This is a genomic window from Geobacter sp. AOG1, from assembly GCF_019972315.1.
Lineage (GTDB): Bacteria > Desulfobacterota > Desulfuromonadia > Geobacterales > Geobacteraceae > Geomobilimonas.
In genome coordinates this window covers 3,179,411-3,237,081 of sequence record NZ_BLIZ01000001.1, presented here as the reverse complement: position 1 = coordinate 3,237,081, position 57,671 = coordinate 3,179,411, and the positions used below count along the sequence as shown (strand labels likewise).

The following is a 57,671-nucleotide window of genomic DNA, read 5'->3' as shown; positions in this document are numbered from 1 at the left end:
GATGACCGTGGTCGGGGCGATCGAGGCGGGGCTCGTGGACATCCGGCGTGTCATGGCTGAATACGAACAGATCACCGGACGGCTGTCCTCCCACCCCCCCGATCTGGAGCGGTTGATGGCGAGGCAGGGGGAGTTGACATCGTGGATCGAGCATCACGGTGGCTGGAACACGGAACACCGGGTGGCGGAGATCATGGGGCATCTTGGCCTGGATGACGGCGGAGCCCGTGTGGGTAACCTCTCCGGCGGCACGAAGCGAAGGGTTGCCCTGGCTCGCCTGCTCCTGGAGGCTCCCGACCTGCTTTTGCTCGATGAGCCGACCAACCACTTGGATGCGGATACCACCCAGTGGCTGCAGGAATACCTTCAATCCTACCCGGGGGCAGTCCTTCTCATTACCCACGATCGCTATTTTCTCGACAAGCTTGCTGGCCGGATGCTGGAGCTCGAGGATGGGCGTATCACCCCGTACGAAGGGGGATACAGTGCCTACCTGGTAAAGAAAGGAGAGCTGCTGCAGCAGGCGGCCCAACGCCAGTCCAGGTTGCTGAACCTGTTACGGGTCGAGACCGCCTGGATACAGCGAGGGGCGAAGGCCCGAACCACCAAGCAGAAGGCGCGCATCGACCGGTTCCACGATATCGAGGCACAGGCAGCAGTTACGACGGCCCGGGAGACACGGCTGGCGTTTACCAGTGACGAGGGGCTCGGCGGCACCATACTGGAACTGCTCGACGTTGGCAAGTCGTATGGGGAGCGGTTGCTGGTGAAGGATCTCACCTTCCGCCTCAAGCGGGGAGACCGGGTCGGGATCATCGGTCCCAACGGCTGCGGCAAAACCACGCTGCTGCGGATGATCCTCAGCGAAGAAACCCCCGACGCGGGGGAAGTGGTCTTCGGCCGGAAGACCCGCAGTGCCTATTTTGACCAGCAGCGGGAGATCCTGGACCCGGAACAGACCATCTACGATTTTCTTGGCGAGGGGGACTATGTCCAGGTGGCGGGGGAGAAACGCCACAAGATTGGCTATCTGGAGGATTTTCTGTTTGCTCCCTCGGACCGCCGACGGCAGATAAAGACCCTGTCGGGGGGAGAAAAGAGCCGGCTCATTCTTGCCCGGCTGATGCTGGCGGATGCCAACCTGCTCATCCTGGACGAGCCAACCAATGACCTGGACATACCGACCATGCAACTCCTGGACGATGCCTTGGTCAATTTCCCCGGCTGCGTGCTCATGGTCACCCACGACCGGTTCTTCCTCGACAAGGTGGCCACTGGCATCCTCGCCTTCGAAGGGGAGGGGCGGGTGGTGTTTTACGAGGGGAATTACTCCCTCTACCGGGAGTTGCAGGAGCAGTCGAGGATTGCCGCTGTTGCCCCCCGACCGGAGAAGCAACCGTCGGCGAAACAGGAGCAGGTTCGCCGGCAGGAAAAGGCAAAAAAAGGGCTTACCTACGCCGAGCAACTGGAACTTCCCCGTGTGGAAGGTGATATTGAGGTCCTGGAGCGACGCAAGGCCGAACTCGAAGCCCTGCTGGCCGATCCCCTGGCGTGCGGTGGCGAACCTGGCGGCATTACGGCGGTTGCCGCCGATTATGCGCGGCTGGGTGATGACCTGGCAAAACTCTATGCCCGCTGGGAGGAACTGGAACAGAAGCGTCAAGAGGCACTCTGAAGTATATCGTGAATTCGTGAGTGTGGTCAGAGTCCCTGCACCCGTGTACATTACATCGGGAGTCTAGGGATATTTTTTTCGCATAATTTTTAAGGGAGATGACAAAAAGCCTCGGATATTCCGGGGTTTTTATTTTTCTGAAATATCGTTATATAGCTAGCGGGATAATTGTGGTTAAGTGAAATAACCGTGTAAAGTGAATACACGGGTTGCTATGATTTGTCAGCGGTACTGCCGGAGACATGGGCTTACTTTGGTTGGTCTAAGATAATTATTTATTTTATATTAATGGCATGTAATTTGCTTGCTGTAGATGCTTTCTGGCGTTCATTTCGGATGTGCCCAAGCTGTCGCCTGGAGGTTCCCATGAAAAGTCTTCTGCTTCAGTTGGCTCTCGTGCTGTTTCTCGGGGGTGTCGGCCATGCCAGCATCAAGGTGATTGGCAGTGGTGACAGCATGCGTCTTGACGCCGCCGGTGTCCCGGCTTCGATGAAGCAAGGGCATGACATCTTAAGGAACAAATGTAGTAAATGTCATTCTGCCGAACGGATCATCATGGCAATACAGAACGGTGTGGCCCCGATCTCTGGTCAAGTGTTCGACCGTAATGCCGCCAAAGCTTTCGGCGTCAAGATGATGCGCAAATCCGGGGGAACTATCAGCAAGGAAGAACTAAAACCTACGATGGACCTGATCGCCTGGCTCTTGAACGAGGCTGCCAGATAGCAAATTTCACGAAAGGAATTGCGTATGCGTAAATTATTGTCGAGAGTTTTTTGTCTGGGGATTGCCTGTTTCCTGATGAGTGGACTGGCTATGGCCCAGGAAGTCCGGATTGGCGGTGGTGGGGCGGCGATTGCCACTGTGTTTGCCCCGATGAAGACGGAATACGAGAAATCGAGCGGCGATGCCCTGACCATCCTGCAGAGCACGCCGGTCAAAGGTCTTATCGCACTTGAAAAGGGAGAGATCGATATAGCCACTGCCGCAGTTCCTCTGGAATCCATGCTGGCCGGGGCTGCCAAGGAGGGCGTAAAGATCGATCCTGCAACGCTTCAACAGGTAGAAGTTGCCAAAAACCGCGTGGTGGTCTTTGTCCACAAATCCAACACTGTCAAAAGGCTTTCCAAGGGGCAACTGAAAAAGATATTTGGCGGCAAAATCACCAACTGGAAAGAACTTGGCGGAAAAGATCAAGCAATCGTGGTTGTCTGGGGGACAGCTACCCCCGGTCAAAATGCCCTTTTCAGCAAGGAGATACTCGACAAGGAAGCAGTGACCGCAAGTGCCGTCAAGGCAACCGATTATTTGAGCATCAGGGAGATGATAACGGCCAACCCGGGTGCAATCGGTATCGATCCTGAGGGGATGACCATGGCGACCGTCAACGTCGTGGACATTCCTGTAGTCACAAGCCCCATCATTGTGGTGACCAAGGGGAAGCCGTCGGCAAAGGTGGAGAAGTTGCTTGCCTATTACAATGACGAATTCGGATACTTGACGAAGTAGGAGTTGGCATCTTGCGGCACCAGAATGTGAAAGCCCGTCCCGAAAGGGACGGGCTTTTTTTCTGTCTGGAGTGCCTGACAGCTGTTATTGCAGCAGGTACCTGATGGCGTCTGCCTTGTAGGGGGTGTCGTCGGGGAGGGCATTCAGGGTCGTGCCGACCGAATTGTTGAACTGGTTGTCGTCCAGCCAGTCGATGGAGTCGTAGATAAGGCGTTTGACGTAATTGCTGTTGTGGGCGAAAGCGCCGGGGTCGTGTTCCAGGAGATTGTAGTTGAAGGCGGCCCCCATGTTCTGTTCACCCGTGGCCCGGCCGTTCGCCGATGTGTCCCCGGCAGATACCCAGTTTGAAATCTTGGTCGAGCCGGTTGCCGTGGTGAAGAAGTAGGGATTCTTCGGCTGGAAGTAGAATCCGCGCTTGGCGAGTTGGCCCTTCAGTGCTTCGAGTGCGGCCTGGTAGGCTGCCTTGCGTTCCTGCAACGAGGTACCAGTCCATGGCTTCTGGTTGTGGCAGTAGTTGCAGGCGGTCGATGTCACGGTGGTGATGGGGCTGGATTTGTCTTCCTCGTCCTGGCGGATAACCGGCAGGAAGTGGTGTTTGTTGGGACTCGACATGTGGCAGGTCACGCAGGGCCCTTTTGTGCCGGTTCCCAGGAAGTTGCCGCGGCCGATCTGGTCGTGCTGAAAGAACGCGTTGTCATACGAGCGGCCGGTGAAGGTGTAGCCGCTGATGCCGAAAACGGTTGCTCCGGCGCTCAGGTAGTGGGAGTTGACGAAGCCGGCGTTGGCGAAGTTGAGGTTGTTGGCGGCCGCAGCCTTGACTGTGTCGCCGATCTCCCGGGCGGTATGGCACCCCATGCAGATGTTGGACGCCCCCTGGTCGGAATAGGGGAAGGATATATACAGTTTTTTCGTGCTGGCCGAGGAGTAGTTGTAATAGCCAGTGATACTGCCGACGCTACGTATCCTGTAGCTGTACGCATTCCCCTGGCCGTCGTCGTGGCAGGTCCTGCACCCGATAACTTCCTTGGTCATATCAAGGGGCGTGCCGTTCGGCACACGCCCCCAGGCACTGATGTTGGTGAAGCCCGACGTTACATAGCGGATGTAGCCGGTGGAAGTATGGCACCGCACGCAGTCGGTGGCTACCGAGTTGCTCGGTGTCGCTCCACCGCTGGTACCGCGGACCTTGAAGTCATAATGCATGAAGGCTTGGGATTTCGTATTGCCATGGGCCGATTCGGCCCAGTCTTTGTGGTGCGGCGTCACGCTGTTGTCGTGCGGGTTGTGGCAGCTGCGGCACCGTTTGGCGTTCTGGGAAGAGACGTAGCTGGCGGTGGTCATGTTGTCCCACAGGGTCTGGGGGGCGACGAGGATGGTGGCCGGCAGCCTGGCAAAATGGGGGGCCGCCAGGGGATGGACGGTTGCGCTTGGGGCGTGGCACTTATAGCATTTCTGCTGGTTGTCCGGGTTGCGTACGACCTCGTCCGTGCCCGGGGGAGGCGTGCCGCCGCCATGACAGGTTGCACAGTTGTTAGGATGCCCTGCCGCCGGTTCGTGGCAGTCGCGGCAGCCGGCGCCGTTTTTGGTATTGTGGGTGGATCTCCGCCATTCATCAACAATCACTGCGCCCGTGACCGGGGAAACCGCGGTGCTGTGACAGCCGATGCACGGTTGTGATGCTTCAAGGGCGGACGCCGTTCCGCCATTTCCCGTACTATTGCTGCCGCAGCCAGTCAGGGCCGCGATAGGCAGGATAATCAAACAGAACCGCACCAGGAGCCATTTTATCATTGTGCTCTCCTCCAATTCTTTCTATATCACTTCCAGTGTAAAAAATGTAGCAAAAAATGCAGCTAAGTTAATTAATTAAAGCTTTTGTGAGTTGACTTGGCACGGCCAGATATTGTATTAGTATCACGTACTGCTATTTCGTGAAATGACCATATTATATATTCATTTGGTTATTGATATGGTTTGTCCGCAGAGGGGATCGGTTGATCCCGTCGGGTACTCGATTTTTTTGCCGTTTAATGGACTGTTACTATCTAAGTCTGTCAGGAGGAAAACAATGCAGATCCGTAACATGGTAATTCTTATGTTGGCGGTCGCCCTGGGGCTTCCCCTGCTCTTTACCGGCACGGCCCGGGCGATCCCTGCCTTCACCCGGCAGTACAAGACGGAATGCAGCACCTGCCATACCATCTATCCGGAGCTGAATGAATACGGCGAGGCTTTCCTGAAAAACAGTTATGTCTATTCGAATAAGGCGGCAAAGGCAAAAACGCCGGCTCAGGCCAAGGGTGCCGGAGATTCAGTAGGTAGCGGTCAAGAGGCGGCCGCAGAAAAGGAGACGGTTGCCGGGGTGGATGCTCCCGACGTGAGGACCCCGCCCGGCAAGGATCCCGCTCTCTGGCTGGCGGCCATTCCCGAGATGCTGCCGGTCTCCCTTACCGCCTCACTGAACCTTGCCCACAATGACCATGCCAAGGACAAGTTCGACCTTTCCACCCGCGCCCTGGTGCTCCAAGCCGGCGGCACGTTCCGTGACAAGGCGGCCTTCTACACAACGTACAACCTTTATTCCGAAGGACACTACGACCCTCTCGTCGGGAATGTCCCCGGCAACAATAATCCCGACCTCAACGAACTCTTCTTCATCTGGCGCCATGCCCTCGATACACCGATCAACGTCCGGGTCGGCCGGCTCAAGCCGAAGCTTTCCCTCTGGAAGTCGACCAACAAAACCACCATCGCTTCTTTTGCACCGCAGGTTTACAAGGTTGGCTCCTCCCAATTCTCCCTCGATTCTGCCGGCGATGGCGTGGAGGTGAACAGCATCGTCGGCAAGCGCGTTTACGTTGCGGCCGGGGTGGTTGACCGCAACGACCAGAATGAGAAGGAAGGGTATGGCCATCTCTCCTTCAAGATCGGCGGGTCGGACTTCCTCGGTGACGAACCCGAGATTGACCTGGAGAGCGACAGCGTCTGGGACTATCTGGCACTGACGGTCGGCACCTACGGTTACTATGGCCGTTACGAAATCCCCACCTTAAGCAACAATGCCAACTACTACTATCGTGCCGGGCTGGATGCGGACCTGTCGTACAAACGGCTGCGGACCCGGTTTTCCGGCGTGTACGGTAGGGACAGCAATCCCCTCTTCGCCGCCGTTCCCAATGACGTCAAGTCGCTGGTGCTGGCTGCCGAGGCGGAGTATCTGATCGGCTCGAACGTTATCGCGGTGTTCCGCTACGAGTACCAGGATGACGGTACCGGGATTCACAACAGGTGTATCCCGGCAATTGCCTATGCCCCCCTTCAGAACACCAAGCTGGTACTGGAGTACAAGAACGACAACATCAGTTACCACGGCGCGCAGAGCGCAACCGACCGGATCACCCAGCTTGCCCTGGCGTTCAGTTTCTGACGCCGTTTCTTCCAACAACTGGAGTCAAAGGAGATTTTGTATGAAAAAAGTAATTCTGCCCCTTTTCGCACTGCTCCTCATCGGCAGCGCCGCTCATGCCGGCCTCAAGGTGGTCGGCAAGGGGGACAACATGCGTCTCGACCCGTCCGGTTTCCCTCCCGCCATGAAGGCGAGCTATGACATTATGAAGGTCAAATGTATCAAGTGTCACAACCTGGAACGGACCATCGTCGCCCTCCAGACCGGCGTTGCCCCCATTTCCGGTCAACCCTTCGACCGCAATGCAACCAAGGCGTATGGTGTCAAGATGCTGCGCAAACCCGATTCCAACATGAACAAACAAGAGGTCAAGGCGACGGTGGAGCTGATGAACTGGCTCCTGGACGAGGCGAACAAATAACATTTATTCCAAGAGAAAAGGACGAGAACTATGTATATAAGCCCACTGAAAATTGCAGCGGCCGGTATTGTCTGTATGCTGACGGCCGGTGTGGCAGGTGCTCAGGAAATCCGGATAGGGGGTGGCGGGGCAGCACTTTCTACGGTTTTTGCTCCCATGAAAGAACAGTTCGAGAAGAGCAGCGGCGACAGACTGACCCTGATTCAGAGTTTGCCGCTGAAGGGACTCATTGCCCTTGAGAGGGGGGAGCTGGACGCGGTGACGACGACGGTCCCTCTGACAACCATCATGGCGGAAGCAGCGAAGGAAGGGGTTGCCATCGATCCTGCCTCTCTCCAGCAACAGGAACTGGGGAAAAACGAACTGGTGGCCTTCGTACACAAGTCCAACCGGATCAAGAAACTGTCCAAGCCCCAGCTGAAAAAGATATTTACCGGCAAGGTGACCAACTGGAAGGAGTTCGGCGGGGCAGACCTTCCGATCATCGTGGTCTGGGGAACTGAAACTCCCGGCCAGAATGCCCTCTTCATCAAGGAGATCCTGGATGGTGAGCAGGTGACTGCCAGGGCTATCAAGGCGACCGATTACCAGAGCATCCGGGAACTAGTGAAGGCCAATCCGGGCTCCATCGGCATCGATCCTCGCGGAATGGCAATAGCAACTGTTGGGAGAGTGGATATACCTATTGTAACGGCACCTATCATTCTGATAACCAAGGGGAAGCCGTCGGCGAAGGTGGAGAAGGTGCTCCACTTTTACAACGAGGAGTTTGGCTACTTTTCCCGGTAATAGTCCTCGTTTCCCGGTCAGTTTCCATTTTCAGGCAGTCAGTCAAGCCATGCCAGCCACCAGGCTGAAATGGCTTGATTTTTCTTGCCTAGCGGCCGTTTCGTCTGGTATAGATTAGCGATTATTTGTTATCTGTTTCACTAATGTAAGAGGGTGAACGATGAAAGGTCTAAAGCTTGGCCAGCGGCTGATTGGTTCTTTCATGATCCTTGCCATGATCGTTGCCATAACCGGCGCGTTCGGGGCGATCAGCATGAGTAGGGTGGGGGACCGGATCCAGGACCTGCTCAAGAACCTGGCGGGACAGCAAAAACTGGTGCTTCTCATGGGGGCTACCCAGAAGGGATGTCAGGTCAGCCTGCTGCAGGCGGCGATGGTCCAGGTCGATACGAGCAAATTCGAGGACCATGCGGAAGACTACCGGATGCTGCGCGACCAGTTCAGAAGCCAGTGCACCATTATCCTCAAGGGAAACGCGAAAATGGGGATATCACCGGCTTCCCCCGGCAGTGATATCGAGACGCGCGCCAAGGCCGCCCTTCAGAAATGGGATGCTTTCGACAAGGTTGCCGAGGGGCTTCTGTCCGCGAAAGAGCAATCCCTGAAGGGGGGGAAGGGTGACGGACAGCTGGCGCAACTCGTGGGGGATCAACTCAGCGTTGTGAGCGACGATGCGAAGCAGGCGGTGGACGAGCTCCTCGTGGCGGTAGGAAGTCGGATGACCAAGGCCAATGAGGAGGTCGGCGCAATCCAGCGTTCGGCAGGAGTGACCTTTGCAGTGGTAATTGTCCTCGCCATTATTGTGGCGGCCGGCTTCGGGGTGGCCACATCGAGATACATCGTCCGCCGTCTTGACATGGTGGCGGATGCTCTCCGGCATGGATCGCAAGGAGATCTTACCTCGCGGCTTGCAATCGATTCCAGCGACGAACTCGGCAAGCTGGCTGACGATTACAATGTCATGGTGCAGAAATTGTCCGAAATGGTCGGCAAGGTCGATACGTCGGCCGCCGACCTGGCCGGTATTTCCGACAATCTGTCCCATGCCTCGAAGCAGGTAGTGAATGCCGCTCAGCTTCAGGTCGAGGGGGTCAGCCATACCTCGTCGGCCATGACTCAGATCAATACCTCCGTCAAGGGGGTTGCCGAAGGGGTTGACGCCCTTTCCCAGTCGGCGGCGGAGAGCTCTTCTTCCATCCTGGAGATGGCGGCCAGCATCGAGGAAGTGGCTCTCAACATGGAGAATCTCACCCAGTCAGTGGAAGAGGTCAGCGCTTCCATCAGCGAGATTTCCATCTCAATCAAAGAGGTGGGGAATGGTGTGGTGAGCCTCATGGAGGCGTCCACAACTACGGCATCGTCGGTCATGCAGATGGACAGTTCCATCAAACAGGTGGAACGGAGTGCCATGGAAACCGCTGCCATTTCCGATGAGGTCCGGCAGGATGCCGAGAACGGAAAGAAGACGGTGGAGGCGACTATTGCGGGTATCGACGCGATCCGTACCTCTTCAAGAATCACCTTCGATGTGGTCACTACCCTGTCGGGGCGGACAGAAGACATAGGCGCCATCCTTTCGGTAATCGACGAAGTGGCGGAGCAGACCAACCTGCTTGCCCTGAATGCCGCAATCATAGCGGCCCAGGCCGGCGAGCACGGGAAAGGGTTTGCCGTGGTTGCCGATGAAATCAAGGAACTCTCCGAGCGTACCAGCAGTTCTACCCGTGAGATTGCCGCACTTATCAAGGCGGTGCAGGACGAGACGCGGCGGGCGGTCGAGGCGATAAACCAGGCGGAAACGAGCATTGCCGAAGGTGAAGATCTTTCCCAGAGGTCGGGTGAAGCGCTGAACAAGATACTCGAAGGGGTAATCAGGTCCAGCGCCCAGATGGCTGAAATAGCCCGCGCCACGGTAGAACAGGCGAAAGGGAGTCACATTATTCGCGATGCCATGGAACAGGTCTCTGAGATGGTGGGGCAGATCGCCAAGGCGACCAAGGAACAGGGTATGGGGAGCGGGATGATCATGGGTGCCGTGGAGCGGATGAAGGATCTCACCACCCAGGTCCGTTTCTCGACCCGTGAGCAGAGCAAGGTCGGCAATTTCATTGCCAAATCCACCGAGGACATCACCGACATGATCCGCCAGATCAAGACTGCCTGTGACGAACAGCGCCGGGGGAGCGAACAGGTGGTGGTTGCCGTGGAGGATATCCAGCAGTCCACCAACATAAACGCTGAGGCGACCCGAATCATGAACGAGGCGGTGGAAAACCTGTTTCGCCAGACCGAGATACTGCGGCAGGAAATGGCGTCCTTCAAGGTCAGGGAGTCGGCGTGAGCAGAATAGCGGAGAAGTTTGCGACATTGGCCCGCCGGGGGGAAAAGGCACTCATCACCTTTATTACGGCCGGCGATCCCGACCTGGCAACGACCGAAAAGCTGATTCCCCTGATGGAACGGGCGGGGGCGGATATCATCGAACTCGGGGTCCCTTTTTCCGACCCGATGGCCGATGGCCCCACCATCCAGCTCGCCTCAGAACGGGCGCTTGCGGCCGGCACCACCGTGGCAAAGATTTTAGCCATGGTAAAATCGGTACGACACCACTCTCAGGTGCCGCTTCTCCTCATGGGATACTACAACCCGATATTTGTCTACGGACCGGAGAAGTTTCTCGCCGATGCCGCGGCGGCCGGCGTGGACGGGGTGCTGCTGGTGGACCTCCCCCCCGAGGAAGCGGGCGACTTCAAGGCCATGGCTGACCGGCATGGCGTAAATGTGATCTTCCTCCTTACCCCCACCTCCGATAAGGCCCGTCTCGACAAGGTTGCCCGGCTTGGCAGCGGATTCATCTATTACGTTTCGGTGACCGGCGTGACCGGGGCGCGGCAGTCGGTGGACAGTTCCGTATTTGATGCCGTGACGGGAATCAAGGCGAAGGTTCGGCTGCCGCTGGCAGTCGGTTTCGGGATTGCCGACCCGGAGCAGGCGGGGAGGGTTGCCAGTGTTGCCGACGGTGTCGTGGTCGGAAGTGCCATCGTCAAGCTGTTCGAAACCCACCGTGGCAAGGCCCTTGAGGACAGCGTAACGGCTTTTGTGACCTCCCTCAAGGCCGGTATCGTTCAGGAGTGATGCGGTGGCCGATAGCGGCCGTCAATGGGCAAATGGTTTGACATCGGGCGAGTTTTCTGGTATCACTCCCGTTCACTGTTACTAAAAAGAGGGTACAGAACCCGCGAGGCATATTATGGCATGGTTCAAGCGAGAAAAGGCTCCCCTGGGACAGGGGGAAGAGAAAAAGGTGAAAGTCCCCGAAGGGCTCTGGAGCAAGTGCCCCAGTTGCGGCGAGACGATCTACTGCAAGGATCTGGAAAAAAACCTCAATGTTTGCCCCAAGTGCGGCCATCATTCCCGTATTTCCGCCCGTAAGCGACTGGCGGTACTCCTCGATGAAGGGAGTTTCGTCGAGCATGATGCCGATATCGTGTCGGTGGATTTCCTCGAGTTCAAGGATTCCAAAAGCTACCAGGACCGGATTGACGTGGCGCTCGCAAAAGGGGGGTCCAAGGATGCCGTTATCTGCGGCGCGGGGACCATCGAGGGAACACCGGTGCAGATGGCGGTATTCGATTTCTCCTTCATGGGGGGAAGCATGGGGAGCGTTGTCGGGGAGAAGATAACCCGTGCAATCGAGCGCGGACTGGAGCAACGTACCCCCGTCATCGTTGTATCCGCTTCCGGCGGCGCCCGCATGCAGGAGAGCATCCTCTCTCTCATGCAGATGGCAAAAACCTCGGCGGCGCTGGCCAAACTGAAAGAAATGGGGCTGCCGTTCGTTTCCATCCTTACCGACCCGACTACCGGTGGTGTGACCGCCAGCTTCGCCATGCTGGGTGATATCAACATGGCGGAGCCCAAGGCTCTTATCGGCTTTGCGGGCCCCCGGGTCATCGAACAGACCATTCGTCAGAAACTGCCCGAGGGATTCCAGCGGGCCGAGTACCTCCTCGACCACGGGATGGTAGATGTCATCATCGACCGGCGCGAGATGCGCCAGACGCTTTCCAGTATTCTCAAGATGCTCTATCGGCCAGCCGCCTGAGCCTTATGCTGACACTTCGTAGCCAAAAGCCCGCCGATTTTCCGGCGGGCTTTTTTTGTCCGTACTGAGGTTCTGTCCTGTACTCCGGATAGCCCGTCCTGCTGCTTCCAGGCTAAATCTATGGACTTTTGTCGGGGGATTCCCTATAATCACCGGCTGTCATGACCTATAAGGAGATACTGTCGCACCTTTACGCCCTTGGGCGCTTCGGCATGAAGCCGGGGCTTGAACGGATCACCGCTCTGCTTGCAGCACTCGGCAATCCCGAGGGGAAGCTTGCGGTGGTGCATGTGGCAGGGACCAACGGCAAGGGGTCCACGGCTGCCTTTCTCGACGCCGTGCTCCGTGCTGGCGGCTTGACTACCGGTCTTTTCACGTCGCCGCACCTGATCAGCTTCACCGAACGTTTCCGCATCGGCGGCATTGAGATTGACGAAACCGAGGTTGTTTCCCTGGCTCGACGCGTCATTGCCGTGGCCCCGCCAGGTTCGACCTTCTTCGAGCTGGTAACCGCCATGGCGTTTCTCCATTTTGCCGAACGCCGAGTCGATCTCGCGGTGATGGAAGTGGGGATGGGAGGGCGTTTCGATGCCACCAACGCCGCATCCGGCGAGCTTGCGGTCATAACTCCCATTGCCCTCGATCACTGTACCTGGCTCGGGGACTCGCTGGCAGCAATCGCCGTGGAAAAAGCGGGGATCATCCGGCCCGGCCGACCCGTGGTTTCTGCCTTACAGGAGTCGGCGGCGTTGGATGTGGTCGTGGAAAAGTGCAGGGCGGATGAAAGCCCTCTCTTCCTGTGCGGCAGGGAGTTCGATACGACTTGGGAGAGTGGCTTCCTTGCCTATCACGGTCTGGGGATAGAGATCCCTCACCTTGTCCCTGGTATTGCGGGGAGGCACCAGGCGATGAATGCGGCCTGTGCCCTGGCGGCCGCGGAACTGCTCGGGAGGCAGGGCTTGACTGTTGACAAGTGTGCCATGGAACGTGGCATAGCCGCGGCACGCTGGCCGGGACGGATGGAGTTCTTCGATACGGCGCCCCGGATTCTTCTCGATGGAGCCCACAATCCGGCGGGAAGCCTCGCCCTGGCCAGGTCTCTTGCAGATGTTCCTCGCCGGCGGCTCATTCTGGTCGTGGGTGTCATGGGAGACAAGGATGTGGCGGCAATCCTGGCACCTCTGCTCCCTGTCGCCGATGAGGTGTTTACCGTCACTCCTCCCCTAGAGCGTTCCCTGCCTGCGGAGGATCTGGCCGCCTGCTGCAGGGAGCAGGGCGGGCAGCGTTGTACCGCTGCCGGGACCGTTGCCGATGGCGTAAGACGGGCGCGGGAAGCGGCAGGTCCGGACGACCTGGTCCTTGTCTGTGGTTCCCTTTTCACCGTTGGCGCGGCTCGGGCTTTCCTGCTGGGCAGGGAATTTGAGGCGGTACGCGGCTGAACGTGGATGCTGTTTAATCTGAAGAAAGTCCTGAACTGATGGTGATCATGAACTGTCGTCCTGCCATAATTCTGCTCGGGTTGACCCTGCTGATTCTGCCCAACCGGCCTGCCTTCGGGGCTGATGTCCCGCAAGCGGCTGGTGTGAAAATACAGGCGGATACTCTCAGCTATGACTCACCGAGCGACACCTACCAGGCAACGGGCAATGTGGAGATGCACTGGGATGGCGCTACCCTGTTCGCCGACAAGGCCCTGCTTCACCAGTCCACGGGTGACGCCGATGCCACGGGGCGTGTACGGCTTCTGAAAAATGACGATACCCTGAAAGGGGACCACCTTTCCATCAACCTAGACAGCCAGAATGGTGAGGCGGAAAACGCCGAAATGTTCTACAAGCAGAGCAATTTCCATCTGCAAAGCCGTCGACTGGCAAAGACCGGATTGGGAGACTACCGCCTGGAGCAGGGGACATTCACCACCTGCGACGGTCCATCCCCCAGTTGGAAGTTCACCGCCGACAAGATGGACGTGACCCTTGACGAATATGGTACGGCCCGCCACGTGCTCTTCTACGTCAAGGGAATTCCCCTGTTTTATACCCCGTACCTCATCTTTCCCGTCACGCGTGAGCGGCAGTCAGGATTTCTGTTCCCCCATATCGGCAGTTCGGACAAAAAGGGATTTACCCTCGGTATCCCCTATTACTGGGCCATTTCTCCCAGCCAGGACCTTACAGCGCTTCTGGATGTGCAGTCAAAGCGGGGGGTTGGGCTCGGTCTCGATTACCGCTATCTGGGCAACGCCGGGAGCCATGGCAATCTGGCCAGTTACGGCATATACGACCGCCTGGAGGGACGTGGGCGGGGCGAGATCAAACTCGTGCAGTTGCAGGCAATCGCCTCAGCATTGACCTTCCGGTCCGACCTGGACCTTACTTCGGACCGTACTTTTTTGAACGATTATGGCGAGACGACCGGGGTGTACAACCGCCAGTTCTTGGATTCGTCCGCTTCGGTCAGCTGGCACCGGCAGGCCTACCTGGTGAACATCGAGGGACGGTATGCGGATAATCTGAACGCACCCAATAACCGGGCCACTCTCCAGCGGCTGCCGGTGGTCAATTTCAGCGTGATCCCGCAACGATTGTGGGGGGGGCCGATCTATGCAGCCCTTGACAGCCAGTTCACCAACTTCCATCGCAATGATGGGAGCCGGGGCGAAAGGTTTATTCTCAATCCAGCACTCTCTTTCTTTCGGGTCCTCCCTGCGGGACTGGAACTTGCGGTACAGGGGGGATACCAGCTGCGCTTTTATAATGCCAACAACGCAGGTGTTGCCGATGGAACGTCAGGAGTGGGCCTCGGCTGGGCAAACGCCTCCCTCGCAACTCCTCTTGAGCGGGTGTACGAAATCAACGATGGCAACCTCAAACGACTCCGGCATACCCTCGTGCCGGCAATCGGCTACACCTTGACCCAAGAGAGGAACCAGGAGAACCTGCCGTTGTTCGATTACGACGACCGGCCGCTGGGGCAGCAGCTTCTGGGGTGGTCCCTGACCAGCTATCTCACGGGACGATATGCAACGCCAAGTGGTGCGCCGGACTACCGCGAACTTCTCTTTCTCCGGCTCAGTCAGGGGTACCAGCTTTCGGGGAGCCGCCGTGACCTGCTGAACCTGGCGGACGACGACCGGGATAGGTTGACCGACCTCCGGCTCGAAATGCGTGCCAACCCTGACAAGCGTCTTACTGTCTCTTTGGACAGTCGCTATAACCCAGGTCTGGCAAGGATTTCCACCGTCAGTGCCGGATTTGATCTGACGGATGGTAGTGGAAACTTTGCCGGCGCCAGCTATTTCTATGCCCGCAACAGGCTGGGATATCTGGAGGGGCGATTGGGGCTGACCCTTGTCAAACCGTTCATTTTCAATTACACTCCACGGTACTCCTTTGACAAGGGGGAGTTCCTTGAGTCTCTCTACACCCTGGAGTACCGCCAGCAATGCTGGAGCCTGGATTTCAGCTACCAGGACCGGCCTGGCAACCGGTCGTTCCTGGTCAGCTTTACCCTGTCCGGCCTTGGTTCGTTCGGCAAGATCAGACCGTTCTGATACGACGTAACTATCTAACTGCATACATCCTCGCAGAGGATGGGGAGCGACATATGACGGAGAGTTTCGTCCCCTGCACCATACTGGTGACCGGCGGCGCCGGTTTTATCGGCTCGAACCTCATCAATTATTTCCTGCCGGCAAATCCTGGATGCCGGGTGATCAACCTGGACCTCCTCACCTATGCGGGGAACCTCGAGAATCTGACCTGCGTGGAAAACGACCCCCGTTACCATTTTGTGAAGGGTGACGTCTGTGATGCACGACTTGTGGCACAACTCCTCGCCGAGGAGAAGATAGAGGCGGTGCTTCACTTTGCTGCAGAATCCCACGTGGACCGTTCCATCTCGGGACCGGAGGTCTTCGTCCGGACCAACGTCCTCGGCACCCAGGTGCTCCTGGAGGAGAGCCGCAAGCACTGGGAGTCAGGGGCCGTTCCACAGTTCCGTTTCCTCCAGGTTTCCACCGATGAGGTGTACGGCAGTCTCGGCTCCACCGGCTACTTCACGGAGGAGACCCCCCTTGCCGCCAATTCCCCCTATTCTGCCAGCAAGGCGGGGGCGGACCTGCTCGTGCGTGCTTACCACGAGACCTACGGTTTTCCGACCCTCAATACCCGCTGCTCCAATAACTACGGCCCCTACCATTTCCCGGAAAAGCTGATTCCCCTCATGATTCACAATATCATCGCCGGGAAACCATTGCCGGTTTACGGCGACGGTCTTAACGTGCGCGACTGGCTCCACGTCAAGGACCATTCGGTGGCCATCGAGACGGTGCTCAAGGAGGGTCGGGTGGGTGGCGTATATAACATCGGGGGGAACAACGAATGGAAGAACATCGACATCGTCAACCTCGTCTGTGACCTGCTCGACGAGCGGCTCGGGCGGCCCCGGGGTGAAAATCGCCGGCTTATCACGTTTGTCAAGGATCGCCCCGGACACGACCGGCGCTATGCCATAGACGCCTCGAAGATCAAGCGGGAGATGGGGTGGAGCCCGTCCTATACGTTCGAGCGCGGAATTGCCGAGACCATCGACTGGTACCTGGCCAATCAGAAATGGGTGGCAGAGGTGACATCGGGTGCGTACCGGGATTATTATGATAATCAGTACGGGAACAGATAACATACCGTTCACTGTTCAAGGTCTCCGTTTGATATGAAGTTTTGCATAGGGAGAATGAAGGGATGATCCTTGTTGTCGGGGCGAAAGGGATGCTGGGGCAGGACCTCCTGCGGGTGTTGCCGGGCGATGTGCGGGGGGTGGACATCGAGGAGATCGACATCACCTCCGGCGAATCGGTGCGGAAGGTCCTCCTGACCCTCAAGCCGCGGGTGGTGGTGAATGCCGCCGCCTATACGGATGTCGATGGCTGTGAGACGAAGCGGGACCTTGCCATGGCGGTCAATGGCACGGGGGTGGGGAACCTCGCTGAGGTGAGCAGGCAGATCGGCGCCTGTCTGGTGCAGGTGAGCACGGATTACGTGTTCGACGGCAGCAAGACGTCTCCTTGGGTCGAGGACGACCCGACCGGCCCTCTCAGCGTGTACGGCATGTCGAAGCTTGCGGGCGAGGAGAGCGCCCGTACAAATCCCGCCCACCTGGTGGTGCGTACCCAGTGGCTCTATGGACTGCATGGCAAGAACTTTGTCGAGACCATGCTGCGTCTGGGGGGGGGAAAGGATGAACTGGCGGTGGTGGACGATCAGATCGGGTCCCCCACCTGGACCATGGACCTCAGCCTGGCCATCCGTGCCCTCTTGGATAAGGGGTGCCGTGGAACGTACCATGCGGCCAATGCCGGCGTCTGTTCCTGGAACGAGTTCGCCCGTGCCATATTTGCCGATGCGGGTCTGGCGGTGACAGTGCAGCCCATGGCCACGACGGAGTTAGGTCGGCCGGCCCCCCGGCCGCTCTATTCGGTGCTCGACTGCGGTAAACTGGCGCGGGACACCGGTTTCCAGCCTCAGCCGTGGCGGGCGGCGCTCCGGCAGTACCTGGCGCTGCGGGATAAGCAGTAACGTCTGTCAACCGGGACATTTCGAACAATAAGGAGTCCGAGAATGGAGCTGGAACGTGGCGAACGCCCCTGGGGTACCTACACGGTCCTGGAGGAGAACAAGAGCTACAAGATCAAGCGGATCGAAGTCCTTTCCGGCCAACGGCTGTCGCTGCAGATGCACCACCACCGCAGCGAGCACTGGATTGTGGTTTCCGGCACCGCCAGAGTGACCTGCGATGACCGGGAGTTCATCGTCAACGTCAATGAGTCGACGTTTATCCCCGTGGGAAAATCCCACCGTCTGGAAAATCCGGGGCTCATCCCTCTCGTCATTATCGAGGTGCAGAGTGGCGAATATCTTGGCGAGGACGACATCGTCCGCTACCAGGATGATTACCAGCGGGCAACGGCGGAACCGGAACAATGACGGTCGTCGCGTTAATCCTTTCTCCGTTTTTCCCCTCTATTCCCGTATCCCCCTGACGCAACCATCATGTCCCGTTACGAGCAGCGATAAGGAGGTTGGCTTCATGTATATCGTGATTCTTGCCGGTGGGGCCGGCACCAGGTTCTGGCCGCTTTCTCGGCAGCATTCCCCTAAACAGCTCATGTCGGTGCTCGGGGGGAAATCCATGCTGCAACGGACCATAGAACGGGTATTGCCGCTGAAGCCAAAGCGGCTTCTGGTCGTCACCAATGCCCTCCAGTCCCGGGAGACGGCGCGGCAGCTCGAAGAATACCAGCAGGCTGCCCGCATCGACATCGTGGCCGAACCGCTGGGGCGCAACACCGCGCCGGCCATAGGGCTGGCGGCGACCATCATCGCCGGTCACGACCCGGCCGGCCTGATGGTGGTGCTGCCGGCCGACCACTACATCGCTGACGAAGAGATGTTTCGCGACTCGTTACGTGCGGCACGGGAGGCGGCCTTGAACGGATATCTGGTCACCCTTGGCATCGTCCCCACCCGGCCTGAGACGGGCTATGGCTACATCGAGGCGGAGGCGGAAATGCGGGGGAACGGCCCCTATCCGGTACGACGCTTCGTTGAAAAACCTCCCTTGGACAAGGCGCTGGAATTCCTGGCTGCGGGGAATTTCTACTGGAACAGCGGCATGTTCGTCTGGCGGGCCGATGTCATCCTCGATCAGATACTGGCCCACATGCCGGCACTGGCCACTCGTTTGGCCGAACTGACCTTCACTGCCGACGTCTGGGCACCTGAAGATCTCAAGCCCCAGATCGCAAGGCTTTACCAGGACGTTGCCGCTGAGTCCATCGATTTCGGCGTGATGGAAAAGGCGGAAAACGTGATGGTCATTCCGACCAATTTTGGCTGGAGCGATGTGGGAAGCTGGAACGCCCTGCCGGAGGTGATTCCCGGGGATGATAACGGAAATCTGGCCATCAACACCCGGCACCTGGTGACTATCGATGCCACCGGTTGCCTGGTATATGGCAACGACAAGGTGGCAGCCCTGATCGGCGTGCGCGATCTGGTGGTGGTGGACTGTCCCGACGCACTGCTGGTCTGCCCCAAGGAGAGGGCGCAGGAGGTGAAGAAGATTGTCGAGGAGTTGGAGCGACAGGGGCGGAAGGAATATCTTTAGTATTTCACTCAGGGCTGCCGTCAGGCGGCCCTTCGAGGTTAATGGACCATGTACGGCTGGACCGGCAAAATCCTGAAGGTCGATCTGACGACCGGTCGCATCTGGCGCGAATCCCTTCCCGTCGAGCTCATTCATGCTTACCTGGGGGGGCGTGGCCTGGGAGTGAGGCTCATGCGCGGTTTCCACACCCTCGACCCCTTTGCGCCGGACATGCCGCTCATCTTCTCCGTCGGCCCCCTTTGCGGCACCGCAGCACCCACTACCGCCCGCCTGGCGGTGGTGTCCCGATCACCCCTTACGGGGACGATCTGTGATTGTTCGTACGGGGGGCACTTCCCCTGGCGCCTGAAGGGCGCCGGACTGGATGCCCTGTTTATAACCGGCGCCAGTTCCCAACCGGTGGTACTTAGCATACGTGGAGACAAGGCGGAACTTGTGCCGGCCGACGCACTGTGGGGGAACACGGTTCCCGAAACCATCGCTTCCCTGGCAGACGCTGGCAGTGTTGCCGCCATCGGTCCGGCGGGCGAAAACGGCGTCCTCTTCGCCAATATCATGATGGGGGAGGGGAATGGGAGCGGTCGGGGGGGGCTCGGCGCGGTCATGGGGCGCAAGCGTCTGAAGGCGGTCGTGGTGAACGGCGACAGGACCGTCCTCATTGCTGACCGGCAACGGATTGAGCATGCCTGCCATGATGTGATGCGCCTGTTCCGGGCGTCGCCAATCATCTTCGGGGAACTGGGGATTGCCGAGTATGGGACGCCGGCCCTGGTGGACCTGGTTAACCAGCGGCGCATGGTTCCCACGGAGAACTTCCGCCGGACTTTTTTCACCGAATCCCGCAACTATTCGGGGCCGGCCATCCGTCGGGAGTACGGGACGCAAAAAGGCGGATGCTACGGTTGTCCGATCCAGTGCCTGAAAATGACACCCCGGGGTGAGTACCTGCCGGAGTACGAAGCGCTCTCCCACTTCGGTGCCCTGAATGGCATATCAAACCTTTCCGCCATTGTCCGCGCCAACACCATCTGCAACGAGCTTGGTCTCGATGCCGTCTCCGCCGGCGCGACCCTGTCTGCCTGGGGAGAGGGGAGGGGGCGTTTCCCGACCGCGGACGAACTACCCGGGCTCCTGACCGATATCGGCCACCGGCGAGAGGATGGAGCATTGCTCGCCCTCGGCTCGCGTCGGGTCGCCGAACAACTGGGCAATCCCGACCTCTCCATGAGCGTCAAGTCTCTGGAGCTTCCCGCTTACGACCCCCGCGGCGCCTACGGCATGGCACTGGCCTACTGTACCAGCAACCGGGGGGGGTGCCATCTGCGCGCCTATCCCCTATCCCACGAAATACTTCGCAAGCCGGTGGCCACCGACCGCTTCTCCTTCTCCGGCAAGGCCCGCATCATAAAGATAGCCGAGGACACCAATGCCGCAGTGGATTCGTTGATGGCCTGCACGTTTTCCTTCCTGGGCGCGACGCTGGAGGAGTACGCCGAGCTTCTCTCTGCCACCACCGGATTCGAGTATTCCCCCCAGTCCCTCAGGGAGATCGGTGAACGGACCTATCTCACGGAACGTTTCTACAACTGTGCCAATGGCTTTTCCGTGGCCGACGACCGGCTTCCCGAACGATTCTACGCCGAACCGGGCTCCAGTGGTGACGGCATTGAGGTGCCGGCCATCGATCGTGCCCGTTTTGACGAGGAGTTGCAGAAATATTATCGGATACGCGGTCTCACACCACAGGGGACCTTCGCCGACCCAGGTTACCTGGAGAAATCACCTTGATACCGTCGGGGCTGATTCGCCTGAATTGTACTTCATCGTGACACCTCGTGCACTGACAAATAGACAGAGTGGGTGGTCATGGCGGGAAGGTTTAAAGCGTTAATCCAAAGCTTCGAAAAGTTAGCCCCAACATCTCGGAACTGCGAGTGTATTTGTGACGGTTGCGGCATATGTAGTGATTGAATGTTGCGGTAAGGCAATAAGGTGGTAAGCGGGTAAGTATGTACGACCAGATTGCAAAGTACACGAACAAGCTCATTGCCGACCGGTCAGCCGTGCACGGATGGGTAGCCTTTGCCGCCCAGGACGACCGCCTGTTGACCTCCGGTGAACCTCAACTGGCACGGCTTGCGGGAGACGTACTCGGCCGTCTCGACGCCCTCGGTCTGGTGGCCGCCCGTCCATCTCTGCCATTCGCCGACTTCATCGTGCAACGGACCTCTGCCGATGAATCGTTCATCATTCCTCGCGATACCGAAACCCGTACCTTTCTCCACGATATTCCCTTTATCCGCAGTGATGAATTCGCGACCGACGGTCCGAAACTTCTTGCCCGATTGTTGGGAAACCGCAAAGGTGTGATTGTGGAAGGAGTGGGGATTGTCGCCGTCGGTGCGGTCACGGTGGAGCAGGCCTATATAAATTATTCTTCCGTGTTTCATGCCACGTTCGTCAAATATCTGCAGGACCTGCTCACCGGCGGTTTTCTGCTCGATGGTGAGCGGGAGGCCTTTGATGGTTTCCGGAACGACTGGCTCAGACCGCTTGGCGCCGAGGGACTGAGGTTTCGCTCCGGACCGCTGACCGAGCCCGCCGTCATCCTTTCCGAGGTGGCAACGGTGGGGCGCTACACCGTGGAATGCGGACTGGTAGACTCTTTCTTCGGCAACATCTCCTGCCGCAGCGATGACATGATCTACATCTCCCAGACCGCGGCCAGTCTCGACGAACTTGACGGCTGTATCGACCCGGTTCCCTTTGCTGCCACCTCCACCACCGGCATCACCGCGTCCAGCGAGCTGGCGGCCCACCGCCGCATTTACGAAACCACCGATGCCCGAGTCATTCTCCACGGGCACCCTAAATTTTCCGTGGTGATGAGCATGCAATGTGAGCGGGAAGATTGCGAGATCACGGACTGCTGGCGTGACTGTCCCCACGTGCGCGTTCTTGGCGAAACACCAGTGGTGGCTGGCGAGATCGGTGCAGGGGGGTTGGCGAAGCGTGTGCCGCCGGTTATCGGTGAGTCTGGCCGTGCTCTCGTGTACGGTCACGGGGTATTCACTACCGGTCGCCAGGACTTTGCCGAAGCTTTCCAATCAATGGTCGAGGTAGAAAACTGGTGTCGTCATGAATACTTCCGGCGTCTGGCCGAACGGTAAGTAGAAATGCCCTCTTTGCAAGAGAAGAACTGAATTTGCATGAGGTGAAACTCTATTCTCAGGATGCTTCTGTTTTTTCACGTGTAATAATTCGTGGGTAGAGACAGGGCATTATGTTTAGTAAAATTAAAACAAATTTATTTTTTTTATTTATTCCATAGTTATAACTTGAAAAACTTTTTTGATTATGGTAGCTTGCATGCAATTTCAATGGGAAACAGAGAAGACGGTCGGTTATTTGGCTGACGCAGTGTAATCGGCAACCGGCAGCTCGTGAATAACTGCTGCATTTTGAGAAACATTCGGCGTATCGTGCTGGTCGATGGTGTGAGGTGAGCATGACTCTTGCGCAGCAATTTCCCCGCCTTATTCATCCAGCAATTACGGACCATGATCAGAACGAAGGGAAAAGTGTCGGCAAAAAACTCTTAATCAACAAACTCAATTTCATCAATTTCCAGGATGGCACCCTCCAGATAGTCTTTAAACACACACGCTACGACCGCACCATATCCCTTCCCGCAAAACCCCAACCCTGCAACGGCAGCACTCTCGACTGCGCCTGGGCCGATTCGGAAGTCGCCCACCGGCAGTTGCAGGCCTACGAGTTTCAACACCTCCTTATTACCGATGAACGGAAGCTCTTTGTTGTAATACCGTCAGTGACTGCGATCACTGAAACGGGAATCAGTTTCCTGTTGCCCGAAACCTGCCAGGAAGTCAGTTCCCGCAAGGCCTGCCGACATCATTGTGATGGAATCGAGGCACAGTTTATCCAGAACAGCGCCCTGTTCCGGGGGACGCTCATCGATTTCAGTGCGCTCACTCTCCGGGTTGAAGTAGCAGTTGCTCCTCCCCAGACATATCAGTGGATAAATTCCCAATCGCCGGTAAATCTCATCCTCTTGGTTGCAGGGGAGACGCTGTACTCCGGAGAATGCAGAATTCTCAAGCAGACCCTCGATCAGCAAAGCAGAACCTATGTTCTTGAACCGCTCAACCAGCACATCAGCAGATTCAAGCCCAAGGAGTTCAGGAGTACCAGGCAGGTGCTGGTCCCTTCCCCCAATGTCGTGTTACGGCATCCTTTCATCGGTAAGAAATTCGACCTGAAAGTCATCGACTTATCGGGCTCAGGCTTTTCCGTGGAGGAGGATGAAGAAAATTCCGTCCTGCTGCCGGGAATGATCATCCCCGAACTTTCGCTCAACTTTGCCGGCAGTTTCAGTTTTTCATGCAAGGCCCAGGTCATGTATCGAACGAAATGCAGCGGCAAAGGGGATTCCATCCGGACAAAGACCGGTTTCGCCATCCTTGATATGGACATGCATGACCATGTTCGCATGCTGGCACTTCTGCACCAGGCAAAGGACAAGTCATCCTATATCTGCAACACCGTGGACATGGATGCACTCTGGAACTTCTTCTTTGAAACGGGGTTCATCTACCCCCAGAAATACGCCTTCATTCAGGCCAACAAGGAACAGCTGAAGGCCACCTACGAAAAACTCTACACCCAGCATCCGAATATCGCCCGGCACTTCATCTATCAGGAAAACGGCAAGATTTACGGACATTTCTCTACGTTGCGTTTTTATGAGAACACCTGGATAAATCACCATCATGCCGCCAGTCGATCGAGTTTCAACCGGGCGGGGTTAGTGGTGCTGAGTCAGTTGTCACGCTATATCAACGATGCGAGCAACCTCTATTCTGCCCATATGAACTATATTGCCGGGTATTTCCGCCCCGACAACAAGTTTCCGCGAAAGTTCTTCGGCGGGTGTGCGGCTGCTATCAATGATCCCACGAAATGCTCCATCGACAGCTTCGCCTATTTTCATTACCATCGGACCTACGACACGGAATGGAATATTTCAGGTCCATGGGCATTGGGCCGAACCCAGCCGGATGACCTGCTTGAGCTGGAGGCCTTTTATGCCCACCGTTCCGGTGGTCTCATGCTCCACGCCATGGACCTTGAACCTGCCATGATCGACAGCTGTGAACTCGATGAGGAATATCGTCAGCTCGGATTCAAAAGAGAGCGCCATCTTTTTTCCGTCACCAGGGACGGTATCCTCAAGGCGATTATTATGGTTGTCATTTCGGACGTGGGGCTCAATCTGTCCGATCTGACCAACTGCATAAAAATATTTGTGGTGGACGAGACGGATTTCCCCCGTGAGATGCTCCAGCTGATGCTGTCGTGCCTTACCCTGAAATTCAACAAGGATGATGTCCCGGTTCTTGTCTACCCGGTTACCTATGCGGATGCTAATGGCATCCCTTATGACAAAATATACAATATGTGGGTATTGAATTTGCTATATACCGACGATTATCTGAAGTTCATGGAACGTCTCCTGCAAACAAACAAGTTCGGTATTTAGCCGGAACTGCACCAGTCATCGGACCGTATATGCCCAAACCCTTGTACAACAGCCGGATTGTGGATACCTATATCAAGCTGATAAAGCGGAGGTACAGCTATATCAACATCGGGGATCTATTGGGGTTTGCCGGCATGAAACCTTATGAGGTAGCTGATCAGGGGCACTGGTTCACCCAGGAACAGATAAACCTCTTCCACGAGCGGCTCAAAAAACTGACGGGCAATACTGATATTGCCCGGGAGGCCGGCAGGTTCGCCGCATCTCCCGAAGCCATCGGCGTCATGCGACAGTACGTCCTGGGATTGGTCGGTCCTGCCAAGGCGTACGATATGGTAGGCAACGCATCGACCAAGTTCACTCGGTCATCTCGCTATGAATCCCGTAAAATAGCCGGCAACAAGATAGAGGTGACGGTCACTCCGAACGAAGGGGTAACGGAAGAGCCCTTCCAGTGTGCCAACCGAACCGGTTTCTTCGAAGCGGTGTCCATGATCTTCAATTATGAACTTCCCCACATAGACCACCCTGAATGTATGTTTGCGGGAGGGGATGTCTGCCGCTACACCATATCCTGGCAAAAGAACCTCTCGTCCATATGGCGGAGAGGCAGAAACATCACGGTCCTGCTGGCGTTTGTTACGGTTTTCGCCTCTCTGTTTGTCAATAAATGGTTTGCCCTTGGCACCGTTTTGCCGGTGGCAATCGTCGTCGTGCTCCTGTTGACGCTTGTTGCCGAACACCTGGAAAAAACGGAGATGAAAACGAGCCTGGACAATCTCTGGAACTCGAGCGACCAACTGCTCGATCAGATCAACATGAACTATAACAATGCGCTCATGGCCAACGAGGTCGGGCAGGCCATCAGCAGGCAGACCAACATCGACGACATTTTGACGAATGTGGTGCAGATTCTGGAAAAGCGGCTCGATTATGACCGGGGTTTGATCCTGCTGACGAATCGGGAGAAGGACCGGCTCATGTTCCGGGCGGGGTTCGGTTACAGCGACGAGCAGCTTGGCCTGCTGAAGAAAACCGCTTTCCACCTGAACCGTCCGGAGTCGAAGGGGGCGTTCGTGGTGGCGCTGCGGGAGCAGCGACCGCTCCTTATCAACGACGTGAACGAAATCGAGGGAGACCTCTCTCCCCGTAGTCTTGCCTTCGTCAATAAACTCGGTGCCCAGTCGTTCATCTGCTGTCCTATTGTCTGCGAGGATGAGGGGCTCGGGGTCCTTGCGGTCGACCATCTCAAGTCGAAGCGGCCACTCCTGCAGAGTGACATGAGTCTTCTGATGGGTATTGCTCCGATGATAGGAATCAGCATCCGCAATGCAGACCTCATCGATGCCCGGGGACGGCAGTTCCGGTCGATTCTGAAGGTCATGGCGGCCAGCATTGACGCCCGCGATCCCTTGACCGCCGGCCATTCCGAAAAGGTGACCGAATATGCACTCGGCATCTGCACGGAACTGGGGCTTTCCGACGAGCACAGGGAGCTGATCCGGGTAGCGTCGCTGCTCCACGATTACGGCAAGATCGGTGTCCCCGATGCCATCCTCAAGAAGAACGGCATGCTGACCGATGATGAGTACGAAATCGTAAAGACCCACTCATTCAAGACCAGGGAGATACTGGAACAGATCAGTTTCGAGGGGATATTCAGCAAGGTTCCGGAAATAGCCGGTTCCCACCATGAGAAACTCGATGGGAGCGGCTACCCGCAGGGTCTCAGGGGGAAAGAGATTCCGCTGGGAGCCAGGATAATTGCCGTGGCTGACTTCTTTGAAGCGATCACCGCCAAGCGCCACTACCGTGACCCCATGACCATCGAGGATGCTTTCCGGTTGTTGCGGGAAGAGGGGGGCAAGCATTTCGATCGTCGGTTGGTGGAGGCGCTGATCAGCTATTACAACAAATCATGTGTCGGTAATCCTCACCAGGCGGTTTCATGGAACTGATCACGCGGGTTTTCTCCCGCGGCAGGAGATGATGGGGGAGTAGGTGAATCTGCGCGGGTTGTGAAAGAACTCCCGGAATTCCGCCAGGAACTCGTCGTAGCCGTTTTCGTAGCCACTGAATCGATAACCGATCTTCTGCGGGGCAACTTCCACCTTTTTCAGCCAGTTGAATGCGTCGCTATCCCTGAGGTCACCGTAGATCACGTGATGACCGGCGACCTTGATGTCGATATCCTCGAAGCCAAGGTCATAGAGATAGGAGTAGAGCTTTCGTCCCGCGTACGGGTCGAAATTGGCCTTATCCTCCAGGCCGCTCATTATTTCCCTGATGGTCCGTTCCATGCGGGGAGAGAGACCGTAGTGGCTCAGACAGTTGTGGTCCAGGTCGGTCAGGCAGAGGATGCCGCCGGGCTTGACGAGCCGGGAGATGTTGGCAACCATCTCGCAACTGCCGGTACGGTAGTATTCCAGGAGAAAGCGGACCCAGACGAAGTCGAAGGTCCCGAGATGATCGAGGGAACCCTGTGCGTCACCACAGGCGTATTCCAGGTCGGTCCGGCCGTAATTGGCCTGGGCATAGGAAATCCGCTGGGAGGCGATGTCAACCCCCAGGGCGGACCCTCCCGGTTGAACGAGTTCATACAATTTAGAGGTGGTCTTCCCCGAGCCGCAGCCGATGTCGGCAACCCGCATGCCTGGTTGAATGCCGGCCCAGAGGGCCTGTCTTTCGGTAACTTCGTTATCGGTCTTAAGATCAAGACGAATCACTTCGTCGGCGCTCTCCATCAAGTATTCTTTTTCCGACATCCCTGTTCCTTTGCTGTTCGAGTTGTGCTACCCTGCTCCCCATTCATGCACCGGCCGGCCGCAGGCCGACTCTATATACCATCTGCCACGTAATATGGCAACGATTAATGACCTCGATCGACCTGCACTGTCGATGGTCCGGGGACATCTGGCGACAAGCCGATACAGGGAGGAAGTGCCTATGCTGAGTTCTGTAGTGCCGCGCTGGAAGAAGTCATTAATTGCTCTGCTGCTGGTCATGGTTTTGTACCCGGCGTCGATTGTCCTTGGGTCGGGCTTTGCTCTCTTCACCCAGGGGGCTTCGGCCCTGGGACAGGGTAATGCCGTCGTAGCCCATACAAGCGATGCGTCGGCGGTTTTCTACAATCCGGCCCTGATCAATAATCTTCCCGGTACCCAGGTCGTCGTGGGAACCGTGATGATGTCACCCAACCGTACCTATACGAGCGCCCAGAGCGGGGTAACGACCGAGGCCGACAACAAGCTGTTCTTTCCCAGCACCTTCTATGTCACCCACGCGGTAAATGATACATTCAGCGCCGGCCTGGGGATTTTCAGCCCATTTGGCCTGGGAACGAAGTGGGGTGATACCTGGGACGGGAGGTATATAAGTACCAATTCGGAGTTGCAGACCTTCAACATCAATCCGGTGGTATCCTACAAGGTGCTCCCCATGCTCACGCTTGCCGCAGGGATTGATGTCATCCTGCTCGACGCGACCCTGGAAAAGAAGAAAAGCCTCGCTGCGGTGGGGCTCCCCGATGCCGGGCAGAAATTCAAGGGGGACGGGAGTGGCGTCGGGTACAACGTCGGCGTTCTCCTCGACCTTCCCAAAGGAGTTTCCTTGGGCGCGTCTTACCGGAGCGAAGTAAAGGTGAAGGTCGATGGTGATGCGACCTTCACCGTCCCAGCCGGCTCTCCTCCCTCGGTCGTCGCGCTGTTACAGAACAGTCAGGGCAAAGCCGACCTGACCCTTCCTCAACAGGTACAGGCGGGCATTTGCTATAAAGGACTTGCCCCTCTGACTCTCGAAGCGGGGATGCGCTGGGAAGGGTGGTCGTCCTTCGACCAGCTGAAAATTGACCTGGCAAACGGAAGGTCCGACGTGACGCCGAGGAACTGGAAGGATGTATTTTCCTTCAATGTCGGCGCGCGCTACCAGCTGAATTCCGCAGTTGCCCTGCTGGCGGGTTACCTGCACGGGGACACGCCGGTTCCCGACGCCACCTTCGATCCGTCCATTCCCGATTCGGTTACCGATGTCTACAGTCTCGGATCGGAGATAACCTATCGGAAGTTCAAATTTGCCCTGAGTTATGCGTACCAGGTGCTGCATGATCGAGCCAAGGTCAATTCCCTTGGGGCACCGGCCGGATCTGCCAACGGGGTGTACGGCTCCGACATCCATATGGTGGGGTTGAGTGCGGGGTATGCGTTCTGATGCCGCTAACGCGGAAGAGCGCCACCGGCGGCGGTTTTCAGCCGACCGGTGCTACGCTAAGTTATGCCAATTCTACTTTAAGGCTTTTACCGAGGGCAAGGGCTGCTCTTTCAAGGGTCTGGAGTGTGACAGAAACATTGGCGGGATCAAGGAGTCTGTCCAACGCCGTGCGACTGGTGTGCATCTTTTCGGCCATAGCGGTTTTTGAAAGATTCGCTTGCTTCATTTCCTGCTCTATCTGGAATGCAATAACCCTTTTGATTGCTGCTGCTTCTGCCTCTGCACGAAGACCTTCTTCTTCAAGAAAATCGTCAAAGTTTGATCCTAAATGTTCGTTTTTCATTTTACGCCTCTCTTGTAGGTGCCAAGGCGGCTCAATGCCGTCTTGAGTTCGTTTTGTGGAGTTTTCTGTGATTTCTTTATAAATCCATGCAGTAAAATCATGTACTCGCCGTCAACTGTAAAGAAAACCCGTGCAATGCTGTCCGTCAATCTCGTTCGTACTTCCCATAAGTCCTTGTCGATCTTTTTAATAAGCGGCATTCCCAAAGGCCAGCCTAGCTGGGCGGTTTTGATATCTTCACCGATTTGACGCTTGTCATCACGATGCAAATCCTTCAGCCATTCTCTGACCGGCTCATTTCCGGCTTCTGAGCGATAAAATACAACTTTTAGAATAAAAGAAATATCAGTCATTTGTGGTCTATTGTACCAATATTGGTACGCATGTCAATTTTTGTTTTAACGCCATTTTTGAACGGAATCGCACCATAATGTTGATTATTTGAAAATCCTATTAGCGATGCCGAAATACCCAATACCAACTAAGATTAAAGAGATTAAGCATATCGCCAGTTTATTCGTGATCTCAAAGGCAAGGCCGATTGCGACAATCCCAATCAATCCAAAGGTTAGCGCCACTACAGCCTTATTAGCCTCCCTTTTGGATATTGTCGCCCCACTGAAGCAGACCTTGTAATCGTCTTTATCTGTATTCTTTCATTTTTTCTCGCATAACGTCTCTGCGCTTGACCTGACGGGCGGCTTTATGCCCGGTCATGGTCCGAGCGCGGGTTAGATTCCTTTTTCATTCCGTAGTATGCAAGAAGACCAATGCACAAAGCCAATGAGAGCAAGACAATGTCCCGCATGACTCTCAGACTGCCTATGTGCTCATACACTGCATGGTCGTAATCACCGTAAGCCACGAGACGAGGATTTGCCTTACCGAGAGTTGGATCAGCACGAAGGATGTCTATTTCGACAATGGTGTCCTCCCAGGGATACCTATTGACGCCGCAGAGACCGAATTCATAGGTGCCCGCGCCACCTGACACCCAAATCCGAGCTTCCGGGGCGAATGGCTTATTGGTAGTGAAGTACCCGTTACGGATTAATCGATCTGCACGGAGCACTTCTTTCATGCCCGAGTTCGATGGGGTATACGCTATTGCGGTAGCATCCATGGCGACACGAAGGGCCATGCTATCCTTGTTGTACGCTGATCTTGGGATGGTCTGGATGTTGTCGACCTCTAACGCGACATTCACCTGGCCAGTGTATTTCCATTGGTCTTGCGGAATGCGCCAAATGATCTTGCCTGTCTTCTCAATATCGATGGGCTTGGATAACCTATCCCTGCCAATTGCAACCTGTCTCTCAAGCCCAGATAACCAAAGACTCCGACTGCATGCCAGATATACGAGCAGGAGCACAGCACTAGCGACTATGATGATATTTTTTTTCATCTTTCCTTTCGAAATCTAACGGCCTTATAAGGGTTGGGAACTGCATTTTCATATCATTCTTTCAAGGGCAGCCCCTTCGGGGTTTCGCTATCTCTTTTTCATAGCTTGTGCAATCTCGGTTGCAAGCTCATTGACAGCATTATCAGACCCACTTTCAGAAGACATTGGGTGCGTAGCAGAACTTCCATCTGCGTGAAACTCTGTTAAAACTTTGCCTGTTTCGTCACGTAACAAAACATTTGCTTCAATCCCGCTAGCGCCTGCCATTATGCCGAACCATAACCGTGCAGCATTTGAAACCAGTCGCACGCCAAGTACGTCCACTTCCAAACTATAGTCGCCTTTATTGGGGTAAACGACTGAAGATTTAAACAAACCTTCAGAGACAAGGCGTGCATACAATTTTTCTTGAAGTGAGCTACAAGCCTTCTTTACGTCTTCTTTTTCACTTTCAGGAACTTTATCGGACCTAACCCAGATAGACACGGTTTTCTGATTGTTAACAGGTTCAATCAACTCTTGCTTCATTGTATATGTCCCTGACGAACTACACGCAGCCAAAAACATCGCAGAAAGGAACACCATGGACGCATTTCTGACTTTTGCAAACATACACACCCCCAAGTTTATATTTGTTGCCGCAACAAATCCTTATCTGTGCCAGAAGCCTTTTGCTGGTTACGGATTCCACTCCGAAATTCGCGCCTATGAATGGGCACAAGAATAAAAAGAATCCTCCAATTAACGGTGCACTATAATCCCGCTGTAAGCCAATGTCAAAAGTGATTGCGTGCTTCTTCTCCCGAAGGCGCAAAAAAAGCCCCAGTCGTTTTCGACCGGGGCTTCGTGTCTGTTCAGGGGCAGTGGTGCCGCTTATTTTCCTTTGCCGGTGAGTTTTACCAGCGCTTCCATATACTTCTCGCCGGTTTTCCGTACGATCTCCTCGGGGAGCGGCGGGGCCGGAGCGGTCTTGTTCCAGTCGAGTGTCTCCAGGTAATCGCGGAGGAACTGCTTGTCGAAGGAGGGTTGGGGGCCTCCCGGCTTGTAGCTGTCCTTCGGCCAGAAACGGCTGGAGTCGGGGGTCATGCACTCGTCGATGATGATCAGCTCGCCGTTGTAGATGCCGTACTCGAACTTGGTGTCGGCGATGATGATCCCTTTTGCGTCGGCGATGTCCCGTGCCTTGGAATAGATGCGCAGGGTGACGTCCCGCACCTTCGCGGCAGTGTCCCTGCCGCACATCTCCACCATCTGGTCGAAGGAGATGTTCTCGTCGTGGGTGCCGAGTTCAGCCTTGGTGGAAGGGGTGAAGATCGGCTCGGGGAGCTTGTCCGATTCCACGAGACCAGCCGGGAGCGCGATGCCGCAGATCGCGCCGGTTGTCTTGTAATCCTTCCAGCCGGAGCCGGAGAGGTAACCGCGGACGATGCATTCCGCCGCCAGCGGCTTGGCCTTCTTTACCAGCATCGAGCGCCCTTCCAGGTCCGCCGCATATTTCTGGCAGACCGCGGGGAAATCCTTGACGTCGGTGGAGATAATGTGGTTCGGGATGATGTCCTCCATCTGGCGGAACCAGAAGGTGGATATCTGGGTCAGCACGTAACCCTTGTTCGGAATCCCTTCGTTCATGATTACGTCGAAGGCGGAGATACGATCGGTGGTGACGATAAGGAGAGTTTCCCCCAGGTCGTATATGTCGCGCACCTTGCCGCGTGCGGCTAGCTTCAGGTCGGGGAAATCGGTGTTCAAAACGAGCTTCGACATGTAGTGAATCCTCCTTGGGTTGAATCTGCCATGGGGTAAGGGGGCCAGGTGGCAGAGGGTAATGGCATCAGTCCGCAATAAGGGGCTGGTTGATCTCGATCTTTGCCTTGGTCTTCAGCTCCTTCAGCCAGCTGTCCAGGGCTTCCTGCTGCTTTTTGGGGAGGAGAGTCTGCTTGAGTTGCTCCTTGGAGTTCTTGAATTCGGCGGTGTCAGCTGCCTGGCGGTTCTTGAGCTTCACGGCGTACCAGCGGTCACCCATCTGGAACGGTGACTTGGCAACGGGCTGGTTTGAGCCGAGTGAGAAGGCCGCTTCCATGATCTCCGGCGACTTGCCTATCTTCGGCACCTCACCCGTAGCGACGTAGCCGAAGCTGCCCGTTTCTTCAAGCTTCAGGCCGGCGCCCCCCTTCGCCAGGGCGGCAAGGGCCTCTTCGGCCTTTTTCTTTGCCAGTTCCTTAGCCTTGTCAACAGCGGCGCGGGTTTCCACCCGATCCCGTATCTGGGCAAGCGGCGGTACCGCCGCGGGCTTGCGCTCCTTGATCTTGAAGATGTAGATTCCCTTGGCGGTTTCAACCGGTCCACCCAGTTCCCCCTCCTTGAGGGTGAAGGCGCGCTTGAGCAGTTCCGTCTCGCTGGCCAGAACGGCGGCCGGGGCCGCGGCGGTGAAGAGAGGGGTTTCCGCAACCTTGATGCCGAGGGAAGCTGCCGCTGCCGCGAGGTCCGCTCCCTTCAGGTGCTTGTTGGCGGCATCTGCCACCATTTCATAGGCCTGTTTTGCTTCCTTGGCCTTGAGGGCATCGGTTTTCACCCGCTCTTTTACTTCGGTGTAGGGGAGGATTCCCCCTTTTCCCTGGTAGCGGTCGATATACTTCTGATAGTAGGCCTGTGCCTCTTCGTCGGTGACGGTCACTTTTGACGCTAACCGCGACGGCTCCAGCAGCGCATAGGAGACGATTATCTGTTCCGGCGTCTTGAATTCCTGCTGGTGGCTCTGCAGATAGGCGGTAAGCTCCTGGTCGCTCAGTTTGACCTCTTTCCGCACGTCGGCCGGGGCGAAGGCGACGAACTGCAGATCTACCTTGTCGTGTTGCTTCTTGAACGCCTGCAGTGCTTCGTCGTCGCTCACCTCGGCCTTGTCCCTGATTTTCTGACGGGCCTTCTTGATCAGCAACTCTTCTTTCTGGGAGGCTTCGAAATCGTTGGGGGTGATGCGGCTCGCCTTGAGGAGTTGCTGGTACTGCTGGAAGTCGAAGGCACCGTTCTTCTGGAATTCCGGCATGGCGGCGATGGCACTGGCCACCTCCTCCTTGGAAACCTTGATTCCCATCCGGCCTGCCTCTTTCCGGACGAGCAGGGAGTCCACCAGGTTGTCGAGGGCCATTTTCTTGACCCCCATCTGTTTTTCCAGTTCGGGCGTGAGGGACCGTCCATAGATCTGTTCATAGACGGTCTTGATGCGGTAGTAGGATTTCTGGAAATCCTCCAGCGATATCCGCGTGCCGTCGACCTTGGCCGCATAGCCGAGCTTGCCGCCGGGCGTGCTGTCCCCACGGCCCCAGACGAGGAATATGGTGCCGACGAAGGAGAGGACGATGATGCCGAAGACAATCTTGATAACAATGGACTGCTTATACTTTCTCATGATGCCGAGCATTGCGGGGGGACTCCTTTTATGTGGGAAAATGGGCGTGAAGGCGTTTGAAGAACGGTCTTGCATACTAATATAATTGCTGTGCAAAAGCAACCATTGTTGATGTCAAATGTCAGTTGAAAAATACTGGCAGCTGGCTGCTTAACCACCAGATGCCGGCCTTGTTCCAAGGGAAATAGTGATTTAACTAGTTGATTACTTTATCCCTTGCAACCGGCGGGTGATTTTGTTACTATTCACCACTTTGCAATATCATGTGGCCCAAGGCCGCGAGAGGAGTGACGTTACATGCTGAAAATCTTTGATTATGTGTTCGGGATGTTTTCCAACGACCTTGCCATAGATCTCGGGACCGCCAATACCTTGGTATACCTGAAAGGTAAGGGGATCGTGGTTCGGGAACCGTCGGTTGTGGCGGTGCAGAAGACCCATTCGGGTCAACAGCGGGTGCTGGCTGTCGGCATGGAAGCGAAGAAGATGCTGGGACGTACCCCCGGCAGCATTACCGCCATTCGTCCCATGAAAGACGGGGTCATCGCCGATTTTGACATCACCGAAGAGATGCTCCGCTACTTCATCCACAAGGTCCACAACCGCAAGACCCTGGTACGGCCACGCATCGTCATCTGTGTCCCGTCGGGGATCACTCAGGTTGAAAAGCGGGCGGTCAAGGAGTCGGCCGAATCGGCAGGCGCCCGCGAGGTTTACCTGATCGAGGAGCCGATGGCGGCAGCTATCGGCGCCGGACTTCCCATCACCGAGGCTTCCGGCAACATGATTGTCGACATAGGCGGTGGGACCACCGAGGTGGCGGTCATCTCCCTTGCCGGCATTGTCTACACCAAGTCGGTGCGGGTTGGCGGCGACAAGATGGACGAGGCGATCGTCCAGTACATCAAGCGCAAGTACAATCTCCTCATTGGCGACCGGATGGCGGAGATCATCAAGATCGAGATCGGCGAGGCCTTCGCGGGGGACGAGGTGAAGACCATGGAGGTCAAGGGGCGCGACCTCGTGTCCGGCATCCCCAAGACACAGGAAATCAACTCCGACGAGATCCGGGACGCACTTTCCGAGCCGGTCAATGCCATTGTCGATGCGGTCCGTATCTGTCTGGAGCGCACTCCCCCCGAACTGGCGGCCGATATCGTCGACAAGGGGATCGTACTGGCCGGAGGAGGGGCACTGCTCCGCAATCTCGACGTGCTTCTGCGTGAAGAGACCGGTCTCCCTGTTGTGACTGCTGAGGACCCCCTTTCCTGCGTAGTCCTCGGCTCCGGCAAGGTGCTCGACGAACTCAATCTGCTCCGTAGCGTGGCGGTCAGTTCATAAGTACGGATAAAGGGGCGGTGCAGAAACTTCTGCACCGCCCCTTTATCACCTTTAACCATACCCGCCCGCTCATTATTCTCCCTACTTTCATCCCTTATTCATTCAATGGACCGTGACCGGAAACCAGAGCGTGCAGTGAATTCGCATTCCATCGACATCATAGTACCGGTATGGAACCGGCCGGTAGAAACTCGCGACTGCCTCGTCACCCTCATGGAGCATACGCCCGGAGCCCGCCTCATTCTCGTGGATAATGGCAGCGACCGCGAGACGGAGCGGCTTCTCCAGGAATTTGCGGAAATACTCGATGATCGGGCTCTGTTGCTCCGTAACGACGTCAACCAGGGGTATATCCGGGCCGTCAACCGGGGGCTTGCCCGGGCAGAGGCGGACATTTCGATTGTCGTCAGGAACACATCCCGTGTCACGGCTGGCTGGCTGGAACCGCTCGTAGCTTTTGCCGAGCGTCACCCCGAGGCCGGCGTCGTTACACCGCACCTTATTCAGGACAACGGGGGGCGAAGCGGTGCTCACCGCCAGGAGCCGGCGGCACCGCATGAGGTGAGTCATGGCAATCTGGCCGTCATGCTCGTGAAGAAGGAGCTCTTCGAGCGGATCGGCGGCCTCTCGGAAGAGATGGACGGCGGGGTCTGGTGTCTCAAGGATTACTCCCGGCGGGCTTTTGCGGCAGGTTCTCTGACATGGTCCGTTCCTGCAAGCGTGGTGTTGTATCGTGATGAGATTTTGTTCGGTTCAGAAGTGCGGCGTGCCGAGGCGTTGCAACGGAGCATGACGCTTTACCGGCAAAAATGGGGAGAGGAGTTGGCTTACTGCCTCCATTTTCCCCAGGGAGCCGATCTCAATGTCGTTGAACAGAAGTTCCCCGTCATTCTCACGGGGGCGCGCCAGGGGTGCCAGTTCCACCTGCTGGTCCGCCTGCAGCTTTACCGTGCTATGCAGCAGGCGGGATTTGTCGACCGACATGACAATATCAGGGTGCACTGCCTTCCCCGCATCATGCCGGAGAGGGGGGCGTCGAAGGTGCTGGCGGCACTTACCGCCGAGCATTCTACCCTGACTGCGGTGACTGGCATTGACGGCATTCCCTTTCCCGGTGCGGCGGATGCCATCCCCTTCGCCGACCTGGCGCGCCGGGTGAATAGTGAGACTGCCGAGCGGTATAACCCCGACAAAGGGGCTGCTATTTGCGCCGGTTCGTGATAAATTGCCGAAGAACGGAGTCTTTCCCATGATACGTGAAATTAAGGCACAGCTTCAGTCCCACTGCCAGGTTATGGAACTTGTTGAGACCCGGTTGACGGAACGGCTGGCTGCCGCGGTGGACCTGGTGGCGACTGCCCTTGCGGGAGGGAACAAGCTGCTCGTCATGGGCAACGGCGGTTCCGCCGGAGACGCCCAGCACCTGGCGGCCGAGATCGTCGGCCGCTTCAAGCTGGAACGGCGCGCTCTGCCGGCCATTGCCCTGACTACCGATACCTCCATTCTGACGGCGATCGGCAATGACTACGGCTTCGATCAGGTGTTTCGGCGCCAGGTAGAGGCGCTGGCGGCACCCGGTGACGTGGTTGTCGGCATCTCGACGAGCGGCAATTCGCCCAACGTCCTGACTGCCCTGACCCTGGCCCGGGAGATGGGTTGCCGGACGATCGGCCTTCTCGGCCGCGACGGTGGAACCATCGGGCCGGTGGTCGACCTGGAGCTGACCATGCCGAGCCAGGATACCCCCCGCATTCAGGAGGGGCATATCACCATGATCCATATCCTCTGTGACCTGGTGGAGCGCAGAATGTTCGGTGATGCCGCAACGAAACCCTGATGCCAGATGATTAAACTTTCCGGGAAGGTGCCATGAAATACCGACCAATAGACCTGAGCGGGGTAAAGACCTATCCTCTGCGGGAACGGCAGAACAAGGTCACCGCCGCCGAACACTTTGCCCGGCCGGTTTCCGCCGGCATGAGCGTGGCCGACCTGCTGGCGGCGCTTCCCGACCAGCTCGGCTCCCGGGATCTGCTGCGTGTCATCGACGCTGTCGTTGCGGCACGGGCCAAGGGAAAACCGGTGGTCGTGGCCATGGGAGCCCATGTCCTCAAGTGCGGCCTGCAGCCGGTCCTGAAAAGTCTCATCGAGGCGGATGTGATTACCGCCGTGGCCCTGAACGGTGCCGGCGCCGTCCATGACTACGAGCTTTCCCTTATCGGCGCTACCAGCGAGGACGTGGGAGCCGTTCTCCACTGTGGCACCTTCGGCATGGCGGAGGAAACCGGCCGCGACATCAACCGTGCCGTCAGGGAAGGGGTGGCGGCCGGTCTCGGATTCGGCGAGGCGGTGGGGCGTTTCATCATTGCCAACCAGAACGCCTGTCGCGAGTATAGCCTTCTTGCCACCTGCGTCGAACGGGAGATCCCGGCGACGGTGCATGTGGCGTTGGGGACGGACATTATCCACCAGCATCCGTCCGCGGACGGATCGGTCATCGGCCAGGCGAGCTATACCGATTTTCGTATCCTGGCGTCGGTGGTGGCGGAACTGGGTGACGGCGGCGTCTATCTCAACGTGGGGAGCGCGGTCCTGTTGCCCGAGGTCTTTCTCAAGGCGCTTTCCATCGCCCAGAACCTGGGGCATCACGTGGATCATTTCACCACCGCCAACTTCGACATGCAGCAGCATTACCGGCCGTTGCAGAACGTAGTCAAACGCCCGACCTCCGGTCAGAGCAGGGGGTATACCATTACGGGGCACCACGAGATCATGCTGCCGCTCCTGGCGGCGGGAATACTGGATAGGCTCAACGGAAAACGGTAGGGGCGGCCCAACCGCCCTGTTTTTCGGACAGGCACAATTGGCCTGCTTCTACGGGGAAAACATGGAACGCAAGGAAATAGAATCGCTCTTTGCCCGGGCGCGGGAGATCAAGGCCCTGGTGGTCGGCGACCTGATGCTCGACGAGTATCTCTGGGGGAGGGCCGAGCGTATCTCCCCGGAGGCACCGGTCCAGGTGGTTGATATCACCCGCGAGGACATGCGACTCGGCGGGGCGGGCAACGTCATCAACAATCTGGTGGCCCTCGGCTGCCAGGTAGGGGTCTGCAGCGTCATCGGCGGTGACGACAATGGCACTATGCTCCGCCATGCCTTCAGCGGCAAAGGGGTTGACGTGAGCGGTCTGTTCGAGGACCTGGAACGGACCACGAGCAAAAAGACCCGGGTACTCGCCGCCAACCAGCAGATCGTCCGGATCGACCGGGAGTCCCGGGAACCGCTCGGTGCAGAGTTCGAATCGTGCGTCATCGCCTATCTCCAGGCCCAGGTCAAAAATTACGATGTCGTGCTTGTCTCCGACTACCTGAAAGGGGTCCTGACCCACCGTGTGCTGGCAAGCCTTGTCGAAAGCTGCCGCCGGGCGGGAGTGCCGGTGGTGGTTGACCCCAAGGGAAATGATTACGCCAAATACCGCGGAGCGACCATCCTGACCCCCAACCGGAAGGAGGCCGAGATCGCCTCCCACATTCCGATCCGGGACGAAGCGAGCCTGGTCGGGGCCGGAACTTCCCTGCTGCACGACCTGGCGCTGGACGGCCTGCTCGTCACCCGGAGCGAGCAGGGGATGTCCCTCTTCCTCAAGGATGGCTCCATTGACCATATACCGACCGTCGCCCGCGAGGTATTTGATGTCACCGGTGCCGGAGACACGGTTCTGGCGGTGCTGGGTCTGGCCCTTGCCTGCGGTCTCGGTTTCGGCGAGGCATCCCGGTTGGCCAATGTAGCTGCCGGGATAGCCGTTGGCAAGGTGGGGACATCCACCGTCTCCCCTGCCGAAATCATCAACGAGGTGAGCCATAGCCATCGGGACAGCAATACCAAGATAAAGAATCTGGATGTGCTGTCCGTCATCATCGACGAGGAAAAGCGGAAGGGGAAGCGGGTTGTCTTCACCAACGGCTGTTTCGACCTTCTCCATGCCGGACATGTGAAGTACCTGCAGAAGGCGCGTACCTTCGGCGACCTGCTGGTGCTGGGGCTGAACAGTGACGCATCGGTCCGCCGCCTCAAGGGGGAGCGTCGTCCTCTCATCGGGGAAACGGAACGTGCGCACATCCTGGCCGCCCTCGACTGCATCGATTACGTGGTGATCTTCGACGAGGAGACGCCACTCCGGCTCATCGAAACCCTTAAACCGCTCGTGCTGGTAAAGGGGGGAGATTACACCCCCGACGGGGTTGTCGGCAAGGATGTGGTCGAGTCCTATGGCGGCAGGGTGGAACTGGTGGAGTTCGTGGACGGGAAGTCGACGACGAATATCATCGAGAAGATACTCCAGACCTACGGTTGAAACGCCTCTTTTGCGCTCTGGCTGCGTAAGTCTTCGCGTCTGCTTGTGCGGCGTAGCGTGTGCTACGCCTCCGCGCAGACGCTCGACAGCCTTGCCAGAGCACAAAATAGTCGCTTCAGTTGGGTGTGAGTTAGTATGGAACAAGACGAAAACTTCAAACGGGCGGTCTTCCTTGACCGGGACGGTACCATCAACGTGGAGAAGGAGTATCTGCACCGCCCCGAGGAGTTCGAGTTCATCCCCGGGGTTCCGGAGGCGATCCGCCTTCTCCGTACGGCCGGGTTCCGGGTGATCGTGGTCACCAACCAGTCGGGGGTGGCCCGCGGCTATTATGGCGAGCAGGCGGTGGAGGCACTGCACCGGCATCTGGACGGGGAACTGGCACTGCACGATGCCGGTGTGGATGCCTATTACTTCTGTCCCCACCATCCCGTGGAAGGAGTCGGTGAATACCGCACGGCGTGCGACTGTCGCAAACCCCTGCCGGGGATGCTTGTCCAGGCGGCCCGTGATTTCGGGCTCGACCTCGGGAGGTCCTTCATCGTCGGCGACAAGCTTGCCGATGTGGAAGCGGGACTGGCTGCCGGTTGCCGGTCCATCCTGGTCAGGACAGGTTATGGTGAGAGGGAGGCGGGAAAGGTTCCTGAAGGCGTGCCGGTCTGCGATGACCTCCTGGCAGCGGCTAAAGCGATTGTCGCAGGCCGTGTTTAATTTGACTGCATTCATCGTGCGGTGATACCAGTGTCAGGTACCCGGCGATTTTGTCGCGGAAGATTACTTGTAAAGGTGGAAGGTCTATGGCGCTGAAAAAAGGGATAATCCTTGCGGGTGGGGCGGGAAGCAGGCTCTACCCCCTCACCCTGGTGGCGAGCAAGCAGTTGCAGCCGGTCTACGACAAGCCGATGATCTACTATCCCCTTGCCACCCTCATGATGGCGGGGATCGACGACATCCTCATCATCTCCACCCCCCACGACACTCCCCGTTTCGAGGCGCTCCTGGGTGACGGGTCCCGCTGGGGGATCCGCCTTACCTACAAGGTCCAGCCGGAACCGAGGGGGATCGCCCAGGCATTCCTGGTGGGCGAAGAGTTCATCGGGACCGACCCTGTCTGCCTCATCCTCGGTGACAACATATTCTATGGCAAGATGGAGCTTGACCAGATCGTCTCTCGATTTACTTCCGGAGCGAAGATATTCGGTTACTACGTGCAGGACCCGGAGCGGTACGGCGTGGTGGAGTTCGACAGCCAGGGGAAGGCCATCGGCATCGAGGAAAAGCCGGCCCGGCCCAAAACCAATTACGCAGTGCCGGGTCTCTACCTGTATGACGGCAGGGTGGTTGATATTGCCCGAAATCTGGCTCCGTCTCCCCGCGGAGAACTGGAGATAACGGACGTCAACCTCGAATACCTGCGTCGGGGTGAACTGCAGGTGGAAAAGCTCGGTCGCGGAATTGCCTGGCTCGATACCGGCACCCACCAGAGCCTTCTTGAGGCGAGCCATTTCATCGGCACCCTGGAGGCACGGCAGGGGCTGAAGATCGCTTGTCTTGAGGAAGTGGCCCTCCGCATGGGGTTCATCGACTGCCAGGGGATGGCACGGGCCATTGAAAACACCCCCAATTCCAGTTACCGTGAGTACCTGGTACGGGTGTATAACGAAACCGAATTGTGCGGAAAGGGAGGAAAACCATGACCCGGTCCCGGGAGTTTACCAAAGGGAAAATCCACGATGTGGTGGTGCGTCCCCTCGCCAAATTCCTCGATGAGCGAGGGTGGCTCGCCGAACTGTTCCGGAGCGACGAACTCGATCCCCAGGTTATGCCGGTCATGGCCTATCTCTCCATGACCCAGCCGGGGGTTGCCCGCGGACCCCACGAGCATCTGGACCAGACCGACTATTTCTGCTTCATGGGACCATCGAACTTCAAGGTCTATCTGTGGGACCACCGTCCGGAATCCCCCACGTGCGGAGTCAAACAGGTACTCTACGGAGGGGTGGACAGTCCTCTGACGGTGATTGTCCCTCCAGGGGTGGTTCATGCCTACCGGAACATCGGTGGAGACAACGGGATTGTTTTCAATGCTCCGAACCGGCTCTATGCCGGCGAGAGCAAGAAGTCGCCGGTGGACGAGATCCGCCACGAGGAAAAGACCGGTTCTCCTTTTTACCTTGACTAACCGTGGATTCACAACGAAAACGAGAGTGACGGAGGGGAGGCAGCCTGCCTCCCCTTGCGAATTTCTGACCTGATATGTGGGAACTTCTCAAAAAATATCGCATTCACCTGGTGACGGGAGGGGTTCTGCTGCTGGCATTCCTTTTCTACTCCCTTCACTTGAAGAACCGGGCGCATGCCAATATCTTCGAGCGGTCTGTGCTCAATCTCACAGCCCCTCTGCAGAGCGGGATTGCCGCGGCGAACCGGGCGATCGTCGGTGTCTGGAACGACTATGTCGATCTGGTTGACGTGCGACGGGAGAACAAGGAGCTGCGGGAGAGCGTCAAGATTCTCAACGGCCGGCTCCTGGAGAGTCACGAGGCGCTCCTCGCCAACGAGCGGTTACAGAAACTCCTGGATCTGAAAAGCTCTCTCCATGCGCCTGTCCTGGCAGCATCAGTCATTGGCGAAGACGGAGCCCCCTGGTTCAAGACGCTTACCATCAACCGGGGAGCCGCAGATGGTCTGCAGGAGGGTATGCCGGTGGTCGTTGCGGAGGGGGTGGTCGGCCAGGTCGTCAAGGTGGCTGCCAACAGTTCCCGAGTCCTTCTCCTCACGGATAACGCAAGTTCCGTGGCAGGAACGATCCAGAGGTCCCGGGCCCGCGGCGTGGTCAAAGGGAAGGGGAGTGGCCGCTGTTCGCTCGAATTTACCCTGCGGGAAGAGGATGTGAAGGTAGGCGATACGATCATCACCTCGGGGGTTGGCGGTGTCTTCCCCAAGGGGTTGGCTGTCGGAGAGGTTGCCATGGTGAAGAAGGGTGAATACGGCATCTTTCAGACCATCGAAGTTCGTCCCGCAGTCAACATAACCCGCCTCGAAGAGGTCATCGTGCTGTTGCAGCGGCGCGACGATTAACGGCCCTCCCCATGTTGAGATATGTGAAGTTCATCGTTCTCATTGTTGCCGCATTGCTCTTGCAGATGACACTTCTGCCTGCCTATCTGCGTGACCCATTTCAGCCCAACCTGCTGGTTACCGTAGTCGCCTGGGTGGGATTGCGCAAACAGTCCCCCCTTGGAGGGGCGATCGTTTTCCTGCTCGGCCTGCTGCAGGATACCTTCAGTGGCCTCTATCTCGGACTCAATGGTTTTACCTATCTCGTCATGTTCATTATTTTGCAGAGCATTGCCCACCGTCTCTACACCGACAGCCGCTACCTGATGATACTCGTGGTGTTCCTGGCGTCCCTCGGCAACGGCATACTCCAACTCCTGCTGTTGCTTCTCTTTTCCGCCGCTCCCGGTATCTATTCCGCCATCCTTCCCGCTCTGCTTCCCCAGGCGCTCGTCAATGCCCTTGCCACGTCGGTCGTGCTCACTCTTGCGGCCCGTAGGGGAGCGGTGGTGCAGCCATGAAAGGGCAACGTTACATACGTGAGGTAAAAGAGCCTCGCCGGCGGGTGTTCGGCATGTCCATCGCCGTTGCTGCCGTGTTCCTCGTGCTGCTTTCCCGTCTCTGGTATCTGCAGATCATAGAATCGGAGAACCTGCGGGAGCTTTCCGAGAATAACCGGCTCCGTTTCGTGCCCGTGGCGGCCTCACGCGGCGCAATCCTCGATCGTAACGGCAAGGTGCTTGTTAACAATACCCCTTCATTCAGTGTGGCAGTGGTTCCCCAGGATGTGAAGGACAAGGATGCTCTCCTGAACAGCCTCGCCCGGCACCTCGATCTCGACCCGGAGGAACTGCGGATCAAATGGGAGAAAGGGAAGGGGCGCGCCAAGTTTTATCCCATCATCCTCGCTTCGGGTATCAGTCGCGAACAGCTGGAATACCTGGAAGAGAACCGTTTGCGGCTCCCGGGTCTGGACCTGGAGATGAAACCGATCCGGGAGTACGGCAACGGCCAGCTGGCCGCCCATCTCCTCGGTTACCTGGGAGAGATATCCGAAGCGGAACTAGACAAGGAAGAGTACCAGGCCTATAACCCGGGAGATTACGTCGGCAAAAGTGGGATCGAGCGGAATTGGGAAAGTTATCTGCACGGTTCCGACGGTGGCAGGCAGATCGAGGTCGACGCGCGGGGCAGGTATTTGCGTACCATCAGTGAGACAAGCCCGACGATCGGCAACAGCATCGTCCTTACCATTGACCGTGACCTGCAGAAACGTGCCGAGCAGTCATTCGGCGACAAGGCAGGTGCTGCGGTGGCCATGGATGTCAACAGCGGCGAAATTCTCGCCTTTGTCAGCAATCCCGGCTTCGATCCTTCCCTGTTCACCGGACACATGTCTCCCAAGCAGTGGCAAACCTACCTGGAAGACAAACGTCACCCTTTGGAGAACAAGGCTCTGAAAGGGCAGTATCCCCCCGGCTCCACCTTCAAGGTCATCACGGCCCTGGCGGGATTGAAGGAAGGGCTCATCGACGAGAATACCTCAGTGGTCTGCAATGGGGCCTATACCGTTGGTAAAGATACCTTCAAGTGCTGGGACAAGAAGGGGCACGGGTCGGTCAACCTGAAACGGGCTCTCAAGGAGTCGTGTGACGTCTACTTCTATCAGCTGGGAGAACGGCTGGGGGTGGACCGGATCGCCGCATATGCCCGAGAGTTTGGTTTGGGTGCCCCCATGGGGATCGGGCTGGAGAACGAAAGGGGAGGGCTCATCCCTACCACCGACTGGAAAGAGAAAAAATACAAGAAGAAGTGGTTTCGGGGAGAAACCTTGCCGGTGTCCATTGGCCAAGGGTATACCCTCACGACTCCGATTCAGCTGGCGGCCATGATTGCCGGTGTTGCCACCGACGGAACTATCTACCGCCCCCATCTGGTGAAACGGGTGGTGGACCCGGATGGACGGGTGATAAAGGAGATAGCTCCCGAAGTGCTGAAGAAAGTGGCGCTCCCCCCGGGACTTTTCCGGAAGGTCAAGGAAGGTCTCCTGGCGGTGGTCAATGAACCGCGCGGCACCGGTGGCATGGCCCGTCTCTATGAAGTGAAAGTAGCCGGTAAGTCCGGTACCTCCCAGGTCGTTAAAATGCGCGACAGTCAGGGGAACGTGCCGTATCAGTATCGCGACCATGCCCTCTTTGTCGCCTTTGCCCCTTATGACAAGCCGGAAATTGCCGTGGCCGTTGTGGTCGAGCATGGCGAACATGGCGGTTCGGCGGCGGCTCCCATCGTCGGCAACATCCTGCGTGCCTATTTCGAAGGGAAGGGTGTCATCAAGTCTCCGGTTTCAAGAGGTAGTGAGGAGCAAGATGCGAGTGACGTGGGGAGTGAGGCGGTAGTGCCGGAAAACAGCCACAGGGAAACGGTGCGGGGAGACTGAGGGGCAGGCATGATTGATCGACGATTGTTTACCAATTTCGACTGGACACTGTTCGGTCTTATCCTTTTGATCGCCGCACTCGGGGTCTTCAATATCTACAGTGCGGCGGCGTCCTACACGGTTGTGACCACTCCGTATTTCATCAAACAGCTCTACTGGATACTGGCAGGCCTGTTTCTCGTCGTCATGATATGCAGCATTGATTACCACATGCTGGAGGACGTGGCTTTCTGGTTTTATGGTGCCGTGCTGTTCCTCCTCGTCGTGGTTCTCCTTGTCGGCAAGACCTCCATGGGGGCGACCCGCTGGATAAATCTCGGTCTGTTTACTCTCCAACCGTCGGAGCCGATGAAGATCGTTATCGTTATGACCTACGCCCGTTTTTTCAGCCGCTACCCCGTTTTCCAGGGGCTCACACTCCGCGAGCTGTTCTATCCGGTACTCCTGCTCGGCGGGCCGGCGCTCCTTATCATGAAACAGCCCGACCTGGGGACTGCCATCCTTGTGGTGCTCATCGCCTGCTCCATGCTCCTCTATGTGGGGCTGCGCTGGACGACGGTTGTCTCGTTGCTGCTGGCTGCTCTTCCTTCAATTTACCTCGCCTGGCACTTCGTCCTCCGCGATTATCAGAAAAACCGGATACTCAATTTTCTCAATCCGGAGCGCGATCCGCTGAAAAGCGGTTACCACATCATCCAGAGCAAGATAGCCGTCGGGTCGGGGGGGCTGGCCGGCAAGGGATATCTGCAGGGAACCCAGACCCAGCTCCGCTTTCTTCCCGAACAGCATACGGACTTTGCCTTCTCCGTCTTTGCGGAAGAATGGGGATTCCTCGGCTGCATGGTGGTGCTTCTCCTCTATCTGTTTCTCATCCTGTGGGGGCTGCAGATTGCAAGCAGCTGCAACGATCGCTTCGGCAGCTTGATGGCAGTGGGGGTGACGGCCATGCTCTTCTGGCATGTCGTCGTCAACATGGGGATGGTGATCGGGCTCTTTCCGGTGGTGGGCGTGCCGCTGCCGTTCTTTTCCTACGGGGGCACTTCCATGGTCACCTCCATGGTCGGGGTAGGAATCCTTCTCAATATCAGCATGCGCCGCTTCATGTTCTGACGGCTTATTGCCTGTTATACCAATTCCACATCAAGGCGCTATCTGCGTTGGCTCGTCTTCGGCTCCTCAACGTACTGCCTGTACGCCTGCGTCGCCTCAATCCTCGCCGCCTTGATTTCATCCTTGATCTGAAATTGGTATTACGTCACACACAAAGGCCGTTCCCTCATGGGAGCGGCCTTTGTCGTTGGTGCGTCATGGGAATTCTTCCCCCTGGGCACTACCACTGTGCGGAGTCGATACGGTCTGTTCTGCGAACGGTATAGTTTAGGCGACGTGCTTGTTGAGCAGGACGATGTCTTCAGTGTCGGCGATCCAGAGCGCATTGCAGTTGGTGCACTCCATGATGTCCCTGGCATAGCCGTCCGAATGCATGTCGATCTCGATGCCGGTGCTGTTGTTGCAGATGGGACAGTTCATCGGGTTTTCCTTTCATAAAAAATATTCTTGTTTTCATATCACTATAATGAACCTAAAAATTATGCACAAGAGGTATTTTGTGTAAAAAGTTCAATAAAACAATAGTTTGCGAGTGAATGGCCAATGATTGGCAAATCGTTATTATGGGTAAGTGCACAAAATTCCTGTTAAAAATTCGTTGGTCATGCCTAACTGTTTAAAATAAAAGCTAAAAATGAGAATATAACAAGATTGTGGCGTTTCGATGGGAAGATTTGTTTTAGTCACGGTAAAAACGTCGTCGTCGTGAAAGTTTTTTCCAGGTACGCATCATAAACACCGGTTTGTATTCGCTGTAATTTGCGGGGGTGTTGATATACTTTTCTCGTTTGCGAAAGGAGATCCGTCATGCGAGAAGCGATGTTCTACGAAAAATTGACAGATGGCAAGGTCCGATGCGGTCTCTGCAGGTTTCGCTGCCTGATTGGCGATGGCGGGCGTGGCATATGCGGGGTACGGGAGAACCGTGCGGGAACGCTCTATACCCTGGTCTATGGCAAGGCGGTGGCCGAGCATGTGGACCCCATCGAAAAGAAGCCGCTGTTCCACTTCCTGCCGGGGAGCCGGTCCTTTTCCATTGCCACGGTGGGGTGCAATTTCCGCTGTCTCCACTGCCAGAACTACGCAATTTCCCAGCCGGCGGAGGGGAATACCCTCCGGATAACCGGCAGCGACCTGCCGCCTGCGCTCATCGTGGAGAAGGCCCTGGATGCCGGTTGCCGCTCCATTTCCTATACCTACACGGAGCCGACGATCTTTTTCGAGTATGCCTACGACACGGCGGTTCTTGCCCACAGGGCAGGCCTGAAAAACGTGTTCGTCACCAACGGCTACATCACTGCCGAAGCCCTTGCCCATATCCGCCCTTACCTGGATGCCGCCAATATCGACCTCAAAGGCTTTTCGGACCGGTTTTACCGCGAGGTGGTGCATGCCATGCTGGCCGAAGTGCTCGCATCCATCATGGAGTACAAACGGTCAGGGATATGGATCGAACTGACCACACTCATCATTCCCGGGTGGAACGACGCGGACGAGGATCTCAGGGGGATCGCCAGCTTCATTGCTGAACAGGTCGGCGTGGACACCCCCTGGCACGTGAGCCAGTTCTATCCCACGTTCAAGCTCACCGACCGGCCCCGCACGCCGGTGGCCACCCTGCGCCGGGCAAGGCAGATCGGGCTGGATGCGGGGTTACGCTACGTGTACGAGGGAAATGTGCCGGGGGAGGGGGAGAGTACCTACTGTCCCGGTTGTGGCGAGCTGGTGATACGACGTGCAGGGTATGCCATAAGTGACAATGAATTACGGGATGGGGTCTGTCCCCGCTGCACTACGCGTCTGGCAGGTTGCTGGGATTAAGGCGCACCCTTTGCCATCTGGATATGGTAGTCACCACAACAGATTTTGAGTGTGTCGCTTCTCTGTGGCCCAGATTATGATATTTGGCGTTATCTTTTATTGAGGTTGTCAAATGGCTGAAATTGAAATATGCTCATAACGTTTCTGAACAGTAGCCATCGTGAAATCGGTGATTCATGAACAGAGAGCAGGACAACAATTTTAGTTGGAAAAAATTCGTCCTGTTTGGCGTCGTGCTCCTTGCCGCTTTTTGGCTTGTCGACGGGGTATTTGACACCCTCATCTTCAAGAAGGGAGCCTTTGCTTCAGCAGTCGTAGCCCATGAGGTGATTATGCGTCTCATGGTGTCAGGGCTGCTGATAGTTGTCGTGTGGTACGTCTGGCGGGTGGCCAGCCTGCAGGCCCGGCTGAAGGATGCGCTGCATGTGGCCCTGGACAAGTACCAGGAGGAAAAGGCTCGATCGGAGGCAATCCTTTCGGCCATGAGTGATGCAATCAGTGTGCAGGACCTCAACTTGAAGGTTCTCTATCAGAATCAGGCCCACAAGAGTCTTATGGGAGAGCATGTGGGCGAGTATTGCTACACGGCCTACCAGCATAAGGACGACGTGTGCGAAGGATGTCATCTGGTCCAGTCCTTCAGCGATGGGTTTTGCCATCGTCGTGAGGCGAGCGCCGTTACGGAGCGGGGGATGCGTCATGTGGAGATTATTTCCTCCCCCTTGCGGGATGCCGGCGGCACCATAATTGCCGGTATAGAGTCAATCCGGGACATTACCGAACGGCGGGAGGCCGAGGAGAAACTCCGTTTGCAGCAGGCTGCCATGGAAGCCGCTATGGACGGAATCGCCATTTTTGACGAAACCAGGGGCTTCATCTACGTGAACCAGTCTTTTGGGAGGCTCTTCGGATTTGAGTCGGCCGGCGAGCTCCTGAGCACGTCGTGGCGGATTCTCTTCTCCCCCGAAGAACTGGCACGCTACGAGCGGGAAAACAGGCCGATGTTTCTGCGTGACAGGAGGTGGCGCGGCGAACTGGTCGGCAAGCGGAAGAATGGCAGCACTTTTCCTCTGGAAATATCACTCACCAGTATCGAGAGAGGGGGGACTATCGCCGTCGCCCGGGATATTACCGAGCAGAAGCGGTTCGAGCAGGAGAACGAGGCGCTCAGCCACGACCTTGCGGACCGGGCCACCGCCCTGCTCGCGGTCAATACGGAGCTCCTGGAGGCGAAGAACCGTGCAGAAGAGGAGAAGAACAAGTCGGATGCCATTATTGCCGCCATGGGTGAAGGCGTCAGCATTCAGAGCCTCGATTTCAAGGTGCTGTACCAGAACCAGGTCCACCAGGATATCGTCGGCGGCAGTTTTATCGGCAGCTACTGTTACCAGGCCTACTCGTGCAATGACGATATCTGCGAGGGGTGTCCTGTTGTTCGGTGCTATAAGGACGGGCGCATTCATAAGCTGATTAAGGTACTGCCTTCGGGCACTCCCATAGAGGTCACTGCATCGCCGCTGCGGGACTCGGGAGGAAAGATCATCGCCGGAATCGAAGTGGTCAGGGATATGACACAGCACGTGAAAGCGGAACAGGCCCTCCAGGCCCAGGCCGATGTCTTGCAGCAACAGACTTTGGACTTACTTGCGTCGAACCGGGAGCTTGAGGCTTTTAGCTATACCCTTTCCCACGACTTGCGCTCTCCCCTGACTCGTATCTATGTGGCAGGGCAGGCCCTTGTCGAGATGTACGGCGAGGCCTTCGACGAAAACGGCAGGATGCTCCTCCATGCCATCTGCGACGGGAGCGAGCATATGGAGGAGCTGATCGAGGCGATCCTCGGTCTGTCCGGGGTTACCAGAAGCGAGATGCATATGGAGAAAGTCGATCTGAGCGGTCTGGCAGCGGTTATTGTCGCCGACCTAAATGTGACCGGGCCTGAACGGAAGGTTGAATTCGTCATTGCCACCGACATGACGGCCTTCTGTGACCCTCGACTGATGAAAGTCGTCCTGGAAAACCTGTTGGGAAATGCCTGGAAATATTCCAGGAACACCCCTACAGCCAGGATTGAATTCGGTGTCACCGAGCGTGAAGGTGGGACCGTCTACTTCGTTCGCGACAACGGTGCCGGCTTTGACATGAAAGATGCCGACGGGCTTTTCACGCCATTCAAGCGGTTGCATGCTTCGAAGGATTTCCCCGGCACGGGGATCGGACTGGCAACCGTCCAGCGCATCATCGAGCGCCACGGCGGTAACATATGGGCCGAAGCGGAGGTTGGTAGGGGCGCAACCTTTTACTTCACCCTCAAGCAAGCGAATTCCTCCCCATTGCCCTGACCTCAGTTTATTCCTTTGAAGCGTTCGCTTCCCTGCCATAACGCGTAATTTTAACCTCCGCGATAATCCTCCCGCCCCTCAGTATTCTGCAGCCCTCTCCAAAAACAAACAGAAATTACAGCGCGTTATGTGCCAGGGTTTGAACAATAACGTTACGACTCGCGGCTAAATAGTTAACATATAAACATTAAAATTTTTTTATTGACAAAGCTCCAGTGTCGACTAGAATGTGCCGGTATAACGCATTTGTATTTGTTAATGCATGGAGTCTGGGCAGCGAATCTTCCCTCCTTCCGGTCCGCACCACTGTGAAACCCAGCCGTAGAAACGATTCCCCTAATACCTCTGCAAAGAGCAAATGAAGTACTTCTGCCACCGCGGTGTCTGGTGTTTGCGATCAAGCGCCGACCATGCTGCGTTCGTGAGCATACGTGTCTTGATGTATCAGGGCATGGGGTGAATGCACGGCAGTATGGAGTCCGTTCATCATTTCCATGGTGTGATGAATAACGGCTTCGTATCTGCAAAATATACCTGTCAAGGGAGGTGATGTGGGTCTCTGAAATTCTTTACTACCATAACTAAAAAAGATTCATTACCCAAGAAAGGAGCAATACGCATGAAAAAAATTCTTTTAAGCATGACGCTGACCGCCACAATCGTGCTCGGTCTGGCTGTCGTGAACTGGGCGAAGGTTCCGCCCCCTCCGGTCAACCAGAACGGAGGGATCTATGACACCACGTTCTCAGCCTTGACCCGAGCGGACTGTCTGCAGGGTGCCCCGTGCCACGTCAGTGATGCGGTCCTCGTTCCGCGCCACCACAACCTGACGCTGCCACCGCGGCAGCTGAGCTGTTATGGCGACCCAACTGCCTCCCCAGTCACCGGCTGCCATCAGCTGATTCCCGACGGGTCCGGCGGGTTTACCTTCGCCGACTTCAGGAATTGTCTCAATTGCCACTCAAAGACCCCGCACCATATTACAACTGCTGCCCAGCAGCAGGACTGCAAGTTCTGCCACGGCAGCTTCATCGACAACCCGCTTGACAACCATTACATCCCGACCTATGCCAAGTCTTCGGTGACACCCGAGACCAAGTGGCGCGGCAACAACCCCGCCGTCCCGCAGAACTACGGCGGTTGTATGGCATGTCATCAGGCTGCCCTTGCTGCTCCTGACGTCGGGCCGAAGGACATCAAGAGCAACGCCGATACGCACCATGGCACCGGCCTTGGCGCTCCGACCTCCGTCACGGGCCAACCGATTGCTGTCGGCGACTGCACCTGGTGCCACGGCGGACAGCCCGGTGATCCCACCTTCCTCGACATCCGGACCTGCGAGCGTTGCCACGGCGTCAAGTCGCTCCACAACATCCAGAATCCTCAGGGGCAGGTTGTAACCGGTCCAAACGTCGTTCCGGGCGCCATGCCGCTCGGCTATGGCCACGTTGGTAACGACTTTGACTGCTGGGGCTGCCACGGTACGTTCAAGAAGTATGCGACCGATCCGTCTCCGGCCGGCGCCATTGTTCCGTTCGTTAGCGACGTGAGCACCAGGGCGCTCATCGCCAACAAGCAAAACGCCCTCACTATCACGGGTGGCAGCTTCACCAACCAGAGCAACGGGATTGACTTCACCTCGTCCGTCACCCTGACGAACGGCACCACCACGGTCACCGTCCAGCCGACCTCGATCACCGTAAGCGAGATCCAGGCCAACATCCCGGCTCTCCCGGTCGGTACCTACGACCTGCTCGTTGTCAAGGGCGACAAGCAGAGCAACCTGACGAGAATTGCCGTTATTCCACCTCTCGCCATTACAGCCGCTACGGTCAGCGGCAGCACCGTCACCATTACCGGCAGTGGCTTCGGTAAGGCTCCGCCCACCGATGTGAGCACCGGCCTCGGCGTCTTCGCACCCGATGGCAGCCAGTGCGCGATCGTGTACTGGAGTGACACGAAGATTGTCGTCACGAGCACCGTCCTCAAAGCTGGCAGCACTGCCACCGTGAAGAGTCTTTACGGACCGGTCAGCAGGATTGTCACTGCTGCCGCCAAGAAGACCAAGCGGTAGTTTCTGATGTCGCGGGGATAGGGAGAAATCACTCCCTATCCCCCATTTTATCCGGGTGATGGTTGTATCCTATCGATCATGAGGTCGCACATGAATGCTTTACGCACCCTGCTTGTGACAGTAACGGGCGCGCTGCTTCTCCTGCCGATTAACGCTGTTGCAGCCACGAAGAACGTAATCATCGGGTTCCATCGCGCCCCGGCGGCGCACGAAGAAAATCTGGTGCATGGTGCCAGGGGGCGTATTCACCGGACTCACCGGCACATTTCCGCCATTTCAGCTGAACTTCCCGAGGAGGAGATTGCTCGCCTCAAGAAAGATCCCTCGGTTGCCTATGTTGTCGACAATATTACATTTACCCTGATCCGGCCGGTTGAACCGCTCAGTGTTGCGTCTCCCGAATATGTTGATTCCTGGGGGGTGCTGCGGATCGGTTCTGATACCGCTGCTTCCCGCGGGTTCAAGGGAGCGGGAATCAAGGTCGCGATTGTCGACTCCGGAATTGACTACAACCATCCCGATCTGAAGGACAACTATCGGGGTGGATACAATTTTGTTGCAAATAATTCAGACCCATATGACGACGATTTTCAGAGCCATGGCACTCACGTGGCCGGAGTCGTCGCGGCGCGGGATAACGGTACCGGCGTTGTCGGCGTGGCGCCGGCAGCTTCGCTCTATGCGGTGAAGGTTTTCGGTGCCAACAACACCGGCGGGGATATGGATATGGTGGTTGCGGGGATTGAGTGGGCCATTGACAACAAGATGGATGTGGTCAATCTCAGCATCGGGTACTCCGGTGATATTTATTCCGTCTATCCCGACTATTTCAAGCCGCTCAAGGATGCATGCGACATGGCCTACCAGGCCGGCATCGTCCTGGTGGCAGCAGCGGGCAACGACGACAGGGAAATCGTTTCCGTTCCGGCTGCGTTTGATTCCGTCATCGCTGTTGCGGCCACCGACCAGAACGACCAGCGTGCCGTTTTTGCAGCGCCCTATGCATCCAGCTACGGCTCTCAAGTTGAACTGGCCGCGCCAGGGACCTTTATCAAGTCGACGGTCAGCGGTGGTGGCTATGCGCTTCTGAGCGGTACGTCCCAGGCGGCTCCCCATGTGGCCGGTGCCGCGGCGGTGCTCCTGTCGACCGGAATAGCAGACGGGAACGGTGACGGCAGCCGTGCCGACGAAGTGAGGGCGAAACTTGCCACCACGGCAAAAGACCTGGGAGACCCCGGACGTGACAAGTACTTCGGTTGGGGGCTGGTGGACCTTGCAGCCGCTACAGCTGCTTCGGAAAGCTACCGTCTTCACCTGGTGAGAATGGGCAGATCACCCAAACGAGACATGCAATCCATTATCCTCGGTAAAGGGAACTATTCGATGGTTATCAAGAACGGCGGATTGGAGCGGATAGTGGCCAAGGCTGCCGAAGGAGATAGTTTCAAATTCGCACAGCTGTACTCGTATTCGTTCAGTTCCGCACTTCAGGAAGTGACCTTCTCGGTCGCTCTCGATGGAGTGCAAACGGAGCTCGCTTTTTTCCCGGGAGGTGAAGTCGGAGCATCGGCCGATCTCACCATAACGAGGCTCAACCAGTAACAGGGACGTAAGGGGCGAGGGATGCGGATTCGGCGTTTGATCGGGTATGGGTTCATGATGACGGGGCTGGCGTTGATGGGCTATCTCTTCCCGGCGTTTGTCTACGCAGATGATGTGAAGGAAACGAAGAAAACTGTTGCTGCCGTCAATGGCGTGCCGATTTACGAAGATGCTCTGGATGCCCACCTGGCCGCGTTGGCGCATAAAGGGAAATCATCAGGTATTGCGCGGGACCCCAGGAAACTGGATGACCGCCAGAGGAGAAAGGGACTCGACTCCCTCATTGAGGCAGAACTTCTCCGGCAGGCAAGCCAGCAGCATTCCGTCGGCGATTGTGAAGCCAAGGTGAGCAAGAAACTGCAGGAAATCAAAGACAAGTTTTCCAACGAAGAAGCGTTTCTCAAGAGCCTTCAGGTGAGAGGCAAAACGCTCGATGCTTTCATGACTGAACTGCGCGCCGGGGTTCGTTATGACGAATATCTGGCGAGCAGCAAGATCACCGGGATCGCCATACCCGATCAAGAAGTGGAGAAGTTTTACCGGGAGAATCAGAAAAGCTTTCTCATTCCGGAGCAGATTAAGGTCAGGCATATTCTTGTTCTCTTTGGCGATAATTCCGGAGAACAGGTTGAAAATGCCTACAAGCAGGCCTGTGCGATCCGTGAGCTGTTGGTGAGCAAGAAAGATTTCGAGGCGGTGGCCAGGGAGGTCGCCAGCTGCTCTTCCGAGGGAAATTGTGGCGTCGTGGACTACTTTACCCGTGGGGAAATGCCCGCAGAGTTCGAAGCTGCGGCATTTTTGCTGCAACCTGGTGAGGTGAGCAGCCCGGTCAAGACACCCTATGGGTATCACGTGATCGAGGTCATCGACAGAAAGCCCGAAGTCGTACGCCAGTTTTCGGACGTCAGGGATTTCATTGAACGCTATCTTCGTCGACTTCTGGAAGCCGAGAAACTGACCGCCCACGTCGTCGACCTGAAAAAGAAGGCGGATATAAAGGTGTTTTTCCCCTAAGTGAGGAACGAACAGTGATGTCGCCTCTGAGGTTTCGCTGTGCAGTGCTAACCACAGTAGTTCCCGGATGATCGAAGAATTGGTGATCTTTATATTGCTGAATGATTTGGAACGGTAGAGGAATCGAAAGGGAAAAGGTACGGATAATGGACTTTGAAAAGGGCATCAAAGGAATGTTTTTGGCACTCTGTCTCCTTCTGGCAGTGGTGTTTGCTCCAGCTGTGCATGCTGCAGACTGGACTCTTACCAGCGGGAACTCAACGGTGATCCTCGACGACTCCTCGTTGCCGGGAGGAAGTCCTGGTGTTTATTCCTGGTTAGCCGATGGCGTCGAACGTATGGTCCAGCAGGCATTTTACTATCGGATCGGAACGACATCGCCGGAGTATCCCGTGAGTGGCGATGCACTTGATCCCGCCGCTCTTTTTACCGTTGCGACTACTAGCCAGACGCCCTCATCCGTAACCCTGACTTTTACCGAGAAGGCCGGCAGGTTTTCGATGGCTGTCACCTATGAGCTGATCGGCGGAGTGACCGGCCGGTCAACGCTCAACAAGAAAGTGGTCATCACGAATCTTTCCGGCGCTCCCCTTGACTTCCATCTCTTCAGTTATTCGGATTACGATATAAAGACCGGCCGCAATGTCACCGAGAATGCAGCGATTATTGGTGGCAGAGCATACCAGGCCAATTTCGCTACTGTGACAGATACTGTCGGGGCAGGGACTACCCTGGTCGAGAGGGCGACGGTGTCTCCCAGTCGGTATGGAATCGACAGCAGCCAGTTTCTGGGTTCCCTGGCTAACGGGGCCACTCCGTACGACCTCGATAACTTTGCTGGACCGTATCCCTCCAATGGAGATACACAGTTTGCCCTCCAGTGGGACCTGACGATTGACTCTGCAACTCCGACATCATTCACGATTACGGACGAATTCTATCCGACCAAATCGCTCTATCTGGCCAAGAGTACGGCAGGCAGCTGCGTCAACTACGGTCAGACTTTCACCAACACGTACACATTCGATAATACCCTTAACACGTCAACTCCTGTCAATAACATCCTGATATCCGAGAAACTTGCTCGGGACGTGGCTCTGTCTTCGGCGACGAACGGTGGGACGTACGATGCCGCCACTGGCATGGTCAAATGGAGTATCCCCCAATTGGCTGGCGGCGCGGTGCAGCAGACGGTCCAGGGAACATTCATGGTCAATTCCGCCGCGGACTTCACCATGACAACCCAACTCAGCAGCAACGAGGCGTTCCCTTCGAGCACGAGCGCAAAACTGGTGCTCTGCAATCACCCCCCTGCAATTACCTCCTCTCCGGTCAAGGGTGGCACGGAGGGACAGCCCTACAGCTATCAGGTGACCGCTGTTGATGGCGATGCCGGCACTACGCTTACTTACTCCCTTGATGCGCCCCCCACCGGCATGACGATCAATCCGACCACCGGCCTTGTTTCATGGACGCCGACTTCTGCCCAAACCGGAAACAATACCATCACGGTGAGAGTGAGCGACGGTTCGCTCAGCGCGACCCAGACCTATACGCTCTTCATCGCGTATATCAACGTAGCGCCGGTATTTGTTTCTACCCCGGTAACAAGCGCGACGGCTGGACAGTCATATAAGTATATGGCCATCGCAACCGATGCGAACAAGGGGGACAAAGTAACCTATGGTCTTCCGACCGCCCCCGCGGGGATGGTAATTGACCCAGCTATTGGGGTTATAACCTGGACCCCTGAGGCAACCCAGGTCGGCGCAAATAACGTTGTCATACAGGCTACGGATACCGGTTATCTCTCCGCAACTCAATCGTTTACCATCACCGTGGGAGTAACCAATAGTCCCCCTACGATAACCAGTGTTCCGGTAACCAGTGTAAATGATACTGTTGCGTATACGTACACCGTCACCGCCACCGATCCGAACAACGATCCGTTGACCTATATCCTTTCCGGAGCCCCAACCGGGATGACTCTCAGTGGTAACGTCATCAGTTGGCCTGCCCCGGTAGCGGGGAGTTATTCTCTTGCGGTGACTGTCAGCGACGGCAAGGGTGGGACCGTTAGCCAGAACTTCGTGCTGAGTGTCACGCACGTCAACAGGCCGCCGGTGATCACTACGACGTCCCTTGCTTCGGGGACCGATGCGGCCACGTACAGTTTTCAAATCGACGCGAGCGATCCCGACAAGGATCCCCTGAACTTTAGCCTTCTCTACCAACCGGTGGGACTTACGATCAGTTCGACTGGCCTACTGACTTGGGCTAACCCCATTTCTGGCACCTATACTTTCAACGTCACGGCTACGGATACAAACAAGGCAAGCACTTCTAAGTCGTTTACGCTCACTATAAACCAAGTAACCAAGACCACGCCGACTATCACCTGGGTGACTCCGGCGGCGATCACCTACGGAACGGCACTCTCCACCACCCAGCTGAATGCCACGGTCAGTGGTGGGGTAGCCGGGACCTTCACCTACACCCCTGCAGCCGGGACCGTGCTGAT

46 protein-coding genes and 1 pseudogene (1 of these 47 cut by a window edge) are annotated in these 57,671 nt (G+C 56.8%); 38 read left to right on the top strand and 9 right to left on the bottom strand.

Annotated features, from left to right (window positions below):
• From LDN04_RS14730 to LDN04_RS14720, 3 genes are all read left to right on the top strand, one after another.
• On the top strand, nt 1-1,675 hold the 3' portion of the coding sequence (locus LDN04_RS14730) for an ABC-F family ATP-binding cassette domain-containing protein (protein ID WP_223912228.1). Its footprint begins 239 nt before the window's first position; 1,675 of the gene's 1,914 nt are visible here — the last part of the coding sequence; the start codon falls outside the window, past its left edge; it ends in the stop codon at nt 1,673-1,675.
• Nucleotides 1,676-2,041: 366 nt separating this feature from the next.
• Nucleotides 2,042-2,401 (top strand): cytochrome C, encoded by a 360-nt coding sequence (locus tag LDN04_RS14725; RefSeq protein WP_223912225.1) that lies wholly within the window; start codon nt 2,042-2,044, stop codon nt 2,399-2,401.
• Between the two features lie 75 nt (nt 2,402-2,476).
• The gene (locus LDN04_RS14720) at nt 2,477-3,184 is read left to right on the top strand and encodes a substrate-binding domain-containing protein (protein ID WP_223912222.1); all 708 of its coding nucleotides are present in this window, start codon (nt 2,477-2,479) and stop codon (nt 3,182-3,184) included.
• An 84-nt stretch (nt 3,185-3,268) separates the two neighbouring features.
• Here the strand turns inward: LDN04_RS14720 and LDN04_RS14715 are convergent, their stop codons facing one another.
• On the bottom strand, nt 3,269-4,975 hold the full coding sequence (locus LDN04_RS14715; protein WP_223912220.1) for a multiheme c-type cytochrome: 1,707 nt from the start codon (nt 4,973-4,975) through the stop codon (nt 3,269-3,271).
• Between the two features lie 277 nt (nt 4,976-5,252).
• On the opposite strand from LDN04_RS14715, the gene LDN04_RS14710 reads away from it, so the two are divergent.
• The 16 genes from LDN04_RS14710 (at nt 5,253) to LDN04_RS14635 (ending at nt 26,593) form a co-directional block, all read left to right on the top strand.
• A complete protein-coding gene (locus LDN04_RS14710) occupies nt 5,253-6,611 on the top strand; it encodes a hypothetical protein (RefSeq protein WP_223912217.1) in 1,359 nt (452 codons plus the stop codon).
• Nucleotides 6,612-6,651: 40 nt separating this feature from the next.
• Entirely contained in the window at nt 6,652-7,011 is a 360-nt protein-coding gene (locus LDN04_RS14705) for a cytochrome C (protein WP_223912215.1), read from the top strand.
• A 30-nt stretch (nt 7,012-7,041) separates the two neighbouring features.
• The gene (locus LDN04_RS14700) at nt 7,042-7,800 is read left to right on the top strand and encodes a substrate-binding domain-containing protein (RefSeq protein WP_223912212.1); all 759 of its coding nucleotides are present in this window, start codon (nt 7,042-7,044) and stop codon (nt 7,798-7,800) included.
• 160 nt (nt 7,801-7,960) lie between these two features.
• On the top strand, nt 7,961-10,141 hold the full coding sequence (locus LDN04_RS14695; protein ID WP_223912210.1) for a methyl-accepting chemotaxis protein: 2,181 nt from the start codon (nt 7,961-7,963) through the stop codon (nt 10,139-10,141).
• On the top strand, nt 10,138-10,935 hold the full coding sequence (gene trpA / locus LDN04_RS14690) for a tryptophan synthase subunit alpha (protein ID WP_223912207.1): 798 nt from the start codon (nt 10,138-10,140) through the stop codon (nt 10,933-10,935). Before LDN04_RS14695 ends, trpA begins: the two co-directional genes overlap by 4 nt.
• A gap of 115 nt (nt 10,936-11,050) precedes the next feature.
• The gene (gene accD / locus LDN04_RS14685; RefSeq protein ID WP_223912204.1) at nt 11,051-11,905 is read left to right on the top strand and encodes an acetyl-CoA carboxylase, carboxyltransferase subunit beta; all 855 of its coding nucleotides are present in this window, start codon (nt 11,051-11,053) and stop codon (nt 11,903-11,905) included.
• Between the two features lie 161 nt (nt 11,906-12,066).
• Nucleotides 12,067-13,344 carry a folylpolyglutamate synthase/dihydrofolate synthase family protein gene (locus LDN04_RS14680; RefSeq protein WP_223912202.1) on the top strand — a complete coding sequence of 426 codons (1,278 nt, stop codon included), beginning with the start codon at nt 12,067-12,069 and terminating at the stop codon, nt 13,342-13,344.
• Between the two features lie 47 nt (nt 13,345-13,391).
• Entirely contained in the window at nt 13,392-15,458 is a 2,067-nt protein-coding gene (locus tag LDN04_RS14675; RefSeq protein WP_223912199.1) for an LPS-assembly protein LptD, read from the top strand.
• A gap of 53 nt (nt 15,459-15,511) precedes the next feature.
• The gene (gene rfbB / locus LDN04_RS14670) at nt 15,512-16,585 is read left to right on the top strand and encodes a dTDP-glucose 4,6-dehydratase (protein WP_223912188.1); all 1,074 of its coding nucleotides are present in this window, start codon (nt 15,512-15,514) and stop codon (nt 16,583-16,585) included.
• Nucleotides 16,586-16,647: 62 nt separating this feature from the next.
• The gene (gene rfbD / locus LDN04_RS14665) at nt 16,648-17,481 is read left to right on the top strand and encodes a dTDP-4-dehydrorhamnose reductase (protein WP_223912186.1); all 834 of its coding nucleotides are present in this window, start codon (nt 16,648-16,650) and stop codon (nt 17,479-17,481) included.
• A gap of 42 nt (nt 17,482-17,523) precedes the next feature.
• Nucleotides 17,524-17,889: a phosphomannose isomerase type II C-terminal cupin domain gene (locus tag LDN04_RS14660; RefSeq protein ID WP_223912184.1), complete on the top strand. Its 366-nt coding sequence runs from the start codon at nt 17,524-17,526 to the stop codon at nt 17,887-17,889.
• A gap of 103 nt (nt 17,890-17,992) precedes the next feature.
• Nucleotides 17,993-19,072 carry a mannose-1-phosphate guanylyltransferase gene (locus LDN04_RS14655; RefSeq protein WP_223912182.1) on the top strand — a complete coding sequence of 360 codons (1,080 nt, stop codon included), beginning with the start codon at nt 17,993-17,995 and terminating at the stop codon, nt 19,070-19,072.
• 48 nt (nt 19,073-19,120) lie between these two features.
• Entirely contained in the window at nt 19,121-20,860 is a 1,740-nt protein-coding gene (locus LDN04_RS14650; protein WP_223912180.1) for an aldehyde ferredoxin oxidoreductase family protein, read from the top strand.
• Between the two features lie 221 nt (nt 20,861-21,081).
• Nucleotides 21,082-22,242: a class II aldolase/adducin family protein gene (locus tag LDN04_RS14645; RefSeq protein ID WP_223912177.1), complete on the top strand. Its 1,161-nt coding sequence runs from the start codon at nt 21,082-21,084 to the stop codon at nt 22,240-22,242.
• Nucleotides 22,243-22,580: 338 nt separating this feature from the next.
• Nucleotides 22,581-24,635 (top strand): PilZ domain-containing protein, encoded by a 2,055-nt coding sequence (locus LDN04_RS14640; RefSeq protein WP_223912173.1) that lies wholly within the window; start codon nt 22,581-22,583, stop codon nt 24,633-24,635.
• A gap of 29 nt (nt 24,636-24,664) precedes the next feature.
• Nucleotides 24,665-26,593: an HD domain-containing phosphohydrolase gene (locus LDN04_RS14635; RefSeq protein ID WP_223912170.1), complete on the top strand. Its 1,929-nt coding sequence runs from the start codon at nt 24,665-24,667 to the stop codon at nt 26,591-26,593.
• On the opposite strand, the gene LDN04_RS14630 is transcribed toward LDN04_RS14635, so the two are convergent.
• Nucleotides 26,594-27,400 carry a class I SAM-dependent methyltransferase gene (locus tag LDN04_RS14630; protein ID WP_223912167.1) on the bottom strand — a complete coding sequence of 269 codons (807 nt, stop codon included), beginning with the start codon at nt 27,398-27,400 and terminating at the stop codon, nt 26,594-26,596.
• Between the two features lie 181 nt (nt 27,401-27,581).
• Between LDN04_RS14630 and LDN04_RS14625 the strand changes: the two genes are divergently transcribed.
• Entirely contained in the window at nt 27,582-28,841 is a 1,260-nt protein-coding gene (locus tag LDN04_RS14625; RefSeq protein ID WP_223912164.1) for an OmpP1/FadL family transporter, read from the top strand.
• Between the two features lie 61 nt (nt 28,842-28,902).
• On the opposite strand, the gene LDN04_RS14620 is transcribed toward LDN04_RS14625, so the two are convergent.
• The 6 genes from LDN04_RS14620 to LDN04_RS14595 form a co-directional block, all read right to left on the bottom strand.
• A complete protein-coding gene (locus tag LDN04_RS14620) occupies nt 28,903-29,184 on the bottom strand; it encodes an XRE family transcriptional regulator (RefSeq protein WP_214301502.1) in 282 nt (93 codons plus the stop codon).
• A complete protein-coding gene (locus tag LDN04_RS14615; protein WP_223912161.1) occupies nt 29,181-29,537 on the bottom strand; it encodes a type II toxin-antitoxin system RelE/ParE family toxin in 357 nt (118 codons plus the stop codon). Before LDN04_RS14615 ends, LDN04_RS14620 begins: the two co-directional genes overlap by 4 nt.
• A gap of 350 nt (nt 29,538-29,887) precedes the next feature.
• Complete coding sequence (locus LDN04_RS14610; protein WP_223912159.1) at nt 29,888-30,589, bottom strand: hypothetical protein; 702 nt, start codon at nt 30,587-30,589, stop codon at nt 29,888-29,890.
• Nucleotides 30,590-30,676: 87 nt separating this feature from the next.
• Nucleotides 30,677-31,201: a DUF4410 domain-containing protein gene (locus LDN04_RS14605; protein ID WP_223912156.1), complete on the bottom strand. Its 525-nt coding sequence runs from the start codon at nt 31,199-31,201 to the stop codon at nt 30,677-30,679.
• Between the two features lie 261 nt (nt 31,202-31,462).
• Complete coding sequence (locus LDN04_RS14600) at nt 31,463-32,353, bottom strand: phosphoribosylaminoimidazolesuccinocarboxamide synthase (protein WP_223912152.1); 891 nt, start codon at nt 32,351-32,353, stop codon at nt 31,463-31,465.
• Nucleotides 32,354-32,420: 67 nt separating this feature from the next.
• Entirely contained in the window at nt 32,421-34,007 is a 1,587-nt protein-coding gene (locus LDN04_RS14595) for a peptidylprolyl isomerase (protein WP_223912149.1), read from the bottom strand.
• A gap of 285 nt (nt 34,008-34,292) precedes the next feature.
• On the opposite strand from LDN04_RS14595, the gene LDN04_RS14590 reads away from it, so the two are divergent.
• The 12 genes from LDN04_RS14590 (at nt 34,293) to rodA (ending at nt 46,297) form a co-directional block, all read left to right on the top strand.
• Nucleotides 34,293-35,336, top strand: coding sequence for a rod shape-determining protein (locus tag LDN04_RS14590; RefSeq protein ID WP_214176008.1), 1,044 nt, complete (start codon nt 34,293-34,295; stop codon nt 35,334-35,336).
• A gap of 135 nt (nt 35,337-35,471) precedes the next feature.
• Nucleotides 35,472-36,557 (top strand): glycosyltransferase family 2 protein, encoded by a 1,086-nt coding sequence (locus tag LDN04_RS14585; RefSeq protein ID WP_223912146.1) that lies wholly within the window; start codon nt 35,472-35,474, stop codon nt 36,555-36,557.
• Nucleotides 36,558-36,585: 28 nt separating this feature from the next.
• Entirely contained in the window at nt 36,586-37,173 is a 588-nt protein-coding gene (gene gmhA / locus LDN04_RS14580) for a D-sedoheptulose 7-phosphate isomerase (RefSeq protein ID WP_223912143.1), read from the top strand.
• A 32-nt stretch (nt 37,174-37,205) separates the two neighbouring features.
• Nucleotides 37,206-38,162, top strand: a complete 957-nt coding sequence (locus LDN04_RS14575; RefSeq protein ID WP_223912140.1) for a hypothetical protein — start codon at nt 37,206-37,208, stop codon at nt 38,160-38,162.
• Between the two features lie 61 nt (nt 38,163-38,223).
• The gene (gene hldE / locus LDN04_RS14570) at nt 38,224-39,690 is read left to right on the top strand and encodes a bifunctional D-glycero-beta-D-manno-heptose-7-phosphate kinase/D-glycero-beta-D-manno-heptose 1-phosphate adenylyltransferase HldE (RefSeq protein WP_223912137.1); all 1,467 of its coding nucleotides are present in this window, start codon (nt 38,224-38,226) and stop codon (nt 39,688-39,690) included.
• A gap of 135 nt (nt 39,691-39,825) precedes the next feature.
• Nucleotides 39,826-40,401: a D-glycero-beta-D-manno-heptose 1,7-bisphosphate 7-phosphatase gene (gene gmhB, locus LDN04_RS14565; RefSeq protein ID WP_223912134.1), complete on the top strand. Its 576-nt coding sequence runs from the start codon at nt 39,826-39,828 to the stop codon at nt 40,399-40,401.
• A gap of 86 nt (nt 40,402-40,487) precedes the next feature.
• Nucleotides 40,488-41,387 carry a glucose-1-phosphate thymidylyltransferase RfbA gene (gene rfbA, locus LDN04_RS14560; RefSeq protein ID WP_223912131.1) on the top strand — a complete coding sequence of 300 codons (900 nt, stop codon included), beginning with the start codon at nt 40,488-40,490 and terminating at the stop codon, nt 41,385-41,387.
• The gene (locus LDN04_RS14555) at nt 41,384-41,872 is read left to right on the top strand and encodes a dTDP-4-dehydrorhamnose 3,5-epimerase family protein (protein ID WP_223912129.1); all 489 of its coding nucleotides are present in this window, start codon (nt 41,384-41,386) and stop codon (nt 41,870-41,872) included. The genes rfbA and LDN04_RS14555 overlap by 4 nt, the downstream gene beginning before the upstream one ends.
• A gap of 74 nt (nt 41,873-41,946) precedes the next feature.
• Entirely contained in the window at nt 41,947-42,771 is an 825-nt protein-coding gene (gene mreC / locus LDN04_RS14550; protein ID WP_223912127.1) for a rod shape-determining protein MreC, read from the top strand.
• Between the two features lie 11 nt (nt 42,772-42,782).
• Nucleotides 42,783-43,271, top strand: coding sequence for a rod shape-determining protein MreD (mreD, locus tag LDN04_RS14545; protein ID WP_223912125.1), 489 nt, complete (start codon nt 42,783-42,785; stop codon nt 43,269-43,271).
• On the top strand, nt 43,268-45,187 hold the full coding sequence (mrdA, locus tag LDN04_RS14540; RefSeq protein ID WP_223912123.1) for a penicillin-binding protein 2: 1,920 nt from the start codon (nt 43,268-43,270) through the stop codon (nt 45,185-45,187). The genes mreD and mrdA overlap by 4 nt, the downstream gene beginning before the upstream one ends.
• A gap of 9 nt (nt 45,188-45,196) precedes the next feature.
• Nucleotides 45,197-46,297, top strand: coding sequence for a rod shape-determining protein RodA (rodA, locus tag LDN04_RS14535; protein ID WP_223912121.1), 1,101 nt, complete (start codon nt 45,197-45,199; stop codon nt 46,295-46,297).
• Between the two features lie 267 nt (nt 46,298-46,564).
• Here the strand turns inward: rodA and LDN04_RS14530 are convergent, their stop codons facing one another.
• Nucleotides 46,565-46,717 carry a hypothetical protein gene (locus tag LDN04_RS14530; protein ID WP_223912118.1) on the bottom strand — a complete coding sequence of 51 codons (153 nt, stop codon included), beginning with the start codon at nt 46,715-46,717 and terminating at the stop codon, nt 46,565-46,567.
• A 387-nt stretch (nt 46,718-47,104) separates the two neighbouring features.
• On the opposite strand from LDN04_RS14530, the gene amrS reads away from it, so the two are divergent.
• The 6 genes and pseudogenes from amrS to LDN04_RS17005 all read left to right on the top strand — a co-directional run.
• Nucleotides 47,105-48,118: an AmmeMemoRadiSam system radical SAM enzyme gene (gene amrS, locus LDN04_RS14525; protein ID WP_223912116.1), complete on the top strand. Its 1,014-nt coding sequence runs from the start codon at nt 47,105-47,107 to the stop codon at nt 48,116-48,118.
• Nucleotides 48,119-48,294: 176 nt separating this feature from the next.
• The gene (locus tag LDN04_RS14520) at nt 48,295-50,460 is read left to right on the top strand and encodes a PAS domain S-box protein (RefSeq protein ID WP_223912113.1); all 2,166 of its coding nucleotides are present in this window, start codon (nt 48,295-48,297) and stop codon (nt 50,458-50,460) included.
• 619 nt (nt 50,461-51,079) lie between these two features.
• Entirely contained in the window at nt 51,080-52,534 is a 1,455-nt protein-coding gene (locus tag LDN04_RS14515; RefSeq protein WP_223912110.1) for an IPT/TIG domain-containing protein, read from the top strand.
• Between the two features lie 90 nt (nt 52,535-52,624).
• Nucleotides 52,625-54,136 carry a S8 family peptidase gene (locus LDN04_RS14510; RefSeq protein WP_223912107.1) on the top strand — a complete coding sequence of 504 codons (1,512 nt, stop codon included), beginning with the start codon at nt 52,625-52,627 and terminating at the stop codon, nt 54,134-54,136.
• 21 nt (nt 54,137-54,157) lie between these two features.
• The gene (locus LDN04_RS14505) at nt 54,158-55,150 is read left to right on the top strand and encodes a peptidylprolyl isomerase (RefSeq protein WP_223912104.1); all 993 of its coding nucleotides are present in this window, start codon (nt 54,158-54,160) and stop codon (nt 55,148-55,150) included.
• Nucleotides 55,151-55,251: 101 nt separating this feature from the next.
• Nucleotides 55,252-57,671 (top strand): annotated as a pseudogene (locus LDN04_RS17005) (putative Ig domain-containing protein); the annotation flags it as partial.

Excerpts from the sequence above, each read along its gene's own strand:
- LDN04_RS14725 (WP_223912225.1), top strand. The coding sequence starts at position 2,042 with ATGAAAAGTCTTCTGCTTCAGTTGGCTCTCGTGCTGTTTCTCGGGGGT.
- LDN04_RS14720 (WP_223912222.1), top strand. The coding sequence starts at position 2,477 with ATGAGTGGACTGGCTATGGCCCAGGAAGTCCGGATTGGCGGTGGTGGG.
- LDN04_RS14715 (WP_223912220.1), bottom strand. The coding sequence starts at position 4,975 with ATGATAAAATGGCTCCTGGTGCGGTTCTGTTTGATTATCCTGCCTATC.
- LDN04_RS14710 (WP_223912217.1), top strand. The coding sequence starts at position 5,253 with ATGCAGATCCGTAACATGGTAATTCTTATGTTGGCGGTCGCCCTGGGG.
- LDN04_RS14705 (WP_223912215.1), top strand. The coding sequence starts at position 6,652 with ATGAAAAAAGTAATTCTGCCCCTTTTCGCACTGCTCCTCATCGGCAGC.
- LDN04_RS14700 (WP_223912212.1), top strand. The coding sequence starts at position 7,042 with ATGTATATAAGCCCACTGAAAATTGCAGCGGCCGGTATTGTCTGTATG.
- LDN04_RS14695 (WP_223912210.1), top strand. The coding sequence starts at position 7,961 with ATGAAAGGTCTAAAGCTTGGCCAGCGGCTGATTGGTTCTTTCATGATC.
- accD (WP_223912204.1), top strand. The coding sequence starts at position 11,051 with ATGGCATGGTTCAAGCGAGAAAAGGCTCCCCTGGGACAGGGGGAAGAG.
- LDN04_RS14680 (WP_223912202.1), top strand. The coding sequence starts at position 12,067 with ATGACCTATAAGGAGATACTGTCGCACCTTTACGCCCTTGGGCGCTTC.
- LDN04_RS14675 (WP_223912199.1), top strand. The coding sequence starts at position 13,392 with ATGAACTGTCGTCCTGCCATAATTCTGCTCGGGTTGACCCTGCTGATT.
- rfbB (WP_223912188.1), top strand. The coding sequence starts at position 15,512 with ATGACGGAGAGTTTCGTCCCCTGCACCATACTGGTGACCGGCGGCGCC.
- rfbD (WP_223912186.1), top strand. The coding sequence starts at position 16,648 with ATGATCCTTGTTGTCGGGGCGAAAGGGATGCTGGGGCAGGACCTCCTG.
- LDN04_RS14660 (WP_223912184.1), top strand. The coding sequence starts at position 17,524 with ATGGAGCTGGAACGTGGCGAACGCCCCTGGGGTACCTACACGGTCCTG.
- LDN04_RS14655 (WP_223912182.1), top strand. The coding sequence starts at position 17,993 with ATGTATATCGTGATTCTTGCCGGTGGGGCCGGCACCAGGTTCTGGCCG.
- LDN04_RS14650 (WP_223912180.1), top strand. The coding sequence starts at position 19,121 with ATGTACGGCTGGACCGGCAAAATCCTGAAGGTCGATCTGACGACCGGT.
- LDN04_RS14645 (WP_223912177.1), top strand. The coding sequence starts at position 21,082 with ATGTACGACCAGATTGCAAAGTACACGAACAAGCTCATTGCCGACCGG.
- LDN04_RS14640 (WP_223912173.1), top strand. The coding sequence starts at position 22,581 with ATGACTCTTGCGCAGCAATTTCCCCGCCTTATTCATCCAGCAATTACG.
- LDN04_RS14635 (WP_223912170.1), top strand. The coding sequence starts at position 24,665 with ATGCCCAAACCCTTGTACAACAGCCGGATTGTGGATACCTATATCAAG.
- LDN04_RS14630 (WP_223912167.1), bottom strand. The coding sequence starts at position 27,400 with ATGTCGGAAAAAGAATACTTGATGGAGAGCGCCGACGAAGTGATTCGT.
- LDN04_RS14625 (WP_223912164.1), top strand. The coding sequence starts at position 27,582 with ATGCTGAGTTCTGTAGTGCCGCGCTGGAAGAAGTCATTAATTGCTCTG.
- LDN04_RS14620 (WP_214301502.1), bottom strand. The coding sequence starts at position 29,184 with ATGAAAAACGAACATTTAGGATCAAACTTTGACGATTTTCTTGAAGAA.
- LDN04_RS14615 (WP_223912161.1), bottom strand. The coding sequence starts at position 29,537 with ATGACTGATATTTCTTTTATTCTAAAAGTTGTATTTTATCGCTCAGAA.
- LDN04_RS14610 (WP_223912159.1), bottom strand. The coding sequence starts at position 30,589 with ATGAAAAAAAATATCATCATAGTCGCTAGTGCTGTGCTCCTGCTCGTA.
- LDN04_RS14605 (WP_223912156.1), bottom strand. The coding sequence starts at position 31,201 with ATGTTTGCAAAAGTCAGAAATGCGTCCATGGTGTTCCTTTCTGCGATG.
- LDN04_RS14600 (WP_223912152.1), bottom strand. The coding sequence starts at position 32,353 with ATGTCGAAGCTCGTTTTGAACACCGATTTCCCCGACCTGAAGCTAGCC.
- LDN04_RS14595 (WP_223912149.1), bottom strand. The coding sequence starts at position 34,007 with ATGCTCGGCATCATGAGAAAGTATAAGCAGTCCATTGTTATCAAGATT.
- LDN04_RS14590 (WP_214176008.1), top strand. The coding sequence starts at position 34,293 with ATGCTGAAAATCTTTGATTATGTGTTCGGGATGTTTTCCAACGACCTT.
- gmhA (WP_223912143.1), top strand. The coding sequence starts at position 36,586 with ATGATACGTGAAATTAAGGCACAGCTTCAGTCCCACTGCCAGGTTATG.
- LDN04_RS14575 (WP_223912140.1), top strand. The coding sequence starts at position 37,206 with ATGAAATACCGACCAATAGACCTGAGCGGGGTAAAGACCTATCCTCTG.
- hldE (WP_223912137.1), top strand. The coding sequence starts at position 38,224 with ATGGAACGCAAGGAAATAGAATCGCTCTTTGCCCGGGCGCGGGAGATC.
- gmhB (WP_223912134.1), top strand. The coding sequence starts at position 39,826 with ATGGAACAAGACGAAAACTTCAAACGGGCGGTCTTCCTTGACCGGGAC.
- rfbA (WP_223912131.1), top strand. The coding sequence starts at position 40,488 with ATGGCGCTGAAAAAAGGGATAATCCTTGCGGGTGGGGCGGGAAGCAGG.
- LDN04_RS14555 (WP_223912129.1), top strand. The coding sequence starts at position 41,384 with ATGACCCGGTCCCGGGAGTTTACCAAAGGGAAAATCCACGATGTGGTG.
- mreC (WP_223912127.1), top strand. The coding sequence starts at position 41,947 with ATGTGGGAACTTCTCAAAAAATATCGCATTCACCTGGTGACGGGAGGG.
- mreD (WP_223912125.1), top strand. The coding sequence starts at position 42,783 with ATGTTGAGATATGTGAAGTTCATCGTTCTCATTGTTGCCGCATTGCTC.
- mrdA (WP_223912123.1), top strand. The coding sequence starts at position 43,268 with ATGAAAGGGCAACGTTACATACGTGAGGTAAAAGAGCCTCGCCGGCGG.
- rodA (WP_223912121.1), top strand. The coding sequence starts at position 45,197 with ATGATTGATCGACGATTGTTTACCAATTTCGACTGGACACTGTTCGGT.
- LDN04_RS14530 (WP_223912118.1), bottom strand. The coding sequence starts at position 46,717 with ATGAACTGTCCCATCTGCAACAACAGCACCGGCATCGAGATCGACATG.
- amrS (WP_223912116.1), top strand. The coding sequence starts at position 47,105 with ATGCGAGAAGCGATGTTCTACGAAAAATTGACAGATGGCAAGGTCCGA.
- LDN04_RS14520 (WP_223912113.1), top strand. The coding sequence starts at position 48,295 with ATGAACAGAGAGCAGGACAACAATTTTAGTTGGAAAAAATTCGTCCTG.
- LDN04_RS14515 (WP_223912110.1), top strand. The coding sequence starts at position 51,080 with ATGAAAAAAATTCTTTTAAGCATGACGCTGACCGCCACAATCGTGCTC.
- LDN04_RS14510 (WP_223912107.1), top strand. The coding sequence starts at position 52,625 with ATGAATGCTTTACGCACCCTGCTTGTGACAGTAACGGGCGCGCTGCTT.
- LDN04_RS14505 (WP_223912104.1), top strand. The coding sequence starts at position 54,158 with ATGCGGATTCGGCGTTTGATCGGGTATGGGTTCATGATGACGGGGCTG.